The sequence below is a fragment of the Rhizobium sp. WYCCWR10014 genome (assembly GCF_001657485.1).
Lineage (GTDB): Bacteria > Pseudomonadota > Alphaproteobacteria > Rhizobiales > Rhizobiaceae > Rhizobium.
The window spans coordinates 1-55,952 of record NZ_LXFU01000048.1 but is presented as its reverse complement, the minus strand read 5'-3'; the positions used below and the strand labels follow the sequence as shown (position 1 = coordinate 55,952).

Sequence of the window (55,952 nt, the reverse complement as noted above, 5' to 3'; positions counted from 1 at the left end):
AGAAGCAGAGAACGATCAGCGGTACGGCGAGGATGCGGCCGTAGGTCAGGAGATTGGGAATGCTGTACGCACGCGATGCCATGGGATCGTTTCTCTGAATTGAGGCGCTGCTACAGCGCCGCACGTCTTTTAGATGCGCAAAGGACGCTGTAACACTCTAGAACCTCCGCATCATGCTCGGGCCGATGCGGTAGATGACGGCTTTGGCTGCGGACCGTCAATATTCTTTCTGTCTTTTCACCGCCTTTGCGTGGAATTTGCGACGGACGCCGGTTATTTCGCGGCGTCGTCGTGAAAATGATTATAGACCTGCCTGGCGACCGCTTCCGATATGCCTTCCACCGTCATCAGGTCGGACAGGGCGGCGCGCGAAACCGCCTTCGCTGTGCCAAAATGCTGGAGCAGCGCGCGTTTGCGCGACGGGCCGATGCCGCCGATCTCGTCGAGCGGGTTTTTGATCATTTCCTTCTTGCGCCGTGCCCGGTGCGAGCCGATCGCGAAACGGTGCGCCTCGTCGCGCATGCGCTGGATGAAGTAGAGCACCGGATCGCGCGGCGGCAGCGTAAAACTCTCGCGTCCCGGCGGGAAGAAGCGTTCGCGCCCGGCATCGCGGTCGACACCCTTGGCGATGCCGATCGCCGTCACGCTGTCGGTGATGCCGAGTTCGGCAAGGATGGCGCGCACCGCCGTCATCTGCCCCTGGCCGCCGTCGATGAGGATCACGTCGGGCCAGGTTGGGAAGGGCATGTCGGCTGCATCGGGCGTGGCCACCTGCGCCGTCCGGTCAGGAATGCCTTCCTCCTTGATCAGCCGCGAGAACCGCCGCGTCATCACCTCCTTCATCATGCCGAAGTCGTCGCCGGGCGTGATGTCGGTCGATTTGATGTTGAACTTGCGGTACTGGTTCTTGACGAAACCTTCCGGCCCCGCGACCACCATGCCGCCGACGGCATTGGTGCCCATGATATGCGAGTTGTCGTAGATCTCGATGCGCTGCGGTGCATAGGTAAGTCCGAATGTCTCCTTGAAACCTTCGAGCAGCCGCGACTGCGACGCCGTCTCGGCAAGCTTTCGCCCATGCGCCTCGCGTGCATTGCCGACGACATGGTCGACCAGATCCCGCTTCTCGCCGCGCTGCGGCACCAGGATGGAAACCTTGTGGCCGGCCTTTTCGCTGAGTGCTGCGGCAAGCAGTTCCAGCTCCTCGACCGTTTGCGACAGCATGATCTGCTTCGGCACCGGCTTGTCGTCGTAGAACTGCGCGAGAAAGGAATTCAGCACTTCGGCGCTCGAAAGCTGCGGATCGGCCTTCGGGAAATAGGCGCGGTTGCCCCAGTTCTGGCCGGTGCGGAAGAAGAACACCTGGATGCAGGAGATGCCACCCTCATGATGGATGGCGAAAACGTCAGCCTCCTCGACTCCAACAGGATTGATGCCCTGGTGGCTCTGCACATGCGACAGTGCTGCCAGGCGATCACGATAGATCGCAGCCCGCTCGAAGTCGAGGTCCTCGGCCGCCTGGTTCATGGCCTCGGCCATATGCGACTTCACCTTCTGGCTCTTGCCGGACAGAAAGTCCTTCGCCTCCTGCACCAGTTCGCCGTACCCCCCATCGCTCACCTCGTGGGTGCACGGCCCGGAACAGCGCTTGATCTGGTAGAGCAGGCAGGGCCGCGTGCGCGTTTCGAAGACGCTGTCGGTGCAGGTGCGGATCAGGAAGGCGCGCTGCAGCGAATTGATCGTGCGCCCGACCGCGCCGGCCGAAGCGAAGGGGCCGAAATAGTCGCCCTTTCGCGCTCTCGCACCGCGATGCTTGAAGATCGCCGGCGCCCGGTGGTCGCCGGTAATGAGGATATAGGGAAAGGACTTGTCGTCGCGCAAAAGCACGTTAAAGCGCGGCCGCAAGCGCTTGATCAGATTCGCTTCCAGCAGCAGCGCTTCAGTTTCCGTGCGAGTCGTCACGAACTCCATATTCGCCGTCTGACGCACCATCTGGGCGATGCGGTTGGAATGCACTCGACCGACGGCGTAATTGTTGACACGTTTCTTCAGGCTGCGCGCCTTGCCGACATAGAGCACGTCGCCCTCGGCATTGAACATGCGGTAGACGCCGGGGCTGTTCGGCAGCCGCTTGACGAATTCGCCGATCAGGTCCGCGCCGAGAAGCCCGGTTTCATTGAGGCTGCCCGCATTCCAGTCGACCGTCGCCGCAAGCGGCGCGGCGACGGAAGCGTCGCCTTCCACCTCGATATCGTCTTCGCTTTCATCCGTCTCGTCGTAGAGAACGCCGCCATCCGGCAGCTTTCGTCCGTTCATTCCGTAATCTCCGCCACATCGGGCGTTTGCCAGGCGAGGTGCTGGCCGCCGTCGAGGGCAATCATCTGGCCGGTGATCGAGGGCGTGTCGTAAAGGAAGCGAATCGTTTGTCCGAATTCCTTCAGCGCCGGCCCTTGCTGCAAGATAAGGGCTGAGACCTGCGCTTGGAAGTCCTCCATCGCCTGCCGCTCGCTCGGCATCGACGGGCCGGGGCCGATGGCATTGACGCGGATGCGTGGCGCCAATGCCTGTGCAAGCGTCTGCGTCGCCGTCCACAGCGCGGATTTGGAGAGGGTATAGGAGTAGAAGCTGGGCCTCAGCGCCCAAACCCGCTGGTCGATGATATTGACGATCAGCCCAGCCGCCTCAGCGGGCATCTGCTGCGCGAAGGCCGCCGCAAGGATAGAGGGCGCACGGACATGCAGGTCGAAGTGCAATGCCCAGGTGGCGGCATTGAAACTACGCGCTGAATCATGCTGGAAGACCGACGCATTATTGACGAGCAGATCGAGCGGCCCGAGCGCTTCCGACGCCCTTGTAATGAGCTCGCCCGTTTCGCCGATATCGGTGAGGTCTGCCTGCAGGGCGATCGCCCGATACCCCTTCCGCCGCAATTCCGCCACCAGCTCTTCGGCCTCGCCGATGGAGCCATTCGCGTGGATCGCAACGGAAAAGCCATTTGCAGCAAGGTCTTCGGCAATTGCCCGGCCTATTCTTTTAGCAGCCCCTGTTATAAGGGCCGAGCGAAGTCTTTTGTGCTTCAAAATCTTGCCTTCTGATCCCGCGAGTCTGTCTGCAGACTATATAGGCGCCGACGGAGATTATATAAATAGGCCGTTGCGGTTGCGGCCGGGAACTGGATATTCTATGTATTATTTAAGAATGCGATTTCCTAAAATAAGTATTGTCGGTTTAACACTTCAGTAGGGTTAATGAAATGTATGTTGCGTTAAAGCAACATCGAATTTCAGCCATGCGGCAGCCACAATGATATCACAATTTGGCTCTTTCAAATCCGCATTTGAGTTCCAATTTCAGTCTCGATCCGGAAGGGACATCTGGCAATATCCCGCCAATGCTTCACTGATAGACAGATGACAAGCGGCGCGGGACTGAAAGGAGACTAAGTATGCGTGTACTCATTGCTGGCCTCATGGCCTCCGTTTTTGCAATTGCGGGCGTCTCGGCAGCTCAGGCGGCTGATGCCGTCGACCAGGTTCCGGAAGCACCGGTCGCCCAGGACGCTCCAGTCAAGCCGGCAGGCAACTGGGAAGGCTTTTACCTCGGCGGCGCCGGCACCTACAACATGGGTGACTTCGGTTCCGACCGTCACACCTATGGCTTCGGTGGCCAGGTCTTCACCGGCTACAACTGGCAGGCGGGCCAGATCGTCTACGGCGTTGAATCCGATCTCGGCTACAGCGGCGACGACGTTTCCTCAGGCGGCGTCAAGAACAAGTATGGTTGGAACGGCTCCGTCCGTGGCCGCGTCGGCTACGACATGAACCCCTTCCTGCTCTACGGCACGGCCGGTCTTGCCATCGGCGACGTCAAGGTTTCCGACGACACCTCGGACGAAAGCAAGACGAACTTCGGTTATACGGTCGGCGCCGGTGTCGAAGCCTTCGTGACCAACAACATCACGACGCGCCTCGAATATCGCTACACCGACTACCAGAGCAAGGACTACGACCTCGACTCCGGCAGCTTCTCGCGCGGTTACGACGAGAACAGCGTCAAGCTCGGTATCGGCGTCAAGTTCTAAGCCGACTGAACATACTGACATAAAGAAGCCGGGCACGTCGCCCGGCTTTTTGCTGCCCGCTTTTTGTTTCCCGTCGTTCAGCCCTCAGACTTGAGCTCGCTATGGGCCGGGAATTTCTTGTCGAACTGCCGCAGCCAGTCGAAGAGCGGCGCATGATCGGCTTCCCACTGGTCCTTGAAGCGCAGCTCGAGATAATCGAGCGTCGCGGCCAACGCGAAATGTCCGCCATTGAGCTTTTTGCTGAGCTTCGGCGGATTGGCGCCGAGATGAGCGAGCCCGCTCGTCGCCTTCTTCCACTGCCTATCTATCCACGGCTGGTGAACCTTTTCCTCGTCGCGGAAGCGCCGCTCGTAGACGATCGCCAGCAGGCAGTCGCAGATGCCGTCACAGAGCGCCTCGAGGATTTCCGCATCCGTGCGCTTGCCCTTCTTGGAAGGGTAGAGCCCGCCCTTCGTCAGCCGGTCGAAATAATGCATGATCGCCACGCTGTCGTATATCGAGACCTCGTCATCGGTCAGAAGCGTCGGGATCTTGCCGAGCGGATTGTTGTCCACCAGGATCGCCGGTCCGGTATTGGTGTCGACCCGGATGGCGTTCAACTCCAGGCCCAGAAAATGCGCGGCCATCCGCACCTTGTTGGAATAGGGCGAGGCGGGCGAACAAAGGAGCTTCATGGGACACCTGATGAGAATTGGACTGCGCGCGGACTATTCCTGAAGGCGAATAGCTGGTCAATCGTCCTTCACCGCCTTGTTCTCGCCGCGCAGCCAGAAGGCACGGTGCGAGGCGAAACGGTCTTGCGCCAGATGGTCCTTCAACGCGGGCAGCAATTGGTGCAACTCGTCCTTCAGCGTGAAAGGCGGGTTGACGATGACGAGGCCTGAGCCGGTCAGTCCGGTAATGCCGCGGTCGCTGCGAACGGCAAGTTCGGCGCAAAGCATCTTCGGGATGTCGAGCGCCTGCAGTGTCTCGTGGAATTCCTTGATCGGCGCGCCCTTCTTCAGCGGATACCACAGGCAATAGGTACCGCCGGGAAAGCGCCGATAGGCCTTTTCCAGGCCCTCGGCCAGGCGCTGATATTCGTCCTCTTCCTCGAAGGGCGGATCGACCAGCACGATGCCGCGCTTCTCCTTCGGCGGCAGATGCGCGCCGAGCGCCAGCCAGCCATCAAGCTCGGTGATGCGGGCGTGGTGATCGCCCTCGAAAAGCCGGTGCAGCCTGACGTAGTCCTCGGGATGCAGTTCCATCGCCGACAGCCGGTCCTGCGGCCGGAACAGCATGCGCGCAAGTTTCGGCGATCCGGGATAGAAGCGGATGCCGCCCTCAGGGTTGAGTTCGCGGATTGCCGAGAGGTAGGGCTCCAGCAGTTCGGAAACCTGAGGGCCGAGGTCTGCCTCCATCAGCTTGCCGATGCCATCGACCCATTCGCCGGTTTTCTGCGCTTCTTCGGAGGAGAGGTCGTAGAGCCCGATGCCGGCATGCGTGTCGAGCACGCGGAATCCGCCATCCTTCTTCTGCATGTAGCGGATCAGCCGCGTCAGCACGGCATGTTTCAGCACATCGGCAAAGTTGCCCGCGTGATAGATGTGGCGGTAGTTCATTTTTGCTGATGTCCGTATGAATTCGCGTCATGGGGAATTTTTGTGGCTTTTGGCCGTGCAAGCCTTGGAATATACAAATGCCATGAACATTGCGACCCCCATCCACGCCAAATCAGAAAAGCCGGACAATAGGGTGGGCCACACCGCCTGTCCGCATGACTGTCCCTCCACCTGCGCGCTGGAGGTCGAGATATCGGAAGATGGCCGCATCGGCCGTGTGCGCGGCGCCAATGACCATTCCTACACGTCGGGCGTCATTTGCGCCAAGGTCGCCCGTTACGCCGAGCGGCTCTACCATCCCGACCGCCTCATGCATCCGTTGCGCCGCACCGGCGCCAAGGGGGCAGGGCAGTGGCAGCAGATTTCCTGGGACGATGCGCTCGATGAGATCGCCGAAGCCTTTGTGAAGGCAGAGGCAAGGGACGGCAGCGAGGCGATCTGGCCCTATTTCTACGCCGGCACCATGGGCTGGGTGCAGCGCGATTCGATCGATCGCCTGCGTCATGCCAAGCGTTACTCCGGCTTCTTCTCCTCGATCTGCACCAACCCCGCCTGGACCGGCTTCACCATGGCGACCGGCACGCTGCGCGGCCCCGATCCGCGCGAGATGGGCCGCACCGATTGCGTCGTCATCTGGGGCACCAACGCGGTGTCGACCCAGGTCAATGTGATGACCCACGCCATCAAGTCGCGCAAGGAGCGCGGCGCGAAGATCGTCGTCATCGACATCTACGACAATCCGACGATGAAGCAGGCCGATATGGCGTTGATCGTCAGGCCGGGTACCGACGCAGCGCTCGCTTGCGCCGTCATGCACATCGCCTTCCGCGACGGCCATGCCGACCGCGCCTACATGGCGAGATATGCCGATGATCCCGAGGGTCTCGAAGCGCATCTCAAAACCAAGACGCCGCAATGGGCCGCTGCCATCACCGGCCTTTCGGTCGAAGAGATCGAGGACTTCGCTAGCCTCGTCGGCACGACGAATAAAACCTTCTTCCGCCTGGGCTACGGCTTTACTCGCCAGCGCAACGGCGCTGTCGCCATGCATGCGGCCGCCTCGATCGCCACTGTTCTCGGCTCCTGGCAATATGAGGGCGGCGGTGCCTTCCATTCGAACAGCGACATCTTCCGCATGAACAGCGCCGAACTGACTGGCCGGTCGATGAAGGATGCCGATATCCGCATGCTCGATCAGTCGCAGATCGGCCGCGTCCTGACCGGCGATCCCGTGGCGCTGCGCCATCGCGGCCCGGTGACGGCAATGCTGATCCAGAACACCAATCCCGCAAACATCGCCCCCGAGCAGCGCCTCGTCAGACGTGGCTTTGCCCGTGAGGACCTCTTCGTTGCCGTGCACGAGCAGTTCATGACCGAAACGGCCGAGATCGCCGATATCGTCATCCCGGCGACGATGTTCGTCGAGCATGACGACATCTACCGCGCCGGCGGCCAGAACCATATCCTGCTGGGGCCGAAGCTGGTCGAGCCACCGCCCACCGTGCGCACCAATCTCTTCGTCATCGAGGAACTGGCCAAACGCCTCGGCGTCGCCGATCGTCCCGGCTTCGGCTTCACCGCCCGCGAGATGGTCGACCGCATCCTCGAATCGAGCGGCCTGCCGGATTACGACCATTTCCTCGAACACAAATGGTTCGATCGCCAGCCTGCTTTCGAGGAAGCGCATTACCTGAACGGCTTTGCCCATCCGGATGGCAAGTTCCATTTCCGCCCGGACTGGATCAATCAGCCGGCGCCGAACAAGCCACCGGCGGCGATCGGTGCGCTCGGGCCGCACGCCGCGCTTCCGGCCTTCCCCGATCAGGTCGATGTCATCGAAGTCGCCGATCCCGAGCATCCCTTCCGGCTCGCCACGTCACCGGCGCGCAACTTCCTGAATTCGAGCTTCTCCGAGACCAAGACCTCTCGCCAGAAGGAGGGCTGCCCCGAGGTGATGGTCAATCCGGCCGATGCCGAGGCCAACGGCATCGCTCATGGCGATCTTGTCCGAATCGGCAATAGCCGCGGCGATCTGCGCATCCACGCCCGCGTCACCACCGAAGTGAAATCCGGCGTGCTGATCGCCGAAGGCCTCTGGCCGAACAAGGCGCATGTCGACGGCGAGGGCATCAACGTCTTGACCGGCGCCGACCCCGTCGCGCCCTATGGCGGGGCGGCCGTGCACGACAACAAGGTCTGGCTTCGCAGGGACGCAGCATGATGCAGCCGAAATCACGGGTGAAGATCGTCGGCGAAGAAACATTGTCGAATGGGTGGACGCGGCTGAGCAGCTACCTCCTCGACTATATCGACCGCAAGGGCGCAACCCAACGATTGAAGCGGGAGGTCTACCACCGCACGCCGGCCGCCTGCATCCTGCTTTATGATCCCAAGCGCGACCTCGTCGTTCTCGTCCGCCAGTTCCGCCTCGCCGTCCATCTCAACGGCGATCCCGCCTGGATGATCGAGGTGCCGGCCGGCCTTGTCGATGGCGATCATCCCGAAGCGGCGATCCGTCGCGAGGCGATGGAGGAGACCGGCTATCGCCTGCGCGATGCGCGCTTCCTCTTCAAATCCTATACTTCGCCGGGTGCCGTCACCGAGGTCGTGCATTTCTTCGCAGCCCTCATCGACACCGCCGATCGCGTGGCCGAAGGCGGTGGCCTCGACGAGGAACACGAGGATATCGAAGTCCTCGAAATCCCGCTCGACGAGGCTGCGGCGATGATCGAAACCGGCGAAATCTTCGACGTCAAGACGATCGTGCTTCTGCAATGGGCGCAGTTGAACAGGGGAACGCTTTCCTAACCTCGGGCGAAGGCAAGATTTTCCGCTGACGCGGCACGTTCCAGTCTGGCGTCCAGCGTTGCAAGCGATACGTTTTCTGCGACCGCAAGCGCCAGATAAGCGGCGTCATAGGCCGATAGCTGATATTTTCCGGCAAGTCGCAAGATCGGAAGATGGTCTTCGCTTGAGACAGTGCGCAGCGGCAAGCTGCTGAGTCGCATGAGACAAGCGAGCACATCCTCGTTGGAGATGCGTTTCCGCCGTTCCGCGGTCAACAGGATGTTACGCATCTCATGCCAGAAGAGATCGGGCACCAAGGCATCTTCCGTTTCGAGAAACGACAAGGCTTCTTCGGCAGTCCGGCTTTCCTCATCGGCAAGCAACCAAGCCGCCGCAACCGAAGCATCGACCACGAACGGCATCAGCGCTGGCCTTCGCGCCGCCAGGCTTGAATTTCAGCCGCGGTCGCTCCGGCGCGTTCTGTCCGTTCGCTGCGGAGTGCACGGATGGCGTCGAGCCTCTGGCGACGGTCATCGATCTTGATCATGCGGGCGACCGCGTTGTTGCCGCGTGATATCACCACATCTTCGCCTGCTTCCACCTTTGTCAGAAGCTCCGAGAGATGCGTTTTTGCCTCTGCCACTTTCACTTTGATCGTCATAGCCACCGTCCAATTTATCTCCAATGTAATGTCGCGCCAAAACTTGGTCAACTGATTGGTCAAGTATGGCAAAGCAAGAACGGGAAGAGTAGGAAGTTTGGAAGTTCTTCATGCAGTTGTCACGAAGCAGCTCTATGCGCTGCGGTTATCAATCATCGGATGCGGTCAGGAGAAAGCCCATGTGGCTCAGCAATTTCACCCTCGTTCTCCCAAACGAGGTGGTGAGTGAAGGTTCCGTGCGTGTTGAGGATGGCGCCATCGCCGAGATCAGGCCGGAGCCGGTCGCCGGTGCTGCCATCGATGGCGGCGGGCGGCTGCTGATGCCGGGCTTCGTCGATCTGCACGGCGACATGATCGAGCGCGAGATCGCCCCGCGGCCGAACGCGACGATGCCGATCGATTTCGGCATCCACGAGCTCGACAAGAAGCTTGCCGCCGCCGGTGTCACCACGGCGTATGCCGCCGTCTCCTTTGCAACCGAAAGCGTCTACGGCCACGTCCGTTCGCTGGAGACGACATCAGCGGTGATCGAAGGCATCAATCGCCTGCGCGACGATCTGCTGATCGACCACCGCGTCCACGCCCGCTACGAAATCACCAATGTCGGCGCAGCCCCCGCCCTCGAGCGCCTGCTGAATGCCGATCAGATCGACATGGTTTCGCTCACCGACCACACGCCGGGCCAGGGCCAGTACAACAACCTGCAGAGCTACGTCCTCAGCATTTCCGAGCGCCGCGCCATCTCCGAGGACATGGCGGCGGAGATCGTTGCCAAGCGCATCGCCATGCGCAGCAATCCTGATATCGAAGCCAAGCTGAGGGAGATCGTCGCGCTGTCGCTGAAGCACAAGCTGTCGCTTGCCTCGCATGACGATGACAGCGTCGAAAAAGTCGCCGAGATGCACGATCTCGGCGTCACAATCAGCGAGTTTCCGGTCACCGCACCTGCCGCCGAAGAGGCCCGCCGCCGTGGCCTCTGGACGTTGATGGGCGCGCCGAACGCGCTGCGCGGCCAGTCGATGTCGGGTAATCTCAGCGCGCTCGATGCCGCCAAGGCGGGACTGCTCAGCGTCATCGCCGCCGATTATCATCCGGCTGCCTTCGTGCCCGGCATCTTCAAGCTTGCCGAGATGGTGGAAGGCGGCCTGCCGGCAGCCGTTGCCATGGCGACCGGCAATGCGGCCCGCTCGGCCGGCCTGTCGGATCGTGGCGAGATCGCCATCGGTCAGCGCGCCGATCTGGTCGTGGTCGAGCCGGGTGATATCAACCGCATCCGCGCCACCTTCCGCGCCGGCCGCTTCGTCTACAGCGACGGCACGCTGCATCCGTTGCGGGCGCTGGCGGCTTAAGCGCGGTCGCCGATCAGCGAAATCAGCTGTGCCTTGGGGACGGCGACCGAAGCCTCGGCGCCGACGGCCTTGCCGTCTTTCATCGTCACACGGCCTTCGGCAAACAGCCGCAGCGCTTGCGGATAGATCTGGTGTTCGATGGTGAGCACACGTGCGGCAAGGCTTTCGGCCGTGTCGCCGGAAAGAACCGGCACGGCAGCCTGGCCGATCACCGGCCCCTCGTCCATACCTTCGGTGACGAAATGCACCGTGCAGCCGGCGATCCGCATGCCGGCGTCGATCGCGCGCTGATGCGTATGCAGGCCGGGAAACAGCGGCAGCAGGGAAGGGTGGATGTTGAGCATCCGGCCTTCATAGCGCTGGATGAATGTCGCCGTCAGCAGCCGCATGTAGCCTGCCAGGCAGAGAATATCGGGTTTAAGCTCGTCGAGCGCCGAAAAGATCGCTGCCTCATGCGCATCCTTGCTGGCGTAGTCCTTGCGGGGAAAGGCGAAGGTGGCGATGCCCTCGGCTGCCGCCTTCGCAAGCCCGCCGGCATCCACCTTGTCGGAGATCACCCCGACAATCTCGGCCGGGTAGTCGGCTGCCTTTGCCGCCGCAACCAGCGCCATCATGTTGGAGCCGCTGCCTGATATGAAGACGACGGCGCGTTTGCGCGGCGAGCTCATATGGCAAGCGTGCCCTTGTAGACCGTGCCGGCAGCGCCCTCGTCGCGGGCGATCATGCGGCCGAGCGTGATAACAGTCTCGCCTTCGGCTTCGAGTGCGGCGGAAACCGCCGCGACATTCTCACCGGCGACGACGGCGATCATGCCGACGCCGCAGTTGAAGGTGCGCAGCATTTCCTTGGATTCGACGCCGCCCGTCTTGGCGAGCCATGAAAACACCGGCGGCACCTTGACGGCGGCAAGATCGATCTCGGCCGCCAGATGCTTCGGCAGCACGCGCGGAATATTTTCCGGGAAGCCGCCGCCGGTGATGTGCGCCAGCGCCTTGATGGCGCCGGTCTCGCGGATCGCCTTCAAAAGCGGCTTCACATAAATACGCGTCGGCTCGAGCAAGGCTTCGCCAAGCTTCTTGTCTTCGGTGAACGGTGCCGGCGCATCCCAATCGAGGCCGGACAATTCGACGATCTTGCGCACCAGCGAGAAGCCGTTGGAGTGAACGCCGGAGGAGGCAAGGCCGAGGATTACGTCACCCTCGGCGATATCGCCGGATGGCAGAAGCTTGCCGCGTTCGGCAGCACCGACGGCAAAGCCCGCGAGATCGTAGTCGCCGGAGGAATACATGCCCGGCATTTCGGCCGTCTCGCCGCCGATCAGCGCGCAGCCGGCCTCGCGGCAGCCGGCGGCAATGCCGCCGACGATGGCCGCGCCCTGGTCGGGGTCGAGCTTGCCGGTCGCGAAGTAATCGAGAAAGAACAGCGGCTCGGCGCCTTGCACCACGAGATCGTTGACGCACATGGCGACGAGGTCGATGCCGACGGTGTCGTGATAGTCGGCATCGATCGCGATCTTCAGCTTGGTGCCGACGCCGTCATTGGCGGCGACGAGAACCGGATCGGTAAAGCCAGCCGCCTTGAGATCGAAAAGCCCGCCGAAGCCGCCGATCTCGCCGTCGGCGCCAGGACGGCGCGTCGAGCGCACCGCCGGCTTGATCTTCTCGACGAGGAGGTTGCCGGCATCGATGTCGACGCCCGCATCGCTATATGTCAGGCCGTTTTTCCCAGACTGGCTCATGCTGGTCTCCGATGGCTATTTCAGGCGGCAAACGTGCCGCGTCATCTGCCGGTCGCAATTGCATGACAGGGGCTTTTATGCAAGCGCTGCATGGCAAAAGCCCCCAATTTCCCGCGTCTTTCCCGAGCCTTTCCGGGAATTGGCGCGACAGGGTTGACCATCTTTGCGCCTGCATCCTATGTGCTGAATAGCCGCTTCGGATCGCAGGCGGCGTTCGGCGACGGCGACGATCAGCGGGGAAGGCAATGCCACAGCAAGTCAGTGGGAACACTCTCAAGCGTCAGATCTTCTTCTGGCTGGCGGTGCTCGTCTTTTTCATCGTCTTTCTTTATGTCTTCAGCTCGATCCTGCTGCCCTTCATCGCCGGCATGGCGATCGCCTATTTCCTCGATCCGGTGGCCGACCGGCTGGAACGCCTGGGTCTGAGCCGCATGATGGCGACCATCGGCATTCTCGTTGCCTTCGTCATCGTCTTCGCGCTGGCGCTGATGATCCTCATTCCGGTGCTGATTAGCCAGTTCAACGATTTCGCTCAACGTCTGCCGGGTTATATCAGCCAATTACAGCAGTTCATCGCGCAGGCGCAGAATTCGCTGCTGCCGGACTGGGTCGAAAACCAGATGGGCACGATCAAGGACAATCTCTCGGGCATCCTGTCGGAGGGCATGGGGTTCCTAACCGGGCTCTTTGCGCAGATCTGGAATTCCGGCAAGGCGATCGTCGACGTCATATCGCTGCTCGTCGTCACCCCCGTCGTCGCCTTCTATATCCTGCTCGATTGGGATCGCATGGTCGCCAAAGTCGATCAGTGGATCCCGCGCGATTATGTCAGCGATGTTCGCCAGATCGCCAAGGAGATCGACCAGGCGATTGCCGGCTTCATCCGTGGCCAGGGCTCGCTCTGCCTCATCCTCGGCATCTATTATGCCGCCGGCCTCTCTCTCGTCGGGCTGAATTTCGGCCTGCTGATCGGCCTCTTCGCCGGCATGATCAGTTTCATTCCCTATGTCGGTTCGATGGTCGGCCTCGTGCTCGCCGTCGGCGTGGCGCTTGTGCAGTTCTGGCCCGATTATCCCTGGATCGGGCTGGTGCTCGTCGTCTTCTTCAGCGGCCAGTTCCTGGAAGGCAACATTCTGCAGCCGAAGCTCGTCGGCTCCAGCGTCGGCCTGCATCCGGTCTGGCTGATGTTTGCGCTCTTTGCCTTCGGCGCGCTCTTCGGTTTCGTCGGGCTGCTGGTCGCCGTGCCGGCGGCAGCCGCCGTCGGCGTCCTTGTCCGTTTCGCGCTTTCACGCTACCTTCAGAGCGATCTTTATTTTGGCGGGTCGCCCAGTGGCCGCGCCCGGAAGACGAAATCAGTTCCCAATGAATGACGTGAAGAACGCTGATCCGAAGCGCAAGGCCGGAGAGCAGCTGCCGCTGGTCTTTTCGCACGATGCCGCAAGCGGGCGCGACGACCTCCTGATCTCGGAGCGTCTGGCCGCCGCCGTTTCGATAGTCGATGCCTGGCCGGCATGGCCATCGCCGGTCGTCGTGCTCGCCGGCCCCGTCGGCTCGGGAAAATCGCATCTCGCCCGCATCTGGCGGGAATTGAGTAGTGCCGTCGACATCCATCCCGAGCTTGGCTCGGACGCGGCGGTTGCCGCTGCCGCCGGCCCGGTGCTGTTCGAGGACGCCGACCGCCTCGGCTTCGATGACAACGCGCTCTTCCACGTCATCAACAGCGTGCGCGAAAACGGCACCAGCCTGTTGATCACCAGCCGTCTCTGGCCAATGTCGTGGCCGGTTTTGCTGCCCGATCTGCGCTCGCGCCTGAAAGCGGCAACCGTCGTCGAGATCGGCGAACCCGATGAGGCGCTGTTGTCGCAGGTGATCGTTAAGCTCTTCGCCGACCGGCAGCTTTATATAGATGACAAACTCGTGCTCTATATCGTGAACCGGATGGAGCGGTCGCTGAACGCGGCCCAGACAATCGTCGAAAGGCTTGACCGGCTGGCCCTGTCGCGGGGCACGAAAATTACCCGGTCTCTTGCTGCCGAAGTATTGAATGAATTGGGAAATTCGGAACCGGCCGATTGACTGTCACAGTTCCGTCGTCAAACTGATATAATTGCCTTTGGCGATTGAAAACGGGGTAAGCGGACCATGGATAGCGCAGTCGCAGAACATCAGGAACTCACTCCGGAAATCAACGACAACACCCCCCCGCTGGAAGAGCTGCTCAAGAGCCCCGAGCGCTTCATCAACCGAGAATTCTCCTGGCTGCAGTTCAACCGCCGTGTCCTGGAAGAAACTTTGAATACCGAGCATCCGCTGCTCGAGCGTGTCCGCTTCCTGTCGATCTCGGCCGCCAACCTCGATGAATTCTTCATGGTGCGTGTCGCCGGCCTCGAGGGCCAGGTACGCCAGAATATCGCCATCCGAAGCCCCGACGGCAAGACGCCGGCCGAGCAGCTCGACTCGATCCTGCAGGAGATCGACCATCTGCAGATGGAGCAGCAGGCCTCGCTCGCGGTGCTGCAACAATATCTCGCCAAGGAAGACATCCTGATCGTGCGCCCCGGCGCCCTGAGCGAGGGTGACCGCCAGTGGCTGGCCGCCGAATTCGAACAGGCGATCTTCCCGGTGCTGACGCCGCTGTCGATTGATCCGGCCCATCCGTTCCCCTTCATTCCGAATCTCGGCTTTTCGATCGGTCTGCAGCTCGTCAGCAAGAACGGCCGCGAGCCGATGACGGCGCTGCTGCGTTTGCCGGTGGCGCTCGATCGCTTCGTCCGCCTGCCGGATGATGGAAACACAATCCGCTACATCACGCTGGAAGATGTCGCCAACATCTTCATCCATCGGCTCTACCCGGGTTACGAGGTGCAGGGCTCCGGTACCTTCCGCGTCATCCGCGACAGCGATATCGAAGTCGAGGAAGAGGCCGAGGATCTCGTCCGCTTCTTCGAAACGGCGCTGAAGCGCCGCCGCCGCGGCAAGGTCATCCGTATCGAGACCGATTCGGAAATGCCGGCCTCGCTCCGTCAGTTCGTCGTTCACGCGCTCAATATCCCCGACAATCGCGTCGCCGTTCTGCCGGGCCTTTTGGCGCTGAACACCCTGTCAGAGATCACCAAGGCGCCGCGCGACGATCTCAGGTTTCTTCCCTACAATGCGCGATTTCCCGAGCGCGTCCGCGAACATGCCGGCGATTGCTTCGCCGCCATCCGCGAAAAGGACATGGTCGTCCATCACCCCTACGAATCTTTCGACGTGGTGGTCCAGTTTCTTCTCCAGGCTGCGCGCGATCCCGACGTCCTGGCGATAAAGCAGACGCTTTACCGCACCTCCAACGACAGCCCGATCGTTCGCGCGCTGATCGATGCCGCCGAAGCCGGCAAGTCGGTGACGGCGCTGGTCGAGCTCAAGGCTCGCTTCGACGAAGAGGCGAACATCCGCTGGGCACGCGACCTCGAGCGCGCGGGCGTCCAGGTCGTCTTCGGCTTCATCGAGCTCAAGACGCACGCCAAGATGTCGCTGGTCGTCCGTCGCGAGGATGGCAAACTTCGCACCTATTGCCATCTCGGCACCGGCAACTATCACCCGATCACCGCGAAGATCTACACCGATCTCTCCTACTTCACCTGTAATCCCGTCATCGCCCACGACATGGCGAACATCTTCAACTTCATCACCGGTTACGGCGAGCCGGAACAGGGCATGCAGCTCGCGATCTCGCCCTATACGATGCGCTCGCGCATCCTGCGTCACATCGAGGAAGAGGTCCAGCATGCCAGGAACGGCGCGCCGGCGGCGATCTGGATGAAGATGAATTCGCTTGTCGATCCCGACATCATCGACGCGCTCTATCGCGCCAGCCATGCCGGCGTCGAGATCGATCTCGTCGTGCGCGGCATCTGCTGCCTGCGTCCGCAGGTGGCCGGCCTTTCGGAAAAGATCCGCGTCAAGTCGATCGTCGGCCGCTTCCTCGAACACAGCCGCATCTTCTGCTTCGGCAACGGCCACGGTCTGCCGTCCGACAAGGCGCTGGTTTACATCGGCTCGGCCGATATGATGCCGAGAAACCTCGATCGCCGTGTCGAAACCATGGTTCCGCTGACGAATCCCACCGTTCACGAGCAGGTCTTGTCACAGATTATGCTTGGCAACGTGATTGACAATCAACAAAGCTACGAGATATTGCCCGACGGTACGTCGCGTCGCATGGAAGTGCGCAGGGGCGAAGAACCGTTCAATGCGCAGCAGTATTTCATGACCAATCCGAGCCTGTCAGGCCGTGGTGAAGCTCTGAAGTCCAGTGCGCCGAAGCTGATCGCCGGCCTGCTCGAAGGCCGCAACAACAAGTAATACTGGACCTAAATGGTTGAATCTGAAGCCCAGGGGCGCCTTCCGGGGATCGCCCCGGTCTCCGTCGTCGATATTGGATCGAATTCCATTCGTCTTGTCGTCTACGAAGGTATGTCCCGTTCGCCGACAGTCCTCTTCAATGAAAAGGTCCTCTGCGGCCTCGGCAAGGGCGTCGCCCTCACCGGCAAGATGGATGAAGACAGCGTCGCGCGGGCTCTGGCGGCGCTGCACCGTTTCAAGGCTCTGTCCGACCAGGCGCGCGCCGCCACCATGTATGTGCTGGCGACGGCGGCCGCGCGCGAGGCGAGCAACGGTCCTGATTTTATCCACCAGGCCGAAACTATCCTCAACCGCAAAGTCCGCGTGCTCTCGGGCGAGGAGGAGGCGAAATTCGCCTCGCTCGGTATCATCAGCGGTTTCTATAATCCTGACGGCATTGCCGGCGATCTCGGCGGCGGCTCGCTGGAGCTGATCGATATCAAGGGTAAGGAGTTCGGCAAGGGCATCACGTTGCCGCTTGGTGGTCTGCGCCTGTCGGAATATGCCGGCGGCTCGCTTTCCAAGGCCCAGACTTTTGCCCGCAAGCAGCTGAAAACGGCAAAGCTGTTGTCGAAAGGCGAGGGGCGCACCTTCTACGCCGTCGGTGGCACCTGGCGAAACATTGCCAAGTTGCACATGGAAATCACCCAATATCCGCTGCACATGATGCAGGGCTATGAGGTGTCGCTCGAAGCGATGATGCTGTTCCTCGACCAGGTGGTGAGCGCGCGCGATTCCAAGGAGCCGGCGCTGCAGGCCGTTTCCAAGCACCGCCGTTCGCTGCTGCCTTTCGGCGCCATCGCCATGAAGGAAGTGCTGAGCGCGATGAAGCCGTCGCTGATTTCGTTCTCGGCGCAGGGTGTGCGCGAGGGATATCTCTATTCGCTGCTGTCGGAGGCCGAGCGCCGCGCCGATCCGCTGCTGGCCGCCGCCGGCGAACTGGCGATCCTGCGTGCCCGTTCGCCGGAGCATGCCCGCGAGCTGGCGGAATGGACTGGTCGCATGATGCCCCTTTTCGGCATCCAGGAAACCGACGAGGAAAGCCGCTACCGTCAGGCCGCCTGTCTGCTGGCCGATATCAGCTGGCGCGCTCATCCTGACTATCGCGGCCTGCAGGCGCTGAACGTCATCGCCCACTCTTCCTTCGTCGGAATCAGTCATCCCGGCCGCGCTTTCATCGCGCTTTCCAACTATTACCGTTTCGAAGGCCTGCATGACGACGGCGCCACCGGCCCGCTGGCGCAGATCGCCACGCCACAGCTCATCGAGCGCGCCAAGCTGCTCGGCGGCATGCTGCGCGTCGTCTACCTCTTCTCGGCCTCGATGCCCGGCATCGTCAAGAACCTGACCTTCCGCAAATCCTCGAGCCCGGACCTAGACCTCGAATTCGTCGTGCCCCCCGAATACCGCGATTTCGCCGGCGAACGCCTGGACGGCCGCCTGCAGCAGCTTTCGAAGTTGACGAACAAGCGGTTGGCGTTTCGGTTCGAATAGGTCTGGTTTGCGGGCCGTTGTGCCCTACCAGCCCCCCTCTGCCCTGCCGGGCATCTCCCCCACAGGTGGGGAGATCGGCTGGGCGCGCTGGCTCTCCCAACCAAATATCCATTGCAGCTCGGCGAGACGTTGACATGGCGGGAAGATTTCGCCGCTTGTGATCTCCCCACCTGTGGGGGAGATGCCCGGCAGGGCAGAGGGGGGCTGGTCTGGCACACCGCCAAATATCTAACCACCCCCAAAACCAAAAAAGGCGACACCTTCGCGCCGCCCTTCCGCATTTCACACCAGAACCCCGAACCTACTTCGCGTTCAAAAACTCGCCAACCTCGAGCAGGCTGAACTCGTTATTGTCGGCCTTGTCGACGGCGCGGCCGGCCGAGAAGGGCAGGTTGTTGTCGTTGCCGATGATGATGTGCGTGGCGTCGACGCGGTCGACGTTTTCGATCGTCACGAACGGCATATCGTAGACGCCGTCCTTGCTGCCGGCCTTCTTCTTGTTGTCGGTGTCCTGAATGTTCAGGAGGTCGATATAGCCGATCTTGCGGACCGCCTTGCCGGCATTGGCATCGTTAAACTCGATCTTGTAGACGCGCTTCAGCACGGCCGGAGCTTCGAAGCAATCCGGCTTCGGTTGCTTCGGGTCGGCGCAGGCCTTGTCCGTCGTGCCGGCGCCGTTATCGCGCTCGATGACGAGAGCGGTGGTGTCGTCGAGCATGTTGAAGTCGCCGATCGACACCCCCTTGTCCTCGAACGGATAGAGCCAGCTGCGGCCGGTCCACTTCTTCGAAGCGACATCGAACTCGATGACGCGGATGGCGGTGTGGCCGTCGACCGTTTCCACCGTGCCGTCTTCCTTGTAGATGGCGCCTTCGAGCAGGCCGTAGAGCTTGGCGCCGTCCTTCGACATGGCAAGGCCCTCGAAGCCGCCGGAGCGCTTCAGGTTGAAGACCGGCATCTTCGCGGCCGGGTTGGCCGGAACCGAGAGAAGCGGATTGTCGGGCGAAAGCACCGGCTTGCCGTCGAGCGTCGTCGGAATGACGTCGGTGAGGCGGCCTGAAGTGTCGAACTTCAGGATGTAGGGACCGAATTCGTCGCCGAGCCAGAAGCCGTCGGCAACCGGCTGGATCGATTCGATGTCGAAGTCGGCGCCGGTGAGATAACGCGTGTCGGTGCCTTCGAGAACGATCGGGAACGGAGCGATCTTGTTCGGATCGGAGAGAAAGAGGTTCTTGACGACTTCAGCCTTGTTGCCGGCCCAGTCGAACTTCATCTGGTGTAGGAAGAGCATGGAGTCCGACGAGGTGGACTTCGAGCCGAAGCCGTTGTCGGAGAGCGTCCAGAAGGTGCCGTCGGCCATCGTCTTGACGCCGGAGAAGCCCTGGATCGGCTGGCCGTCGAAAGGAAGCTTCAGATCGGTAACGCGGGCGCCATCCTTACCGGGAACGGTGCCGAGCGCCTCGGTGCGCTTGCGGTCCGGCGTCGTAAACTTGCCAGAATGCTTGAGGAATTCGGGGGCATCGGCCGGCGCCGGAACCATGGTGTTGGCAGGCAGGATCGCCTGGCCGGCGAGCTTGGCCGGAAACTGCTGCTGGTCGGCCGAAGCGGAGCCCGCGAGCAAGATGAAAAGCGATACGGAAGCAAAAAGGATGTTCTTCATAATATCCCCGTGAAGCGGATTGCAAAGGCCTTCCGCTTAGCAGGGCTTTAATGTCAGCGAATTGACGGTTGGGTGAAGCTTTGGTGACGTCCGGTAGAGTCGTTGCTCAGCCGTGCAGAATGACCGCCGGCGTGTTCAGCACGGTGACCGCGCGCGAGGAAAGCGCCATGACGCCGAGCGCCTGGCCGCGGCCCTTCACGGCATGGGTGCCGAGATCCTCGCAGGATATGTCGTCGGGAAAATTTATGCGCCGGGCAAGCTCGGTGGAGATCAGTACCGATCGGTTTAGACTGCGGCAGAGCGCCTCCAGCCGGGCGGTTGTGTTCACTGTATCGCCGAAATAGCTGATCTTATGATGATCGACACCGATTTCGGCGGTGATGATCTCGCCGCCGTGAAGAGCGACGCGGAGCTTCGGCACCTGTCCATAATTTTTCCGCCAGCCGGCGGCATTGGCTTCGATATCGGCAAGGATATCGAAGATGCAGCGCACGCAGCGCGCATTCTTGACGCCGCGGGCAAGTGGCCAGGTGATGATCGCTGCATCGCCGACATAGTCGTTGATCATGCCCTTGTGGCGCCTGACCGGCTCGGCAAAGGTCGCAAACAGCGAGCTCAGCAGCTGTTGCGCCCTGAGGTCGCCGTGCTTTTCGGCAAAAGCCGTCGAATCGACGAGGTCGATGAACAGGAAAACGCGCTCTTCCCGGACTGGATTGCGGTAGCGGCTGATGAGCATGCTGAGGAAAACTTCACGACCAAGCAGTTCTCGCACACGCAAGACGAAGATCAGCATCGTGCAGACCGCCAGCGCATAGAGGAAGACTTCGAACGGCATGATGACGAGGTCGAGGAGCGACACCGGCTTCACCATGCCGAGCGACCAGAGCAGCAGGCCGGCGCAGGCAAAGCCGATGCTCATCAGGATTTCGTAGATCAGGAGCTCGGTGATGATGAAGGCGAAGGTCGGCAGCTTCTGGATGCGCCTGTAAAGTGCTCGAAACAGCACCTTGCGCTCGAAGGCGAGGATCGGCATGCCGATGAAGAGCGCGAAGATCGCCCCGATGATCGGCGTTTGATTGGAGTAGAACATCAGATCATAGACGACGCCGCTGGCTGCTAGGACGATCGTGATCAGGATCCAATTCTGTGTCGGAGATATTTCCCGCATGCCGCCTCTGCGCCGTGATGTTTCTTCCCGCCATTGTTTCAGGCCGGAAAAAACCGTCAAGCGAATTCGAAATTACAGCGCCGCGCATCTTTTTCAGACGTGCGGCGCTGTAGCATGTGAATGACTGCATAATTTTATCCTTAAATCGATGCCGATTTAAGGCGTAATGCAGTCGCCTCAGAGGCTGACGGTTTCGACCTTGCGGTCGACGAAGCGCAGAGCGATCGCACCCTGGATCAGTTGCAGTGCCGGCTCGCCGAAAAGATCGCGCCGCCAGCCGTGTAGGGCAGCGACTTCGGCCTTCTCGCCCTCGGCGGCGATCTTGTCGAGATCTTCGCTATTGGCGATCACCTTCGGCGCCACGCCGTGTTTTTCCGAAATCAGCTTCAGCAGCACCTTTAACAATTCGACGGCAGCAGCGGCACCTTCGGGCGCCTGCGCCTGGCGTGGCACATGCGGCATATCGGCCTTCGGAAGAGCAAGAGCGGTGTTGACGGCCTCGATGACCGCGGCGCCGGAAGTCGAGCGCTCCCAACCCTTCGGAATGGTGCGCAGGCGGCCGAGAGCCTCGGTGTCCTTGGGCTGCTGCTGGGCGACCTCGTAGATCGCATCATCCTTCAGCACCCGCGAACGCGGCACGTTGCGGGCTCGCGCCTCGCGTTCGCGCCAGGCGGCGACATATTTCAGGATCGCCAGCTCCTGCGGCTTGCGCAGGCGCATCTTCAGCCGCTGCCAGGCATCGTCGGGATGCATGTCGTAGGTTTCGCGCGACTCGAGAATGTCCATTTCCTCGGAGAGCCAAGAAGTGCGGCCTTCGCGATCGAGTTCCGCCTTCAGCGACAGGTAGACGTCGCGCAGGTGGGTGACGTCGGCCAGCGCATAATCCAGCTGTTTGTCCGAGAGCGGCCGGCGGCTCCAGTCGGTGAAGCGCGACGACTTGTCGATATGGACGTTTTTGATGCGGCTGACCAACTGGTCATAGGAGACGCTGTCGCCGAAGCCGCAGACCATGGCCGCGACCTGCGTGTCGAAGATCGGATGCGGTATGAGATTGCCGCGATTGAAGATGATTTCGATGTCCTGGCGCGCCGCATGAAAGACCTTCAGCACCTTCGTATCGGCCATCAGCTCGAAGAAGGGGGCGAGATCGATGCCCTTGGCCAGCGGATCGACGAGAACTTCCGTCGTCGGGCTTGCCATCTGAATCAGGCAGAGCTCCGGCCAGAAGGTCGTTTCACGCAGGAATTCGGTGTCGATGGTGATGAAGTCGGACTTGGCCAGCTCTTTGCAGGCGGCCGCCAAATCGGCGGTGGTTTCGATCATATCATTTCATTCGCAAGGAAAAGGTCGGTTAAACCTTCCTTCTCCTTTCGGTTCGATATGTCAATACAACAGCATACGCTTCGAGCATTGCTGGCGAAGAATCACGTCCAAACTGAGGCAAGGCGCGAACGCCGGCGCGAAGCACAGCCGCAACCACGGCGAAAGCGCACTGCCTCAGCTTACCCTGAGATAACTCGTCATCCCCGTCTTCTGATGCTCGATGATATGGCAATGCAGCAGCCAGTCGCCGGGATTGTCGGCGACGAAGGCAAGCTGCACCTTCTCGTCCGGCTGGATGAGATAGGTATCGGAGGTGAGCGGCATCACCTCCCGCGTCGAGGAGGAGATCACCGTGAAGCTCATCCCGTGCAGATGGATCGGATGGGCATGCGGCGTGGTATTTTCCAGATTGAAGACATAGCTCTTGCCGAGCTTCAATTCCGCAAGCGGAGCCGTCGGATCGGGCGTATCGCCCGGCCACGGCACCTTGTTGATGGCCCAGAAACTGTAGCCCAGCGTGCCACAGATGCTTTCGACGGCGGAATTCTCGGCGGTGGCGCTCAGTATCAGCGGGATCTGCTCGGCAGCGGTTAGATCGGCCTTCGGGACGGGATTGTCGACAAGCGGCCCGAGATCGCCGATGGCGCGCTTCAAGGATGATCCGACCGCGCGCAGGCTGGCGATCGTCTTCGGCGCCGTGCCGCGGATATCTTCGAGCGTCGCGACCGCACCTTCACCATCCGGCATGCGCACGGCAAGATCGAGCCGTTGACCCGGTCCGATCTGCAGGAGGTCGAGGGAAAAACGCTTCGGCACCGGATTGCCGTCGATCGCGATGACGGCGGCGTCGGCGCCTTCCATCTTCAGTGAGAAGATCCGCGTCACGTCGGTCACGGCAATGCGCAGCCGCACCAGCCCGCCGGCCGGCGCGTCATATCGCGGTTCCTGGTGCCAGTTGGCGGTGCGCACCGTGCCGTAGGTGCCGGTCTTGGCAGCGTCGCGCGGCCGGAAGGGGGCGATGAATTGTCCGTTGCCGCCGAGCCGCCAGTCACGCAGGTTCAGCACCACCTCGGCATCGAATTCCGGATCGGCCGGATCTTCGACGACGATGACGCCGGTCATGCCGTGGCCCATCTGCGTCAGCGTGTTGCAATGCGGATGGTACCAGAAGGTGCCGGCATCGGGCGGCGTGAAGGCATAGTCGAAGCTGTCGCCGGTATAGACATAGGGCTGCGTCATGAACGGCACGCCGTCCATGCGGTTGTCGATGCGAAGCCCGTGCCAGTGGATCGTCGTCGGCTCGTCGAGCCCGTTTTTCAGCCGCGCCGCATAGGGTCGCCCCTTTGTCATTCTCAGAACCGGCGGCATGCCGTCATGGCCCCAGCTCATGATATCCCTGGTCGGTCCCACCTCGGTCAGCATGGCCTCGGTCTTCACCGCCGTCAGCAGCTGCGGCTCGGGAGCCGCCTCGGCAAATCCGAATTTACCGGCAATGCCGATGCCGACGCCATAGGCGCCCGCCACAGCGGATGCCTTGAGAAGGTTGCGGCGGCTAAGGAGAGGCATGCGGATGCTCCACGGTGAGAATGCCGATCCTTTTAAAGTTGACCGGCATCTTCATCAATACAGGAAGCGCGGCCAAACTGCCGCAGCATACCGGTCGCAGCCTCGCCATAAACGCGTGTCAAACGCTCGGGCGCGTGCGCCAAGCCTTGACAAATCGGAGCGTCCATGCGCTTTTCCGCCCGATTTTCTTGTCGGCGCTTGAGGGTCTTGGAACCCTTGCTGCCGTCTTAAGCCACATGCCAGGATTTAAGATCATGCATCGCTATCGCAGCCACACATGCGCCGCCCTCCGCAAGTCGGATGTCGGCTCGACCGTCCGTATCTCCGGCTGGGTTCACCGCGTTCGCGACCATGGCGGCGTTCTCTTCATCGACCTTCGCGACCATTACGGCATCACCCAGGTCGTCGCCGACCCTGATAGCCCGGCCTTCAAGATGGCTGAGACCGTGCGTGGAGAATGGGTCATCCGCATCGACGGCCTCGTCAAGGCGCGTACCGACGACACCGTCAACAAGACGATGGCGACCGGCGAGATCGAGCTTTACGCGCAGGAGATCGAAGTCCTCTCCGCCGCCAAGGAACTGCCGCTGCCGATCTTCGGCGAGCCGGACTATCCCGAAGACGTCCGCCTGAAGTATCGTTTCCTCGATCTTCGCCGCGAAACGCTGCACAAGAACATCGTCAAGCGCACCCAGGTCATTTCGGCCATGCGCCGCGAAATGGGCAATGTCGGCTTTACCGAATATACGACGCCGATCCTGACGGCCTCCTCGCCGGAAGGCGCGCGCGACTTCCTCGTGCCCTCCCGCATCCATCCCGGCACCTTTTATGCCTTGCCGCAGGCGCCGCAGCAGTACAAGCAGCTGCTGATGGTGGCGGGCTTCGACCGCTACTTCCAGATCGCGCCGTGCTTCCGCGACGAAGACCCGCGCGCCGATCGCCTGCCCGGCGAATTCTACCAGCTCGACCTCGAAATGAGCTTCGTCGAGCAGGAAGACGTCTGGAACACCATGGGCCCGCTGATGACCTCGATCTTCGAGGAATTCGCCGAAGGCAAGCCGGTTACCAAGGAATGGCCGCGCATTCCCTATGACGAAGCGATCCGCAAATATGGCTCCGACAAGCCCGATCTGCGCAATCCGATCGTCATGCAGGCCGTGACCGAGCATTTTGCCGGCTCCGGCTTCAAGGTTTTCGCAGGCATGATCGCCTCCAACCCGAAGGTCGAGATCTGGGCTATTCCGGCCAAGACCGGCGGTTCCAGAGCGTTCTGCGACCGCATGAATGCCTGGGCGCAGTCGACCGGCCAGCCTGGCCTCGGCTACATCTTCTGGCGCAAGGAAGGTGACAAGCTCGAGGGCGCCGGCCCGCTTGCAAAGAACATCGGCGAGGAGCGCACCGACGCGATCCGCACCCAGCTCGGCCTCGATGACGGTGACGCCTGCTTCTTCGTTGCCGGTGATCCGGCGAAGTTCTACAAGTTTGCCGGTGAAGCCCGCACCAAGGCCGGCGAAGAGCTGAACCTTGTCGATCGCGACCGTTTCGAACTCTGCTGGATCGTCGACTTCCCGTTCTTCGAATGGAGCGAGGAAGAAAAGAAGGTCGATTTCGCGCACAACCCGTTCTCCATGCCGCAGGGCGGCCTCGAAGCGCTTCAGAACCAGGATCCGCTGACCATCAAGGCGTTCCAGTATGACGCCGTCTGCAACGGCTTCGAAATTGCCTCGGGCTCGATCCGTAACCAGTCGCCGGAAACCATGGTCGCCGCCTTCGAGAAGGTCGGTCTCAGCCAGCAGGACGTTGAGGATCGTTTCGGCGGCCTGTACCGCGCCTTCCAGTACGGCGCGCCCCCGCATGGCGGCGCTGCCTTCGGTATCGACCGTATCGTCATGCTGCTTGTCGGCGCGAAGAACCTGCGCGAAATCTCGCTCTTCCCGATGAACCAGCAGGCCCAAGACCTTCTGATGGGCGCGCCGAGCCCGGCAAGCCCGACACAGCTGCGCGAACTCTCGATCCGGCCGATCCCGCCGGTCAAGAAAGACTGAGATCGTCTGATCCCGAATGCAAAAGCCCGGCAAATCGCCGGGCTTTTCGTTTGGTTCGGTCGCTCACAATGCCGCGTAGATCGCCTCGCGAAGATCGACCGTGAACTTGCCCCACATGCCCTCCAGCGTCGTGTTGGTCAGCGCAACGACCGTCAGGCCATTGACCGGGTCGATGAACCAGCTATGGCCGTAGACGCCGCCCCATTTCAGCGTGCCCTTGGGGAAGGGAACGCCTGCCTCGGCCGGATTGGTGATGACTGACCAGCCGAAACCAAAGCCGGAGCCGGGCTCGTGCTGCTGGCGGAGGCCAGCTGCCTGATCCGTTATCATCATCCCTACGGTTTCGGTCGAGAGCAGCGGTGCGCCTCCTCTGCGGATGGTATCGAGTATGGCGAGCACGTCACCCGCCGTTCCCGCCATGCCGGCGCCGCCGGAATGATAGGAGGCGGGGTCGAAGATGCGGTTCGGCGCGAAGCGGATCGGACCCATCAGCGACATCACCACCGCATTTTCGCCCATCAGCGCCGGCTCCGGTGAAGCGTTCATATAGGCCGCTGCCAGCCGGCTGCGGTCGCGCACCGAAAACGCGGTATCGGCAAGGCCGAGTGGTTTCGTCACCAGATCAGCGACGGCCTCGCCCAGCGGCACTCCCGTTTCCGCCTCGATGACGCCGCCCAGAACATCCATGGCGACGGAATATTGCCAGTCGCTGCCCGGTGCGAAGCGCAGCGGTGCGCTGGCGATCCGCCGCAGGTTCTCGGCGAGCGGCAGTCCGGGCTCGGCGAGGCCGTCGGAAACGCCGGCGCGGCCATAGGGACCGCCGTCCTCTTCGGAGAAACTATAGCCGAGGCCGGACGTATGGGTCAGCAGGTGGCGGATGCGGATCGTTGGTTCGCCGCCGTCAGGCAGCCTCGGCCGGAATTCCGGCAGCCATCTCGTCACCGGGTCGTCGAGCCCGATTCTTCCCTGCTCGACGAGCCGCATCGCGGTGATGGTGACGATCGGCTTGGTGATGGAGGCAAGCCTGAAGATGGTGTTCTCGTGCATTGTCAGACCGTTCTCGCGGTCGGCGAAGCCGGCGGCGCGGCGATGGACAATCTCTCCGTCGCGGGCGACGAATACCACCGTTCCCACAAGCCGTTTGTCGTCGAGCGCGCTTGTGATGGCCGCATCGACCGCTGCTCCCAGCGATGAATTCCTGTCGGCGTCTGCCATTTCGAGGGGAAGACTCATCAGATTAAACCTTCTATAATCACAATGACCGTTCCTGAATATAGAAAGCCGCCTTGAATTTCTAGAGTGATCGTTGTGAAAAATAGTACTGACGTGAAAAATTCTACCGCTCGCCGCCGCGGCCGCCCGCCGGCTTTCGACCGCGAGACCGTGCTGTCGGCGGCGCGCGAGACCTTCTGGGCGCATGGATACGAGGGCGCCTCGATCGCCGATCTCACCGCCGCCATGGGCATCACGCCGCAAAGCCTCTATGCCGCCTTCAACTCGAAGGCAGATCTCTATCGCGCCGCACTGGAGCAATACCGAGGGCTGGGCGCCGATACGTTTTCCGCGCTCGGCGAGCCGATCGACACCGTCTCCGCCTTCGAGCGCATATTGCGGGGCTCGGCCGCGATTTTCTCGGCTCCGGAGCATCCGAAAGGCTGCATGATCTCGACGGCTGTGCTGAACTGCGCCAGCGAGAACGCCGTGATCGCCGACCATGTTGCGGCGATGCGTCGTCGGTCGCTGGACGCTTTCACGGCAAGGATCGAGCGTGGCATCCGCGAAGGCGACATGAAGGCAGAAACGAATCCCCGCGCGCTGGCGCGGTTTCTTGGCGCCATCATCCAGGGCATGTCGGTGCAGGCGAGGGACGGTGCATCGCTAGAGGAACTGCTTGATCTCGCAGCCCTCGCCATCGCCGAGGTCGGCCGCCACCGCGCCTGAAAACGAAAAGGCCCAGCAGTTCACGACTGCCGGGCCTTGATCGCAAGATCGAAGCAATCAGTCGTTGGCGGTAACCTTGACGCCAAGCACCTGCGGCAGCGTGTTCGGAGCGCCCATGGCGGCGCCCACGATCGTCGGGAACGGCACCGGCTTTTCGGGAGCGGCCTTGACAGTGAGGCTCTTGGGGTCGTCGAGGAAGGTGTTGACCGCTGCCGAAACGGCGTTCTGCAGTTCCGGGATATTGAGCTGCGCCAGCATGATCGGCGTCATCGCCTTCAGCGAATCCGCCATCTGCTTGCCGGAAATGTTCTGCTGTGCACCGGCATAATCGAGCGCGCGCTTGGTGATCGAGGCATCTTCGAAACGCACCTGCGCGGCTTCGAAGGACAACTGCTGCATAAGGCCGAGCATGGCAAGACCGAGAGCCTGCTGCGATTCTTCCTTGTTCGGGTTGGCTTCGGATTGCTTCATCGCATCCTGCAGCGACTTCACGAAGGGCATCGTGTAGCCCGAGATCTTGAAGCCAAGGTTCAGCTTGCCGATGTTGGTGAAGTCGAAGGCGAATTCTGAAATGTCGATCGTGCCGGGGGCCAGTTCCCAGGCGCCCTTCATGGTGATGTCGCCCTGGATGTGCTGCAGGGCGAGCTTCTCGATCGCGTCCTTGCTCTGCGGATCCTCAGCCTTGCTGAGATCGGCCTTCATGCTTTTGAAGGCGCCGTCGAAATCGAAGCCGGATTCGTCTTCGCGCAGCGTCAGGTTGACGTCGCTTTCGAGCACCGAGAACAATTCCGCCCCATCCTTGACCACCTTCAGTGGGCCGGTATGGGCAGTTTCGTAGAGCATCATGGTATCGAGCGTGTCGCCGCCCGGCGTTGCCGGGATCGAGATGCCGCCGAGCGTCAGCTCCTGCGCCGTTACCGTGACGCCGTCTTTCGTGGTGTTGATATCGGGGAAGGCGGCCTCTTCGATGTAATAGCCGCCATCCTCGTCTTCTTCGACGCCGGAAAGGGTGACTTCGCCGACGGCCAGGCTTTCGCCGCCGGCCGATTTGACGCTGACATTCTTCAGCGTCGCGGTCGTGCCGTCGATATCGACGCTGTCAGCCGAAATCGTTCCGCCTTGTGCGGCATAGGCGGCATTGAGCTTCTTCAGCAGATCGGCGCCGTCGAGAGCGAAAGCCGAGCCGGCGAGCGAGAAAAAGGCTGCGCTCGACAGCATCAGCCGCGTTGTCCGGTAAAAGTTCATGGGGTGATTCCTCTGGTGGCGTGGTGGCGGTTGGAAATCTGCAGTGACGCTACTACGGATTGGGCCTGCTTTATATTTGCGGACCTCTAAATTTTTGTTGAGAGGAACGGCAAACGAAGTCCAAATTGCGGCGGCGCGTTTGTCTCATCCTTTGATGTCACTCCCAAGACTTCATCCACAGCTGCAATGGCCCCGATTCCTTGCCCGCCGGCCTCTTCTGAGCTAGTCAGAACCTATGGGACAAGAGATTTTGCCGCCTTCAGGCGGAGACGACGATCATATCCAACCGGTCGACCTCAAGGCGGCGCTCGAGCAGCGTTACCTTGCCTATGCGCTGTCGACGATCATGCACCGCGCCCTGCCAGACGTGCGCGACGGGCTGAAGCCCGTTCACCGCCGCATCGTCTATGCGATGAACGAGATGGGGCTGAGGCCGAACTCGGCCTTCAGGAAATGCGCCAAGATCGTCGGCGAGGTGATGGGTAACTATCATCCGCACGGCGACCAGTCGATCTACGATGCGCTTGCCCGTCTCGCCCAGGATTTCTCGCAGCGATACACGCTGGTCAACGGCCAGGGCAATTTCGGCAATATTGACGGCGATAGCCCTGCCGCCATGCGTTACACCGAATCGAAGATGACGGCGGTCTCCGAACTGCTGCTCGAAGGCATCGACCAGGATGCCGTCGATTTCCGCGACACTTACGACGAATCCAATTCCGAGCCGGTCGTCCTTCCCGGCGCCTTCCCGAACCTGCTCGCCAACGGCTCATCCGGCATTGCCGTCGGTATGGCGACCTCCATCCCGTCGCACAATGCGCACGAGCTTTGCGACGCCGCCCTGCATCTGATCAAACATCCCGATGCGACCGTCGAAAAGCTGGTCGAATTCATTCCCGGCCCGGATTTCCCCACGGGCGGCATCATCATCGACAACCGCGACAGCATCATCGAGAGCTACCGCACCGGCCGCGGCGGTTTCCGCGTGCGGGCGAAATGGCAGACGGAAGATCTCGGCCGCGGCGGCTACCAGATCGTCATCACCGAAATTCCCTTCCAGGTGCAGAAATCGCGCTTGATCGAAAAGATCGCCGAGCTGCTGATCGCCCGCAGGCTGCCGCTGCTGGAAGATATCCGCGACGAATCGGCCGAAGACATTCGTGTCGTGCTGGTGCCGAAGACCCGCAGCGTCGATCCGACGATCCTGATGGAATCGATGTTCAAGCTGACGGAGCTCGAAAGTCGCTTCCCGCTCAACATGAACGTGCTCTCCATGGGCCGCATCCCGCGGGTCATGGCGCTGAACGAGGTGTTGAAGGAGTGGCTGGACCACCGCCGCGAGGTTCTGCAGCGCCGCTCGCGCTTCCGCTTGGCAGCAATCGACAGACGCCTTGAAATCCTCAGCGGCCTGCTGATCGCCTACCTCAACATCGATGAGGTTATCCGCATCATCCGCGAGGAGGACGAGCCGAAGCCGGTCATGATGGCGCGCTGGGATCTCACCGACAATCAGGTCGAGGCGATCCTCAATATGCGGTTGCGCGCATTGCGCAAGCTGGAAGAGTTCGAGATCCGCAAGGAATTCGACGAGCTCACCAAGGAAAAGGGCGAGATCGAAACGCTGCTTTCCTCCGACGACAAGCAGTGGCAGACGGTCGCCTGGGAAATCGGCGAAGTGAAGAAGAAATTCGCCAAAGCGACCGAGGTCGGCCGCCGCCGCACCCAGTTTGCCGATGCGCCCGAGACCGACGAGGAAGCAATCCAGCAGGCGATGATCGAGAAGGAACCAATCACCGTCGTCATTTCCGAAAAGGGCTGGATCCGCGCGTTGAAGGGCCATATCGCCGACACGGCGACGCTGACCTTCAAGGAAGGCGACGGCTTGAAGATCGCCTTCCCGGCGCAGACCACGGACAAGATCCTGATCGTTACGACAGGCGGCAAGGCCTTCACGCTCGGCGGCGACAAACTGCCGGGCGGCCGCGGTCACGGCGAGCCGCTGCGCATCATCGTCGATATGGATAACGACCAGGCGGTGCTGACCGCTTTCGTCCATGATCCCTCGCGCAAGCAGCTGATTGTCTCTACCGCCGGCAACGGCTTCGTCGTTCCGGAGGCCGAGCTGGTCGCCAATACGCGCAAGGGCAAGCAGATCATGAACGTCGGGCTGCCCGAGGAAACGCAGCTGCTCGTGCCCGTCAGCGGCGACCACGTCGCCGTCGTCGGCGAAAACCGAAAGCTGCTGGTCTTCCCGCTGGCGCAGGTGCCGGAAATGTCGCGCGGCAAGGGCGTGCGACTGCAGCGTTACAAGGATGGCGGCATTTCCGATGTCCGCTGCTTCGCGATATCAGATGGTCTCGTCTGGGAAGACAGCGCCGGCCGCACCTTCACGAAGAACAAGGACGAACTGGCCGAATGGCTGGCCGACCGCGCCACCGCTGGCCGCACCGTGCCGAAGGGCTTCCCGCGCAGCGGCAAATTCGCCGGCTAGAACAGGATGATTTTAGGCCGGGTCGGCCTAAAATCTGAATCCTGTTCTACATTAAATAGTTAGAGCATGATGTCGTCCGAAAACCGCTCACACTTTTCGGCATCATGCTCTAGGGTACGACAGCGCCGCGCGTCTTTTCACACGCGCAAGGGGCATTGTAAAACTTAGATGCAGTAAATTCCGCGCCCGACTCTTGGCGGGCGCGACAATTCCCCTATCTCAATCCTGTTAGCAAAAATATGAGCAGGCCGGCTCCGGAGGCGGACGGAATGGCCGCAGGCCGTGCACGGGAGGAGTGTGCGCGGCGTTACCGGAGGAAAATCGATGCCCGCCAGCACCATCAAACTGCATGTAAGCCACACCTATAGGGTGCCGCCCGCCGTCGTCTACGACGCCTGGCTCAACCCTGAAATCGCCCGCCGCTTCCTGTTTGCGACCGATGACGGTCATGTCATCCGCGCCGATATCGATCCGCGAGTCGGCGGCCGTTTCTTCGTCGTCGACCGCCGCCCGACCGGCGACGCCTTTCATCAGGGCGTCTTCCTGGAATTGAAGCGCCCGCAGCGCATGGTCTTCAGCTTCTCCGTCGAGGAGCACGATCACAATTGCGACCGCGTCGAGATCAACATCGAGCCTCTCGGCGGCGGCAGCCGTTTGACGCTGACCCATGAAATGTGCGCCGAATGGGCCGAACACGAGGAAAAGACCCGGCAAGGTTGGGCGCATGTGGTCGAAGGTCTTGGCAGGGAATTGGAGCAGCAGCAGTTCAAGGCTACGGGCTGAGCGGTATGGTGAAATCCCGCAGGAAGCGGGTAGCGCCTTCCTCGTCGATCTCGCCGGCGGCGACGTCGAGCACAAATGCAATGACCTGCGCGTTATCGGCATTGATGACGTAGCGGTTGATGTAGAGAAACGCAAACGCCGCGAGATAACCGGTCCGTTTGTTTCCATCCACGAATGGGTGGTTTCTAACAATGGCGTAAAGATAGGCTGCAGCGAATACGAAGATATCGGTTTCGCCGTATGCAGCTTTGTTGAGCGGGCGTGCCAAACTGGTTTCCAATGCATTGGCATCCCGCAGGCCAGACAGACCGCCATGCTCGGCGATCTGCTCGTCATGCATATTTTCAATCGCCTGGCGGCTTAGCCATTTAAGCCGTATCATTTTGCGAGTTCGCGGAGCGCCACCCGATATTTTTCCATGCCGATGCGGGCTGCCCGCATTTGCTCGGCAAGGTCGGCGGATTCCGGTACAAGCTGAATATTACCCTCGACCTCTCGCAGTTCGAGGCTGTCGCCGTTGCTCAGGCCCAACCGCTGCAGCACCTCTTTAGGGATGATAATACCCTCGGAATTGCCGATCTTGCGGATCGTGACGTTCATCGCTTCATCCTCTGTGTGGTAACGGAGTTATAACATGAGGCGGAGCAGGCGACAACGTCCTAACTTGCCATTTGAGCGATGCTTTTCCTCCGCACCATCCAGGCGGAATGCGCCGCGATCGCCGCCACCAGGATACCGCCGCCGACCAGTGTCATGGTCGTCGGCGTTTCGGCAAAGATCAGCCAGACCCAGATCGGTGCGAGCACGGTTTCGAGCAGGTAGAACATGCCGACCTCCGGTGCGGAGAGGTAACGCGGCCCGGTCGCCAGGCACCAGAGGGCAAGCGGCATCATCACCGCACCGTTGAAGAGGATCCAGGCGGGATGCTCGATCGAAAAACCGCCTGCCGGCATGACCGAGATCAGGCCGACCGCCGCCGGCAGCACCGTCGAAAGCAGGGAGACGAAGCCCATCTCCCGGCGCGAGGCGCGGCTGATGGTGATGGCGGCGGCAATGATGAAGGCGGTAAGCAGCGCCATGCTGTCGCCGAAGAGATGGTCGCCCGAAAGCCCGTCCCGCACGATCAGGCCGACGCCGAAGATCATCGCTGCCATGGCGATCAGCGTTGCGAGCGCCGGCCGCTCCTTGAGGAAAATCCACGAAAGAAGGGCGGCGAACATCGGATTGAAGGCGACGATGAAAACGACATTGGCCGTCGACGTGTTGAAAACGGCAAGAAGGAAGACCACCGTCGTCAGCCCGTAGAGCAGGCCGGTGACGAGGCCCGGCCACCCCGGCACGAGCACTGGCCATCGCCCGTTGGCGATCCTGAGCACTGTGGCTACCAGAAGCGTCACGCCAAGGGTCGCGATGCTTCTCGCGGCCAAAATCGACCACATCTCGCCGTTAGCGAGCCTCATGAGCGGGATATCCACGGAAAGCGCCAGCCCGCCGATCGCCGTCAGCAGCAGGCCCTTCCGATGGTCGGAAAGAGCGGTGGGGAACATTCAGTCGTGGGTGCTCTCGGGCATGGACGAGGGATCGAAGCGTTCCCAGCCGCGCGGGGTCAGATGCTCCTGCGGCTGGAAGCGCGTCTTGTAGTCCATTTTCCGCGACCCTTGAACCCAGTAGCCGAGGTAGACATGCGGCAATCCCAGCGCCTTCGTGCGCCTGACATGATCGAGAATCATGAAAGTGCCGAGCGAACGCCGCTCGAGCGCCGGATTGAAATAGGAATAGACCATCGACAACCCGTCGCTCATCGTGTCGGTGAGGGCAGCGGCAAGCAGCTCGCCCTTCGGACGCTGCTCCAGTCCCGAGCCTTCCTCGCGCCGGCGGTATTCGATGATTCTCGTATTCACATGCGTGTCTTCCACCATGATTGCATAGTCGAGCACGGTCATGTCGGACATGCCGCCTTGCTGGTGGCGAAAATCGAGATAGCGTCGGAAGAGCGAATATTGCTCGCTGGAAGGCTGGGCTGCGAATTCGGTGGCGATGACATCGGAGTTGGCGCCAAGCACCCGCTTCATCGATTTGGTCGGCTCGAATTCCTGGGCGAGAATTCGCACGGAAACGCAGGCGCGACAGGATTCGCAGGCCGGGCGATAAGCGATGTTCTGCGAGCGGCGGAAACCGCCCTGCGTCAGGATGTCGTTCATCTCGGCGGCGCGCGGGCCGACCAGATGGGTGAACACCTTTCGCTCCATCTCATGCGGCAGGTACGGACACGCAGCCGGAGCCGTCAGATAAAACTGCGGTGATGGCGTCGTCTGCGTATTCATTTGTCGCGGAAATTTCCTTGTCGAGACCGTGCCGTTTCCTGACAGCATGACCTAAGAATAAAAAACGTCAACAGCGGGGCGCTCTTCGCCCTTCATATCAGTCTTCTAATTTTAGATATGGAGCGCCGGCGCCCGCCGGCAAAGATAAGGCGGAGACTTTATTTCGTCTCCGCCCCGGGATCGCAGTTAGACTTTGAGCCAAAAGTCTCAGCCAAAGTCTCAGGCCGTGCGCACCGTCGCCGTGCCCACCAGCAGGTCATGAACGAGACGGCTGCGTTCGATAAACAGGCCGGCAAGCAGAATGAGCGGCGTCAGCACCGAGTTGAGGATCCAGAACAGCGCCAGATGCACGATCGCCGTCATGAAATCCATCGGCCGTCCATCGACGCGCACGATCGCGATCCCCATGGCGCGCATGCCGAGCGAGGCCTGGCTCGGCCCACCCACCGTCAGGCCGAAGTAAATGCCGGCGACGATGACGAAGAGGGCAGGGTAGAGAAAGAAGCCGAGCCCCAGCGTGACGATCGACAGGAAGAACAGCACGATCGCCGCGGGAATGCAGAGCAGCGCCACGATGACGTAGTCGAGGATGAAGGCGAAGACCCGGCGGCTCAACACGCCGCTATAGGCGCGCCAGTCCTCCGGTGCGGCATAAAGCGGATTGGGGTTGTAGCTCATCTCAATCTCCTCAGGAAAAGCGATGCCGCTGATATGGTATCGGCAGGGCGAAATGCAATAATCTGCCCCAGATGCGGATGGCTTTGGGCCGGATCGGCCCAAAGCCATCCGCACCTAAACCAAGGAAATGGAGCATGATGTCGTCCGAAAACCCCGGACACTTGCTCCGATCACCGCTTTGCGAGAATTTTCGCCACTTCGACCGCGAAATAGGTGAGGACACCGTCGCATCCCGCCCGCTTGAACGACAGCAGCGTTTCGAGCATCGCCCGCTCGCCATCGATCCAGCCATTCATCGCCGCCGCCTTGATCTGCGTATATTCGCCGGAAACCTGGTAGGCGAAGGTCGGCAGGCCAAAAGCCTCCTTCATCCGCCAGCATATATCGAGATAGGGCAGCCCGGGCTTGACCATCAGCATGTCGGCGCCTTCCTCGACGTCGAGGGCCGCGTCGCGGATCGCCTCGGTGCCGTTGGCGGGGTCGATGTAATAGGTGTTCTTGTCACCTTTCAGCAGCCCGCCCGTCGAGATAGCCTCGCGATAGGGACCGTAGAAGGCGGAGGCGAATTTCGTCGCATAGCTCATGATACCGACGCTCTGGTGACCGGCCGCATCGAGCGCCATGCGGATCGCGCCAATGCGTCCGTCCATCATCTCCGACGGCGCGATGATATCGGCGCCCGCATCCGCCTGCATCACGGCGGCGCGAGCCACCTGGTCGACCGTCTCGTCGTTGACGATCTCGCCGCCTCTGAGGATGCCGTCATGGCCGTGGCTGGTGAAAGGATCGAGCGCAACATCGGTGATGATGCCGATATTAGGCACCGCCTTCTTGATCGCCGCCGTCGCCTGATTGATCAGGTTGTTGGCCTCGAGGCTGTTCGAGCCGGTCTCGTCGCGCAGTTCCATCTCGATATTCGGAAAGGTGGCGAGTGCGGGAATACCGAGGCCGGCCGCTTCGCGTGCGGCTTCAACGGCCTTGTCGATGCTCATGCGGTTGACGCCGGGCATGGCCGGGATCGGATCGACGATGCCGGAACCCGGCACGATGAAGATCGGCCAGATCAGGTCGTCGACCGTCAGCCGGTTCTCCTGCACCAGCCGGCGTGTCCAATCCGCCTTGCGGTTGCGCCGCATGCGGCGATGGCCGGTGATGTCGTCGACGAGATGCGTCCTGTCCTGCATGATATCTGTCCCTGGCCCATTCCATTTATCGGAGCGCTCATTATCATGGCGCCTGGAAAATCCAAACCGGACGATTGGCCGCGGCGGAAGAACCTCTGGCGCATGATGCCGATAATCGGAATCGATTTTTCGGGGGTATGCGCAAACTCAAAGTGATAAAGCGTTCTCCAGCGCGTCTTGTCAGACACGCGGCGTTCTTTATGAAGATGCAACCCCAAACCGATGTCTGCGCTATGGAAACCGAATCCCCGACGATACCGAAACGCACACTGGCGGATATCCTCTTCATTCTCTTCCTGAGACTGGTTGCGCTATCCTGCTTCTGGTTCGGCCTGCAATACTGGGCGATGCTCGTCGGCTATTCGCTGGTCGGCGCCGGCCGCTTCGATCTTTTGAGCCTGCCGTGGAAGGTGGCGAGCACCAGCCTCGCCGTGCTCTTCCCCGTCGCCTCCCTCGGCCTCTGGCTCACCGTCTCCTGGGGGCCGGTCATCTGGGTGCTGGCCGCTGGCGGACAAATCCTCATGTATGGCCTGCTGCCGAATATTTTCGGCCCCAACCAGCTGATCATCCTGCTGCATGTCATCGTCGCCGTGGTCTACTTGATTTTCCGCCTGCTGCTCTGGCTGGAAAAGCGCCGGCATCGCCGCCAGGTAAGTGTTGATTTACCCTGAGACAACGTGGAGTTACCGGTAAGGCTCCGTTAAGCCTGCGGTTTAAGTCGAATTTTATATGTATTCGATAGGGTCTCACTCAAGGCGGGAAGAAAACACACCGCCAAACAAACAGTGAGGCAGTTAACATGAACACGAAAATCAAGCCGCAGGCGGTATCGACCTTCCGTGACCAGCAGGACCACGACATCCGTGATCTTTACATGGAATCCCTTCATCTCGTTGAACGTCTGCACCGTCGTCTTCTCGACGTCATCAAGGACGAATTCGACCGTCAGGGTCGCAGCGACGTCAACGCCATCCAGGCGCTGCTCCTTTTCAACATCGGCAATTCCGAGCTGACCGCCGGCGAGCTGCGCTCGCGCGGCTACTATCTCGGCTCCAACGTCTCCTACAACGTCAAGAAGCTGGTCGATCTCGGCTTCATCAACCACCAGCGCTCGCGCATCGACCGCCGCTCGGTCCGCATCAGCCTGACCGAAACCGGCCAGGACATCGCCGAAACGGTGGCCAAGCTCTACGAACGCCACATCGCCTCGATCGACAAGGTCGGCGGCATCGGCACCGATGAGTTCACGCAGATGAACAAGCTGCTCCAGCGTCTGGACCGTTTCTGGAACGACCAGATCCTGTATCGCCTCTAAGACCCCTGACCTCCTTCCAGGGTTGACCAAAACCGGATGCGTCCCTGCGCGTCCGGTTTTGCCGTTTGATCCGCGTGGCATCTTTGCAACGCATGGCAGGCAAGCGCAAAGCCCGGTATTCAAGCCGCTTTTTAGCCGTTATTAACCGGCACGCTTTACCCGTCATATGGTTCGTTGCGTCGTGTTTCCGGCAGTCGGCAAGTCCGTCTTTCGGCCCGGCAACACGAATTGGCCATATTGGTGTGGCAGCGGAAGGCTTAACAACCGGCGCTTTCAATTGACCGATCAGGAATGTTCAGGCTGCCGCATCGCAATCTTGTGATGGGGCAAGCGGAATTTTTTGATGCGCCGGGACAACGAATGGACTGGGATCTGCGTTAAAGCGCAGTGATATCGCAAAGAGCCCGCGGCATCTCTTTATCGCCGCAGTCAGTGGTTGGGACTATGTCGAAGAAAAACGGAATTGAAGCACTCTCGCGCCGCGCTTTCCTTGCGTCCGCGGCAACGGTTGGCGCCGGCGCGCTTGCCGCGCCGGCTTTCGCGCAATCGGCGCTCGATACGCTGATCAATGCGCCGCGCCGCGGCAACTGGGACGACCAATTTGACGCCAAGGCGGCTTCGCGCACTGCGACCGCCATGGTTTCCAACACGCCGATTCTCGGGCCCCAATCGGTCGCGAGCGCCCAGCAGGCGATCATGCAGTATCAGCAGATCGCCGCAGCCGGCGGCTGGCCTGAGGTCAATCCCGGAGACCAGCGTCTGCAACTCGGCGTCAGCTCTCCCGCCGTCCAGGCGCTGCGCCAGCGTCTCGCGATCACCGGCGATCTGCCGCGCGAGGCCGGCCTGTCCAACGCCTTCGATTCCTACGTCGATGGCGCCGTCAAGCGCTTCCAGGCGCGTCACGGCCTGCCGGCCGATGGCGTTCTCGGCGAATTCACGCTGAAGGCGATGAACATCCCCGCCGATGTCCGCCTGCAGCAGCTGAACACCAATGTCGTCCGTCTGCAGACCTTCCCTGAAGACTTGGGCCGCCGTCACCTGATGGTCAACATCCCGGCCGCCTATGTGGAGGCTGTTGAAGACGGCAGTGTCGCGACGCGTCACACCGCGGTTGTCGGCCGCTTAAGCCGCCCGACGCATCTCGTCAATTCCAAGATCTACGAGGTCATCCTCAATCCCTACTGGACGGCGCCGCGCTCGATCGTCGAGAAAGACATCATGCCGCTGATGCGCAAGGATCCGACTTATCTCGAAAAGAATGCCATTCGTCTGCTCGACGGCAAGGGCAATGAAGTCGCCCCCGAGACCATCGACTGGAATGGCGAGGCGCCGAACCTGATGTTCCGTCAGGATCCCGGCAAGACCAACGCCATGGCGTCGACGAAGATCAACTTCTACAACAAAAACGGCGAGTATATGCACGACACGCCGCAGCAGGGCCTATTCAACAAGCTGATGCGCTTTGAATCGTCGGGCTGCGTCCGCGTCCAGAACGTGCGCGACTTGTCGAACTGGCTGCTGCGCGAGACCCCCGGCTGGAACCGCCAGCAGATGGAGCAGGTGATCGCAACCGGCGTCAACACGCCGGTCAAGCTCGCCACGGAAGTTCCGGTTTATTTTGTCTACATCTCCGCCTGGGGCATGCCCGACGGCATTGTCCAGTTCCGCGACGACATCTATCAGATGGACGGCAATGCCGAGCTGGCGCTCGACACCACGGCCGGCATGGAACAGCCGGTCCAGTAATAAGCGGCGACCTTTGCATCGTGATTGAAAACCGCGCTTTCCGGCGCGGTTTTTTTATGTCCGGTGAGGCGCTGCCTGGTACGGCGTCAGGCTTCGGTGTCGTGCGACCGCAAAAGAGCGCAAGCGCGCGCTTTGCTCAGCAAATGTCGTTCTTCGTATTGCCCTCGCCACGGCGGAAGGCTAATACCTCAGCGCATTCCAGTTGAGGAGCCCGCCCATGACCAATGCTTCCACCGAATCCTTCTTCAATCGCTCGCTTGCGGACGTCGATCCGGACATTTTCGCCGCGATCGGAAAGGAACTCGGTCGCCAACGGCACGAGATCGAACTGATCGCTTCTGAGAACATCGTCTCCCGCGCCGTGCTGGAAGCCCAGGGCTCCATCATGACCAACAAATATGCCGAGGGTTATCCCGGCAAGCGCTATTACGGCGGCTGCCAGTTCGTCGATATCGCCGAGGAACTGGCGATCGAGCGCGCCAAGAAGCTGTTCGGCGTCAATTTCGCCAACGTCCAGCCGAATTCCGGTTCGCAGATGAACCAGGCCGTATTCCTGGCGCTGTTGCAGCCCGGCGATACCTTCATGGGTCTCGACCTGAATTCGGGCGGCCACCTCACGCATGGTTCGCCGGTCAACATGTCCGGCAAGTGGTTCAACGTCGTCTCCTACGGCGTTCGCGAAGGCGACAACCTGCTCGACATGGATGAAGTCGCCCGCAAGGCCGAGGAAACCAAGCCGAAGCTCATCATCGCCGGCGGCACTGCCTATTCCCGCATCTGGGACTGGAAGCGCTTCCGCGAGATCGCCGACAGCGTCGGCGCCTATCTGATGGTCGACATGGCCCACATCGCCGGCCTTGTCGCCGGCGGCGTTCATCCGTCACCGTTCCCGCATTGCCATGTCGCGACGACGACGACCCACAAGTCGTTGCGCGGCCCGCGCGGCGGCGTCATCCTCACCAATGACGAGGATCTGGCGAAGAAGTTCAATTCGGCCGTTTTCCCCGGTCTGCAGGGCGGTCCGCTGATGCACATCATCGCCGCCAAGGCAGTGGCCTTCGGCGAGGCGCTGCAGCCGGAATTCAAGGATTATGCCGCCCAGGTCGTCAAGAACGCCAAGGCGCTTGCCGAAACGCTGATATCGGGCGGCCTCGACGTCGTCTCCGGCGGCACCGACAACCACCTGATGCTGGTCGACCTGCGCAAGAAGAATGCCACCGGCAAGCGCGCCGAGGCAGCGCTTGGCCGTGCCTACGTCACCTGCAACAAGAATGGCATTCCCTTCGATCCGGAAAAGCCCTTCGTCACCTCGGGCGTGCGCCTCGGCGCACCTGCTGGTACGACCCGCGGCTTCAAGGAAGCGGAATTTCGCGAGATCGGCAATCTGATCGTCGAAGTTCTCGACGGTCTGAAGGTCGCCAATTCCGATGAAGGCAACGCCGCTGTCGAAGCCGCTGTGCGCGGCAAGGTGGTCAGCCTCACCGACCGCTTCCCCATGTACGGCTACATGGGATAAGGAGTAGGGATGCGCTGCCCCTATTGCGGTTCGGAAGATACCCAGGTCAAGGATTCGCGCCCGGCGGAGGATAACACGTCCATCCGCCGGCGGCGCATCTGCCCGGATTGCGGCGGCCGCTTCACCACGTTCGAGCGTGTGCAGCTGCGCGAGCTGATGGTCATCAAGAAGACCGGCCGCAAGGTGCCCTTCGATCGCGACAAGCTGGTGCGCTCCTTCGAAGTGGCGCTGCGCAAACGCCCGGTCGAGCGGGACCGCATCGAGCGCGCCGTCTCCGGCATCGTTCGGCGTCTTGAAAGCTCCGGCGAGACCGAAATCTCCTCCGAGCAGATCGGCCTGCAGGTGCTGGAAGCCATGAAGAGCCTCGATGATGTCGGCTTCGTGCGCTACGCCTCGGTCTATCGGGATTTCTCGCTTGCCGAGGATTTCGAGAAGGTCATTTCCGAAATCAACGCCAAGATCGCCCGCGACCCGCTGGACAGGTGAGCCATGAGCATCACGCCGCATGACGAACGTTTCATGGCGGCGGCGATCCGCCTGTCGCGCTGGCATCTCGGCCGCACCGCCACCAACCCCTCCGTCGGCTGCCTGATCGTCAAGGATGGCGTCATCGTCGGCCGTGCGGTGACGGCGCTCAGTGGCCGCCCGCATGCCGAGACGCAGGCGCTCGCTGAGGCCGGCGCGCTCGCCCGCGGCGCCACCGCCTATGTGACGCTCGAACCCTGCTCGCATCACGGCAAGACGCCGCCCTGTTCCGAGGCGCTGATCGCTTATGGCGTTGCCCGCGTCGTCATCAGCGTCACCGATCCCGATCCGCGGGTCTCCGGCCGCGGCATCGCCATGCTGCGCGAAGCCGGCATAGAGGTGGATGCCGGCGTGCTGGAGGTGGAGGGCCGGCACTCGCTTGCCGCTTATCTCACCCGCCAGACGAAGAACCGACCCTATGTGACTCTCAAACTTGCCGTTTCCGCCGATGGCATGATCGGTCGCGAGGGGGCAGGGCAGGTGGCGATAACGGGCCCGGAGGCCCGCGCCCAGGTGCAGGCGCTGCGCGCCGAAACCGATGCGATCCTCGTCGGTATCGGCACCGCGATTGCGGATGATCCGCTGCTGACGATGCGGACGCCAGGTCTCGAATCGCAATCGCCGATCCGCATCGTGCTCGATCCCTTGCTGGCATTGCCGCTGACCAGCAAGCTCGTCGCGACGGCGCGGGAAGTGCCGGTCATCGTGGTGGCGAGCGAGGAAGTTTGGCCCTTGTCGGCGGATGCGGAGGGGCTACCCCCCTCTGTCCTGCCGGACATCGCCCCCACAAGGGGGGAGATCGGCAAGGAGCCTGCTCCGCGTTCCCTAGCTTCCGATGATGATGGTTTCGCCTCCAGGCAAGATGTGGGGCAAGGGGCTAACCCCGATCCGATCTCCCCCCTTGTGGGGGAGATGCCCGGCAGGGCAGAGGGGGGTGCCTCAACCACCGACATGGACTCCCGCCGCGCAGCCCTGGAAGCCGCCGGCGTCGAGGTCGTCTATTGCAGTCCCTATCATCCGGAAGTCCTGTTGCCGGCACTCGCGACGCGCGGTATTTCCTCGCTCCTGGTCGAGGGTGGCGCAAAGACGGCGCGGCTTTTCCTCGAGGCTGGCCTCGTCGACCGCATCCAGCTTTATCAGGCGCCTGTTGTGATCGGCGAGGGCGGTATTGAATCCCCGCTTGATGCAACCGACATACCATCGGGTTTTGCCCATACGGGCACGCTGATGTTCGGCGAAGATCGCCTGGACGAATACGAAAGAGGGCTTTGATGTTCACCGGAATAGTCACCGATATCGGTACGATCGAATCCGTTTCGCCGCTGAAGGAGGGCATCAAGCTCCGCGTTGCGACGAGTTACGACCCGGCAACCATCGATATGGGCGCATCCATCTCTCACTCCGGCATCTGCCTCACCGTGACCGGCCTGCCGCAGGAAGGCAGCAACGGTCGCTGGTTCGAGGTCGAGGCCTGGGAAGAGGCGCTGCGGCTGACGACGATCGGCGCCTGGCAGGAGGGCAGCCGCATCAATCTCGAACGGTCGTTGAAGATCGGTGATGAACTCGGCGGCCACATCGTTTCCGGCCATGTCGACGGCAAGGCGGAAATCCTCTCGGTGACAGCAGAGGGTGACGCCATGCGCTACCGGCTGCGCGCGCCCGAACATCTGGCGAAATTCGTCGCCCCCAAGGGTTCGATCGCGCTCGACGGGACCTCGCTGACGGTCAATGCGGTCGACGGCACGGATTTCGACGTGCTGCTCATCCGCCACACCCTCGAGGTCACCACCTGGGGCGATCGCAGGGCCGGCGATTTCGTCAATTTCGAAGTCGACACCATGGCGCGTTACGCCGCCCGGCTGGCGGAATTCCCGAGCACCTGAATCAAAAACCTGTAACGGTTTCCACGGTCACACCACGACTGGCATGCCGGGCACGGAACAACATCAGGCGCTCGTCGACGCATGCAACTGCACGTCTGCGACGCGGCGCCGGTCCGATAGCTCACCAATCCGGGGACAGCTTCGTCAGATACTGGCCGTAGGCGCTCTTGCCGAGCTTCTCCGCGAGCTTGGCGAGGTCGTTCTGCGAGATGTAACCCATGCGCCAGGCGACTTCTTCGGGGCAGGCGATCTTGAAGCCCTGGCGTTTCTCCAGCGTGCTGACGAAACCTGCGGCATCGAGCAGGCTGTCCGGCGTGCCGGTGTCGAGCCAGGCATAGCCGCGGCCCATCAACTCCACGAAAAGCTGGCCGCGCTCGAGATAGGTGCGGTTGACATCGGTGATTTCCAATTCACCGCGCGGTGATGGCTTCAGGTTGGCGGCGATATCGACCACCTGCTGGTCGTAGAAATAGAGGCCGGTCACCGCCCAGTTCGATTTCGGCTTCTTCGGCTTCTCCTCGATCGACAGCGCATTCATCTTTTTGTCAAAGCCGACAACGCCATAGCGTTCCGGATCGGTGACGTGATAGGCGAACACCGTCGCGCCTTTCTGCCTGCTCGTGCCGGATTTCATGATTTCCGGCAGTCCGTGCCCGTAGAAAATGTTGTCGCCGAGGACGAGTGCCGAGCTGTCGCCGTGCAGGAAGTCGGCGCCGATGATGAAGGCCTGGGCGAGGCCGTCGGGGCTTGGCTGTACGGCATAGGTCAGCGAAATTCCCCATTGCGAGCCGTCGCCGAGAAGGCGCTTGAAGGCTTCGACGTCGTGAGGCGTGGTGATGATCAGCAACTCCCTGATGCCGGCGAGCATGAGCGTCGTTAGCGGATAGTAGATCATCGGCTTGTCGTAGACCGGCATCAACTGTTTCGAGACGGCCTGCGTAATCGGATGCAGACGCGTGCCCGTGCCGCCGGCGAGAATAATCCCCTTCATGCCTATCTCCCTAAAGACCTTTATTCAAAAGGTCTCGCATGACAATCTTCATAGACTGCTTCCACTCCGGCAGCCGGATTCCATATGTTCTGGCGAGCTTGTCGCCGTTGAGACGTGAATTGGCGGGACGCTTCGCCGGTGTCGGATAGTCCGCCGTCGGGATGCGCTCGACGCCGACGTTTCTGCCGCCGGACTTAGCAAGCTCCGCGAATATCTCTTCGGCGAAGTCCGCCCAGCTTGCTTCGCCGCTGCCGGTCAGGTGAAAAGTGCCGCGGAGCGATGGCTCAGGGTCCGCTACGATACGGGATGCGATCGCGAGAATCGCGTCGGCGATGTCGAGTGCCGAGGTCGGGCATCCTGTCTGATCGGCGACAACGCGAAGATGATCGCGCGTCTCGGAAAGACGCAGCATCGTTTTCAGGAAATTGGCGCCAAACGGCGAATAGACCCAGGCTGTGCGCAAGATGACGTGGTTCGGGTTCGCCGCCGCGACGGCCTTCTCGCCCGCGAGCTTCGAACGCCCGTAGACGGAGATCGGCGCCGTCGCATCCTCTTCGCAATACGCGGAGGCCTTGTCGCCGCTGAAGACATAGTCGGTCGAAATGTGGATAACCGGAGCCCCGATCCGCGCGGCAGCCTCGGCAACCGCCCCGGCGCCTGCTGCGTTGACGGAAAAAGCAAGCTCGGGTTCGCTCTCGGCTTTGTCGACCGCCGTATAGCCGGCGGCGGAGACGATCACATCCGGCCGCAGAGCCGAGAAGGCGGCTGCGATGCTTGCAGGATCCGCGAGGTCCATTTCCGGGCGCCCGACCGCGCTGATTTCGACGCCCATTTCGGCGCCACGTCTGAGCAGCGACTGAATGACCTGGCCCTGTTTGCCGGTGACGGCAATGCGCATCGTTTATCGTCCCTTGAAAACGCCGAGGCGTTCGCCGGAGTAGACGTTTTCGCGCAGCGGCCTCCACCACCATTCGTTTTCCAAGTACCAATGCACGGTCTTCTCGATGCCGGTTTCGAAGGTCTCTTGCGCCTTCCAACCGAGTTCGCTTTCCAGTTTGGAGGCATCGATCGCATAGCGTGCGTCGTGTCCGGGGCGGTCCGTGACGTTGGTGATCAGACGTGCATGCGGTCCCTTGTCACTGTAGACGCCGTCGAGAATAGCGCAGATGCGATGAACGACATCGATGTTCTTGCGCTCATTGCGGCCGCCCACATTGTATTTTTCGCCGGGGCGCCCTCTGGATGCGATCGTGAAGAGCGCGCGGGCGTGGTCTTCGACATAGAGCCAGTCGCGGACATTCGCGCCATTGCCGTAAACCGGAAGAGGCTTGCCCTCCAGTGCATTCAGGATCATTAGCGGAATGAGCTTTTCGGGGAAATGGAACGGGCCGTAGTTGTTGGAGCAATTGGAGACGACGACGGGCAGGCCGTAGGTTCGGTGCCAGGCGATCGCCAGATGGTCGCTGGCGGCCTTCGAGGCAGAGTAGGGCGAGGACGGATCGTAAGGCGTCGTCTCCTCGAAGAGGCCCTCGTCGCCGAGCGAGCCGTAGACCTCGTCCGTCGAGACATGCAGAAAGCGGAAGGTGCTCTTGCGGCGAGCGTCAAGTCCATCCCAATAGTGCCGTGCGGTATCCAGCAGGCTGAATGTGCCGACGATGTTGGTCTGAATGAAATCGGCCGCGCCCAAGATCGAGCGGTCGACATGGCTCTCGGCCGCGAGATGCATGACGATATCAGGGCGGAAGGACGCGAATGCTTCCTGCATCCCGGCGCGGTCGCAGATGTCGGCGCGCAGAAATTGATAGTTCGGCGCCGATTCGACGGATTTTAGTGACGCCAGATTGCCGGCATAGGTCAGCGTGTCGACATTCAGCACCTCGGCGCCGATCTCGCTGATGAGATGACGCACCAATGCCGATCCGATGAAGCCCGCTCCGCCCGTGACCAGGATGCGCATCGTCGATCCATCCTTGGTTACTGTGTTGAACAGGAAAAATGGCCTGGCAGATCGGCGAGCCGCGGCAGCATCTTGTCCTTGTCGGACGATACCATGTCTCTCTCATTGAAGGGCCAGCGAATGCCGATCATCGGATCGTTCCACGCGATGCCCCGATCATGCTGCGGGCTGTAGGGTGCGGTTACCTTGTAGCTGATGACGCTGTTCGGCTCGATCGTTGCGAATCCGTGTGCGAAACCGGCCGGTATCCAGAGCTGCTTCCCGGTTTCCGGCGAGAGCTCCTGAGAGAGCCATTTGCCGAAGCTCGGTGATCCCTCGCGGATATCGACGACGACATCCATGATCCGGCCGGCAAGGCAGCGCACCAGCTTGCCCTGTGCGAATGGCGGTATCTGGAAATGCAGCCCCCGGACGGTTCCGGCCTGCGCCGAAAGCGATTCATTGTCCTGGATGAACGTGACGTCGGCCACATTTTCCCGGAACCAGGCATCCTTGAATACCTCGGAGAAGTAGCCGCGGTGATCGCCGAAGCGTGGCGGCGTGATTGCAACGATGCCCTCGATAGCCGCGGTCTCAATGCGCATGACGTACCTTTTCTGCGATCTTCATCAAGCGCCGGCCCTCATGACGCTCATCAGCATGTCCGCCTGCGACCGGCTCCGCATGGCCGCAAGACCCGTCGCGGCAATGGTATCGCGCTCGTCGGCATCTGCGATCAGCTTGTAGCAGCGCTCGATCATGTCGTCATAGGGCTCAATTGCCAAGCCGCCGATGAAGGGCTGAAGGTCTGGATCGCGGATGTTGCCTTCCGTCAGCACGCAAACGCGATTGGCGAGCAGATAGGAAATGCGCACGATCTCGAAGACGCCGCTCGCATAATGATGGATGTTGATCACGATCTTGGCGCGGGCAATCGCCGCGTCGCGTTCCGCACCGTAGATGTTGAAAAGATGCACGACCTTGAGCCCGCCGTCCTTCAGCGTCTTCAGGATATGGTGACGGCGTTCGTTCATCGAGCCGTAGAAGAGCACGTCGATATCTTTGACGGCGGCGTGCTGTATCTGGCTGAGGCAGCGGCTATAGCCGATTTCGAGCACGCCGGCGTGATCAATGCCCTTGGCGGCGAGATTTTCCCGGTTGCGCGGGCTGTAGTCGAGAACCGGAAACGACTTCAGGATCGAGGTGTAGCGCGAATTGATCCAGATGCTTTCTTCGGACACCTGCTCGAGATTGACGACGACGCTGTCCTTCGGCAGATGGCTGACGATTTCGGCGGAGAGAAGATTGCCGCCGTAGATGATCGGCGCACGGCCGGCGAATGCGTTCACGTCCCGGGTGATCGGTGCCGAGCCGCCGAGTTCCTCGAAGGCGCCCTGTAGGCCAAGCGCGACTTCGTCGAAGGCGTGGCTGTGATTGTAGTTGTCGGGCGTCACGATCCAGATGCAATGACGGTCCCTGTGTTCCTGCCATCCGCCAGCAAAGGGCTGCAACAGGTCGCGCAGCGGCTGCTCGATCTTCGGTGCGGCTGGTATAGCGGGCCTTTCCGTCCGCACCGGCTGCTGCGGTACCGGGGAGGCGCCTGACGCCTGCTGGGCATAGGCGCGCATCAATTCGCGGCCGCCGATAAATTGGCCGCGCGGCATCCAGCCGGGCGGATCGTCAGCCCCCCAGATCAGGTGCGGCTGCTTGATGAGCGGCTGGCGGCCTTGCTGCCACGCGGTCAGGAGAGCCTCGTCACGGCTCCGCAGAAAAGCTTCCTTGGCGGCGAAGAGGCTATGCAGCATCCGGCCGAGGCGGACACCGAACTTCCATTCGAAATCGGCAACGGTTGGTACGAAGGCGGCGATCTTCAGTCCGGAGGCGATAGCCTGCTGGATATAAAGTCCGAGCAGACGCTCGATAACGAAGGGGCGCATCTTCGCGCTGGCATCGCGTGAATAGTGAGCCGAACCGGCATAGGCGGCGCCCGCCGCGGTGCCGGCGCGCGCTTGGTTTTCCAGCGATTCGAGAATGCGTTCGCAAAAGGCGAAATACCCGGACCAGAATTTCCGGTTGCCGCAGAAATAATTGCAGAACATGAAGGCAGTCTTGTCCTGCGGCGGCGCGATCGGATAGCCCAGCTCCTGGATATGTAGAAAGATCGGCTCCATGCCGGGGTGACCGCCAAGCAGCGAATGTTCCCAGACGTTGCTGTAGATCGCCGCGTGGCCGATCAGCGGGTTGTAAAGATAGGCGTCCGCACCTTCTACCCTGGCCTTTTCCGCCTCCGTGACAAAAGACGGAAAGCTCGTCACCGACTTCATCTCGAATTTACTGGATAGCAGCCCCCAAAACACGTCGTCACCGAGGCCGATCGCCTCGTGATGCTGATGCAGGGTGAGGAAGAGTTCATATTCGCGGGTCGTAGCCTGCGTATTGAACGAGATGTCGAGCGGCATGGCAGCCGCATCGAGCTGGCTGCGCTGCGAAGGATCGAGATAAGGCTGATAGATAATGACGGATCCCGTGCCGGCAGCCTTCTCCGTGAGAAGCGCCAGATCAGGAAGACCGGCCGGCAACGAAGAAGTGGGCTGATTGATCGTCAAGGTATTGTCCTTCGCAAAGGGCTGCCGTCTGCATTGGAAATCCGCAGAATGGCAATTCGAGCCTGTTTGGTGCCTACTATTTGAGGTGAAGCTTGCGCCACACTGTTCGCAGAACTTTCGCTGGTCAGCCGGAGGGGGTGTGGGAGCTCGACTATCCGTGCTCAGTTTTCTCTAGCCAGCCTTATTGGCTCAGCCACTTCTGCTGCCAGTATCCGCAAAGAGTTGCGATGCGTTTGGAATTGGCCGCCTCGGTTTATTCACCGCTTTTATAGACCCCATCATTCGATACGGTAGCTATTTCTCCGAACAGGGACCCAGGTAGGTTATTGCCATAGAGTTCGGCTATCCGTTTGATGAGAAGATAGCTTCCCAGACGCTCTTGGCAAAATGAGATCGCACGTTTCTGCACGGGGTCTTCGGCTTGAAACGGTTGATATCGTTTCGCAAATTCAAAAGACGGCGCCACAAGGCGCACAAAAGTATCGAGCCACCAGTCCGTCGGATACGTGCCGAGTTCAATGCCTCCAGGAACGAAAGTGCTGGAATTGAAAAAATGCAAAGCTTCGGCTTGCGTTAAAGTGTTTGCTTCGATTGAAAACGCTGTATATCTCAGGAAGTCAACAATATTGTGAAAACGTGCATAGTGTTGAGATATGTTATGAAGATTTAATGGCCGAGGCAGGAAGAAATTTTCTGTAAAAAGCGCCGGATTCTCCGGTTTTGTGATTCCGACTTCTTCTGAAGTCGTTGTATTCATCCCGGGATATTCGGGATTTGGTGTTCCTATTTTTAGTCGTGTTAAAAATTTACGATACTGCCAGATAGTAATGTTGCGAGGCTTTGCTGCTTCTTCGGAAACGACTTTCGCGATTACGATCGTTCCCAGCGATCCTGACAATTTCGCGTGAATCTCCTCCGGCTCGCTGAAAAAATCATAGCCGGTAATGACCTCCATTCCCTTGTTGTCCAAAGGAGGTTTAGAATTGAGCCATATGATTTTCGCGCCCTCGGGAGGAGGGTAGCTCGGCAAATCCTTGTGGCAAACAATGAAAATGGTCATATTTGTGATCAGCCTCTTATGGATGGGGAGTTTCTGCCGGCTGCAATTACCACGCGGCTCGCCCGTCAATGCTTAGTTGTGTCAAGGTGGCGGACGTCAGTATTCCAAGCGTTTCTGCCTCTTGTCAGCGACTCTAAAGCGCGTTCCTTGCGCGTAGCAGGTGCGAAGTCCGGACCCATCCGGGGATTAAGTCGGGTGCCGCAAGCTGAGGTCGTCGATATCCTTTTGCTTAAACTTGCTGTTGCCGTTGGCGATATCGGCAAGTGTCAGCAAGCCCGCAACGGCGCGCGCTACGTTGCCCGCTTGGTGGAATTCCCTAACGCGAAAACTGAATGATCTCGCCGTTATACTGCGTGCGCGCTGTCTCGCGGAAACCGAGCTTGGCTGCGACCCGCAGTGAGGCCTGGTTCTCGGGGCTGATGATGCAGCTCATCGGTTTTCCAGGGAAATGCATTTCCGCCCAACCGATCAGGACGGTCAGCGCCTCGGTGGCATAACCGCGGCCGTGCGCCGAAGGCATCAGCGCCCAGCCGACCTCCATCGTCCCCTCGATCGAGGGTTCCATGTCGCGGCGGGCTTCCAGGAATCCCGCTTCCCCGATGAACCGGCCGCTCTCCTTTTCCACGATCGCCAGAAAGCCGAAGCCCATATGGTGCCACATGCCGGCAACGCGCAGCATGCGGCTCCAGCTCTGCTCACGCGTTGACGGCACGCCGGTGATGAATCGCACGACGTCCTCGTCCGCCCACAGCGCTGCATGCGCATCGAAATCGTCGAGGCGATGAGGGCGAAGCGTCAGCCGCGCCGTTTCGAGGGATGGAATATCGGTCACATCGGGTCCTTATGGAAATCGCGCGCTCTAAAGCACGTCGCGATCTTTCAGATTCGCTCCTCGCGCTTAAGATCCTTGTTTTGCGCATGTCGTTATCGCAAAACCGCTGCACATTTTTACGCGACATGCTCAGGCGCCGGGCTCGCCGTCCCAATAGTCGAGATCGCCTTCCGGCCGTCCGATATGACGGAAGCGCCCGGTTTTTGTACCGTCTCTATTCGTCTTGGCAAGGAACTTTCCGGAATCGGGATATTCGACGATCTCGGTCTTCGCCATCGTCGAAATGCCGAGATAGACGAGTGTGGCCGTGCCGGTATTGATGATCTGGTGCGCCGTTTCCGGTCCGCCGGCCGGCGCGCCGAGCACGTCGCCCGCCTTGATCGCATGGCGCGCATCGCCGAAGCGGTATTCGCCGGCGCCCGCGATTACATAGAAAAGCTCGTCTTCGACGTGGTGGTTGTGGAAGGGGCAGCCGGATTTGCCGGGCGGTACCTCGTTGTAGCTGACGCCCAGACCGGTCAGGCCGAGAAGCGTGCCGAACGATTTGTCGGTGCTCTCATAGAGCTCGCCCTGTGTCCAGTGCTCGAGCTTGAGATCGGCGGTATTGATCACCGCCTTCGGTTCCGTTGCCATGACGTCCTCCTGTTTCGGCAAGAGAAGCCGTCATCCCGGGAAAATTCAATGCTTATCTCGGATATCCCCAGCATGGGCGGAGAGGAGACCGCCGCCCATGCTTTGAGCGCCGCGCGTCGAATAGGACGCGTGAAGGACGCCCTATCACTTCAACCCACGCATACCCCCGAAGATCGTTGCGATTTTCGGGGGTATGCGCTGGAGCGTCAGCGGACGTAGAAGGTTATGCTTCCATCGGCCGCCTGCTCGGCGTTGACCACATTGCGAATGTTGACACCTTCATTGTTGAGACGGTGGGCAAGCGACCTGTTGGCGTCGATCGACGCCTGGATGCCACGGATAGCCTCGCCGGAGCGCTGTGGTGCCGAGTGTGGCCCGCTCGTCTCGTCGTCGAAGTTGCGCCAGTTGTAAACCTCCTGGACATTGAAATCATTGCCCTGGAAGCCCCTGAGCGTCTGTTCGATGCCTTGAGGGGTGTTCATTCCGAGGCTTTCGGCCCGGCTGACGCCGGCAAAGGCGAGGGAGGAGAGGGCGGCAGCGAGGGTGATGGTGAGAACGCGGTGCATGATTTGTATCCTTTCATCTGCTTAGACGGTCGGCTGTCGTTGCAGGGGATCGTCTGCGTCACGACATGGAATTGGCGTTCTCCCATCCGCGATTCAATGGGTTAAGCCACTGAAAAGCCATTAAGAATTGTTCATGAAAACTGCCTTCGAATTGCCGCGTTCCAGGCGTCCGGAAAAGTTGATTTCAGAGGGGTGCCCAGCTGTGCATGCAGGGCGCAGCTATCCCCTTGCAGATATTTCCTCTTTCCCATTGCGGCATCGGGCGAAATTGCTTGCCATTCGGACGAAGGCATGTTTTGACCGCGGGCTGCCGAGTGGGTAAATGTCCCGCCAACCGAAGGTGAACCATGTCGAGAGAGACCGCTCCCCATATTTTGATCGTTGAGGCCCGCTTCTACGACGACATGGCCGACGCCCTGCTCGAAGGCGCGACCTTCGCATTGACGGAGGCCGGCGCCACTTTCGAGGTCGTCACCGTTCCCGGCGCACTGGAAATTCCGGCGGCGATTGCCATGTCGCTCGATGGAGACGACAATGGCGGAACGCATTATGACGGCTATGTCGCCCTTGGCATGGTCATTCGCGGCGAGACCTATCACTTCGATATCGTGTCGAACGAATCCTCGCGTGCCTTGATGGATCTTGCGGTCAGCGAGTCCCTTGCCATCGGCAATGGTATCCTGACCGTCGAAAACGACGAACAGGCCTGGGCGCGCGTGCGCCGCTCGGAAAAGGACAAGGGCGGATTTGCCGCTCGTGCAGCTCTGACCATGATCGAGCTGAAGCAGAAACTGGGTGCATAACGAATGAACGACGACAAGACGGAACGGCCGGTCAAGACTGCGAACCAGCGGGGCGCTGCTCGTCTTGCTGCCGTTCAGGCACTGTATCAGATGGACGTCGGCGGCACGGGCGTTCTGGAGATCGTGGCTGAATACGAGGCGCACCGTCTTGGTCAGGAAATCGATGGCGCGACTTATCTGAAAGCCGATGCCGCCTGGTTCCGTTCCATCGTCTCCGGTGTCGTTCGCGATCAGGTCCGCCTCGATCCGCTGATTGCCGCAGCCCTGCAGGATGATTGGGCCTTGTCGCGCCTCGACAGCACCGTGCGCGCCATCCTGCGCGCCGGCGTTTTCGAGATCACCGACCGGAAGGACGTTCCGGTGGCGGTCATCGTCACTGAATATGTCGAGATCGCCCAGGCGTTCTTCGATGACGACGAGCCGAAGCTCGTCAACGCCGTGCTCGACCGCATCGCAAAGCAGGTCCGCGGCGAGGCGAAGAAATAAGTCTTTAGCCGCCAAACAATCCCCCTACGTCTTTCTTCGTACCGCAATGGTTTTCGCCCGTTGCGGTCTTGACGCCACGTGATCGACCACGCAATCTCCGCACCGCTTAGCTGTGGCATTTCTGTGGAGAGGAAGGCGATTCGGCGGCGTATCTGCCGGAGAAGGAGTGATCTCCGGCCTATGGGAGGAAAGAGCGAAATGACGATTCTTTTATGCGTAATCGCATGCGGTCTGCTCTCGGTGGTTTATGCCGCCTGGGCAACCCGGTCGGTGCTTGCCGCCGATCAGGGCAATAGCCGTATGCAGGAGATCGCGGGCTATATCCGCGAAGGTGCGCAAGCCTATCTGACGCGCCAGTACAGAACCATTGCCATTGTCGGCGTTGTTGTTTTCATTTTAGCCTGGCTTCTTCTTTCCGCCGAGGCCGCGATCGGCTTCCTGATTGGCGCCGTGCTTTCCGGTGCTGCCGGTTTCATCGGCATGCACGTCTCCGTCCGCGCCAACGTGCGCACCGCTCAGGCGGCTTCCGTCAGCCTTTCCGCCGGCCTCGACATCGCCTTCAAGTCGGGTGCGATCACCGGCATGCTGGTGGCTGGCCTGGCGCTGCTCGGCGTCTCCATCTACTATACGGTCTTGACCGTCGGGCTCGGCCATGAGAGCGGCTCGCGCGAAGTCATCGATGCGCTGGTGGCGCTCGGCTTCGGGGCGTCGCTGATCTCGATCTTCGCCCGTCTCGGCGGCGGCATCTTCACCAAGGGCGCCGATGTCGGCGGCGATCTGGTCGGCAAGGTGGAAGCCGGCATTCCCGAAGACGATCCGCGCAACCCGGCAACGATCGCCGATAACGTCGGCGACAATGTCGGCGACTGCGCCGGCATGGCTGCCGACCTTTTCGAGACCTATGCGGTGTCGGTCGTCGCCACTATGGTTCTCGCCGCGATCTTCTTTGCCGGCGCGCCGATCCTCCAGTCTGCGATGGTCTATCCGCTGGCGATCTGCGGCGCCTGCATCATCACCTCGATCATCGGCACCTTTTTCGTCAAGCTCGGCTCGAACGGCTCGATCATGGGCGCGCTTTACAAGGGCCTCATCGTCACCGGCCTGCTGTCGATCGTCGGTCTTGGCGCTGCCACGTCGCTCACCATCGGCTGGGGATCGATCGGCGCCGTCGGAGGTGCCGACATATCAGGCGCGAACCTCTTCTTCTGCGGCATTATCGGCCTGGTCGTCACCGCGTTGATCGTGGTGATCACTGAATATTATACCGGCACGGGCAAGCGCCCGGTCGTCTCGATCGCCCAGGCCTCGGTCACCGGTCACGGCACCAACGTCATCCAGGGCCTAGCCGTCTCACTGGAATCGACGGCATTGCCGGCGATCGTCATCGTTGGCGGCATTCTAGCCACCTACCAGCTCGGCGGCCTGTTCGGCACCGGCATTGCGGTCACGGCGATGCTCGGCATCGCCGGAATGATCGTCGCGCTCGACGCGTTCGGACCGGTGACGGACAATGCCGGCGGTATCGCCGAAATGGCGCATTTGCCGCCGGAGGTGCGCAAATCCACTGATGCGCTCGATGCCGTCGGCAATACGACCAAGGCAGTCACCAAGGGTTATGCCATCGGCTCCGCCGGTCTCGGCGCCCTGGTTCTCTTCGCGGCCTACTCCTACGACCTCAAATATTTTGCGGCGAATGGCGACAAGTTCCCTTATTTCGCCGGCATCGGTGAAATTTCCTTCGATCTTTCCAACCCTTACGTGGTGGCGGGATTGATCTTTGGCGGTCTCATTCCCTACCTCTTCGGCGGCATCGCGATGACCGCCGTCGGCCGTGCGGCCGGCGCGATCGTCGAGGAAGTCCGCCGTCAGTTCAAGGAAAAGCCCGGCATCATGCAGGGCACGGAAAAGCCGGATTACGGCAGGGCGGTCGACATTCTGACCAAGGCTGCCATCCGCGAGATGATCGTGCCGTCGCTGCTGCCGGTGCTGGCGCCGATCGTCGTCTATTTCGGCGTGCTTCTCATCTCCGGCTCCAAGGCCTCCGCCTTTGCCGCCCTCGGCGCATCGCTGCTCGGCGTCATCATCAACGGCCTCTTCGTCGCTATCTCGATGACATCGGGCGGCGGCGCCTGGGACAATGCCAAGAAGAGCTTCGAAGACGGTTTCGTCGACAAGGACGGCGTGCGTCACATGAAGGGTTCGGACGCGCACAAGGCCTCCGTCACCGGTGATACTGTCGGCGATCCCTACAAGGATACGGCTGGCCCCGCAGTCAACCCGGCGATCAAGATCACCAATATCGTGGCCCTTCTGCTACTCGCCGTTCTCGCCGGATAATCAACGCCGCCGGCTTGGCTGGTACACTTCACGGCCAAGCAGAGACCATTACAGCGCCGCGCGTCTTTCGAGACGCGCAAAGGACGCTGTAACACTTTGAATGGCTGCAGTAAAAAACCCGCCGGAGCGATTGAACTGACCCCCGAAAGTTGGACATCCACCTTCGGGGGTTTTGCATGTCCAATCACAGCCTGGCTTTTAAGCTTTCTGTT

52 protein-coding genes (1 of these 52 running past the window's edge) are annotated in these 55,952 nt (G+C 61.0%); 22 read left to right on the top strand and 30 right to left on the bottom strand.

Translation table 11 applies throughout. The features are described from left to right. The 3 genes from pgsA to A6U98_RS26260 all read right to left on the bottom strand — a co-directional run. On the bottom strand, window positions 1-82 hold the 5' portion of the coding sequence (gene pgsA, locus A6U98_RS26270) for a CDP-diacylglycerol--glycerol-3-phosphate 3-phosphatidyltransferase (protein WP_003547103.1). The gene continues 509 nt to the left of window position 1, outside the view; the window shows 82 of its 591 coding nt (coding positions 1-82); it begins with the start codon at window positions 80-82; the stop codon falls past the left edge of the window. Between the two features lie 191 nt (window positions 83-273). After that, window positions 274-2,316, bottom strand: a complete 2,043-nt coding sequence (gene uvrC, locus A6U98_RS26265) for an excinuclease ABC subunit UvrC (RefSeq protein WP_064653928.1) — start codon at window positions 2,314-2,316, stop codon at window positions 274-276. After that, on the bottom strand, window positions 2,313-3,080 hold the full coding sequence (locus A6U98_RS26260; RefSeq protein WP_064653927.1) for an SDR family oxidoreductase: 768 nt from the start codon (window positions 3,078-3,080) through the stop codon (window positions 2,313-2,315). Before A6U98_RS26260 ends, uvrC begins: the two co-directional genes overlap by 4 nt. Before the next feature lie 365 nt (window positions 3,081-3,445). On the opposite strand from A6U98_RS26260, the gene A6U98_RS26255 reads away from it, so the two are divergent. Beyond that, complete coding sequence (locus A6U98_RS26255) at window positions 3,446-4,081, top strand: outer membrane protein (protein ID WP_025570209.1); 636 nt, start codon at window positions 3,446-3,448, stop codon at window positions 4,079-4,081. 77 nt (window positions 4,082-4,158) lie between these two features. Here A6U98_RS26255 and A6U98_RS26250 read toward each other — a convergent pair whose 3' ends face one another. Further along, entirely contained in the window at window positions 4,159-4,755 is a 597-nt protein-coding gene (locus A6U98_RS26250) for a glutathione S-transferase family protein (RefSeq protein WP_064653926.1), read from the bottom strand. Window positions 4,756-4,812: 57 nt separating this feature from the next. After that, complete coding sequence (locus A6U98_RS26245) at window positions 4,813-5,682, bottom strand: 23S rRNA (adenine(2030)-N(6))-methyltransferase RlmJ (RefSeq protein ID WP_003558248.1); 870 nt, start codon at window positions 5,680-5,682, stop codon at window positions 4,813-4,815. 16 nt (window positions 5,683-5,698) lie between these two features. Here A6U98_RS26245 and A6U98_RS26240 point away from each other — a divergent pair, with 16 nt between their 5' ends. After that, complete coding sequence (locus A6U98_RS26240; protein WP_064653925.1) at window positions 5,699-7,903, top strand: molybdopterin oxidoreductase family protein; 2,205 nt, start codon at window positions 5,699-5,701, stop codon at window positions 7,901-7,903. Continuing rightward, window positions 7,900-8,490 (top strand): NUDIX domain-containing protein, encoded by a 591-nt coding sequence (locus A6U98_RS26235; protein WP_064653924.1) that lies wholly within the window; start codon window positions 7,900-7,902, stop codon window positions 8,488-8,490. Before A6U98_RS26240 ends, A6U98_RS26235 begins: the two co-directional genes overlap by 4 nt. Here the strand turns inward: A6U98_RS26235 and A6U98_RS26230 are convergent. Then, a complete protein-coding gene (locus tag A6U98_RS26230; RefSeq protein WP_064653923.1) occupies window positions 8,487-8,891 on the bottom strand; it encodes a type II toxin-antitoxin system VapC family toxin in 405 nt (134 codons plus the stop codon). The genes A6U98_RS26235 and A6U98_RS26230 overlap by 4 nt on opposite strands. Further along, window positions 8,891-9,130 carry a type II toxin-antitoxin system prevent-host-death family antitoxin gene (locus tag A6U98_RS26225; RefSeq protein ID WP_064653922.1) on the bottom strand — a complete coding sequence of 80 codons (240 nt, stop codon included), beginning with the start codon at window positions 9,128-9,130 and terminating at the stop codon, window positions 8,891-8,893. The genes A6U98_RS26230 and A6U98_RS26225 overlap by 1 nt, the downstream gene beginning before the upstream one ends. Window positions 9,131-9,309: 179 nt before the next feature. On the opposite strand from A6U98_RS26225, the gene A6U98_RS26220 reads away from it, so the two are divergent. After that, window positions 9,310-10,479: an alpha-D-ribose 1-methylphosphonate 5-triphosphate diphosphatase gene (locus tag A6U98_RS26220; RefSeq protein ID WP_064653921.1), complete on the top strand. Its 1,170-nt coding sequence runs from the start codon at window positions 9,310-9,312 to the stop codon at window positions 10,477-10,479. Here A6U98_RS26220 and purN read toward each other — a convergent pair. Beyond that, a complete protein-coding gene (gene purN, locus A6U98_RS26215; RefSeq protein ID WP_064653920.1) occupies window positions 10,476-11,147 on the bottom strand; it encodes a phosphoribosylglycinamide formyltransferase in 672 nt (223 codons plus the stop codon). The two genes, A6U98_RS26220 and purN, sit on opposite strands and share 4 nt — an antisense overlap. Continuing rightward, a complete protein-coding gene (gene purM / locus A6U98_RS26210; RefSeq protein ID WP_062940732.1) occupies window positions 11,144-12,217 on the bottom strand; it encodes a phosphoribosylformylglycinamidine cyclo-ligase in 1,074 nt (357 codons plus the stop codon). Before purM ends, purN begins: the two co-directional genes overlap by 4 nt. A 245-nt stretch (window positions 12,218-12,462) precedes the next feature. On the opposite strand from purM, the gene A6U98_RS26205 reads away from it, so the two are divergent. The 4 genes from A6U98_RS26205 (at window position 12,463) to ppx (ending at window position 18,097) form a co-directional block, all read left to right on the top strand. After that, window positions 12,463-13,587, top strand: a complete 1,125-nt coding sequence (locus A6U98_RS26205; RefSeq protein WP_064653919.1) for an AI-2E family transporter — start codon at window positions 12,463-12,465, stop codon at window positions 13,585-13,587. Further along, the gene (hdaA, locus tag A6U98_RS26200; RefSeq protein ID WP_064653918.1) at window positions 13,580-14,293 is read left to right on the top strand and encodes a DnaA regulatory inactivator HdaA; all 714 of its coding nucleotides are present in this window, start codon (window positions 13,580-13,582) and stop codon (window positions 14,291-14,293) included. Before A6U98_RS26205 ends, hdaA begins: the two co-directional genes overlap by 8 nt. A 66-nt stretch (window positions 14,294-14,359) precedes the next feature. Then, window positions 14,360-16,564: an RNA degradosome polyphosphate kinase gene (locus tag A6U98_RS26195; protein WP_064653917.1), complete on the top strand. Its 2,205-nt coding sequence runs from the start codon at window positions 14,360-14,362 to the stop codon at window positions 16,562-16,564. Between the two features lie 12 nt (window positions 16,565-16,576). Further along, window positions 16,577-18,097 (top strand): exopolyphosphatase, encoded by a 1,521-nt coding sequence (ppx, locus tag A6U98_RS26190; protein WP_064653916.1) that lies wholly within the window; start codon window positions 16,577-16,579, stop codon window positions 18,095-18,097. A 301-nt stretch (window positions 18,098-18,398) separates the two neighbouring features. Here the strand turns inward: ppx and A6U98_RS26185 are convergent, their stop codons facing one another. From A6U98_RS26185 to A6U98_RS26170, 4 genes are all read right to left on the bottom strand, one after another. Continuing rightward, complete coding sequence (locus A6U98_RS26185) at window positions 18,399-19,757, bottom strand: esterase-like activity of phytase family protein (RefSeq protein ID WP_064653915.1); 1,359 nt, start codon at window positions 19,755-19,757, stop codon at window positions 18,399-18,401. A 106-nt stretch (window positions 19,758-19,863) separates the two neighbouring features. Next, on the bottom strand, window positions 19,864-20,925 hold the full coding sequence (locus tag A6U98_RS26180; protein ID WP_064653914.1) for an adenylate/guanylate cyclase domain-containing protein: 1,062 nt from the start codon (window positions 20,923-20,925) through the stop codon (window positions 19,864-19,866). Between the two features lie 177 nt (window positions 20,926-21,102). Continuing rightward, window positions 21,103-22,248 carry a ribonuclease D gene (gene rnd, locus A6U98_RS26175; protein ID WP_064653913.1) on the bottom strand — a complete coding sequence of 382 codons (1,146 nt, stop codon included), beginning with the start codon at window positions 22,246-22,248 and terminating at the stop codon, window positions 21,103-21,105. Between the two features lie 174 nt (window positions 22,249-22,422). Further along, window positions 22,423-23,814, bottom strand: a complete 1,392-nt coding sequence (locus tag A6U98_RS26170) for a multicopper oxidase family protein (protein WP_064653912.1) — start codon at window positions 23,812-23,814, stop codon at window positions 22,423-22,425. A 254-nt stretch (window positions 23,815-24,068) separates the two neighbouring features. On the opposite strand from A6U98_RS26170, the gene aspS reads away from it, so the two are divergent. Continuing rightward, window positions 24,069-25,859, top strand: coding sequence for an aspartate--tRNA ligase (gene aspS / locus A6U98_RS26165; RefSeq protein ID WP_064654157.1), 1,791 nt, complete (start codon window positions 24,069-24,071; stop codon window positions 25,857-25,859). Between the two features lie 63 nt (window positions 25,860-25,922). On the opposite strand, the gene A6U98_RS26160 is transcribed toward aspS, so the two are convergent. Further along, the gene (locus A6U98_RS26160; RefSeq protein ID WP_064653911.1) at window positions 25,923-27,092 is read right to left on the bottom strand and encodes a serine hydrolase domain-containing protein; all 1,170 of its coding nucleotides are present in this window, start codon (window positions 27,090-27,092) and stop codon (window positions 25,923-25,925) included. A gap of 66 nt (window positions 27,093-27,158) precedes the next feature. On the opposite strand from A6U98_RS26160, the gene A6U98_RS26155 reads away from it, so the two are divergent. After that, a complete protein-coding gene (locus A6U98_RS26155; RefSeq protein ID WP_082933992.1) occupies window positions 27,159-27,800 on the top strand; it encodes a TetR/AcrR family transcriptional regulator in 642 nt (213 codons plus the stop codon). A 57-nt stretch (window positions 27,801-27,857) separates the two neighbouring features. Here the strand turns inward: A6U98_RS26155 and A6U98_RS26150 are convergent, their stop codons facing one another. Continuing rightward, window positions 27,858-29,045 carry a hypothetical protein gene (locus tag A6U98_RS26150; protein ID WP_064653910.1) on the bottom strand — a complete coding sequence of 396 codons (1,188 nt, stop codon included), beginning with the start codon at window positions 29,043-29,045 and terminating at the stop codon, window positions 27,858-27,860. A gap of 235 nt (window positions 29,046-29,280) precedes the next feature. Between A6U98_RS26150 and parC the strand changes: the two genes are divergently transcribed. Together parC and A6U98_RS26140 are read left to right on the top strand one after the other, a co-directional pair. Then, window positions 29,281-31,536 (top strand): DNA topoisomerase IV subunit A, encoded by a 2,256-nt coding sequence (gene parC, locus A6U98_RS26145; RefSeq protein ID WP_064653909.1) that lies wholly within the window; start codon window positions 29,281-29,283, stop codon window positions 31,534-31,536. Window positions 31,537-31,860: 324 nt separating this feature from the next. After that, a complete protein-coding gene (locus A6U98_RS26140) occupies window positions 31,861-32,319 on the top strand; it encodes an SRPBCC domain-containing protein (RefSeq protein ID WP_062940722.1) in 459 nt (152 codons plus the stop codon). Here the strand turns inward: A6U98_RS26140 and A6U98_RS26135 are convergent. The 6 genes from A6U98_RS26135 to hemB form a co-directional block, all read right to left on the bottom strand. Then, window positions 32,309-32,701 (bottom strand): type II toxin-antitoxin system death-on-curing family toxin, encoded by a 393-nt coding sequence (locus A6U98_RS26135; protein WP_064653908.1) that lies wholly within the window; start codon window positions 32,699-32,701, stop codon window positions 32,309-32,311. The two genes, A6U98_RS26140 and A6U98_RS26135, sit on opposite strands and share 11 nt — an antisense overlap. Continuing rightward, window positions 32,698-32,919, bottom strand: coding sequence for an AbrB/MazE/SpoVT family DNA-binding domain-containing protein (locus A6U98_RS26130; protein WP_064653907.1), 222 nt, complete (start codon window positions 32,917-32,919; stop codon window positions 32,698-32,700). Before A6U98_RS26130 ends, A6U98_RS26135 begins: the two co-directional genes overlap by 4 nt. Before the next feature lie 59 nt (window positions 32,920-32,978). Further along, entirely contained in the window at window positions 32,979-33,866 is an 888-nt protein-coding gene (locus tag A6U98_RS26125; protein ID WP_064653906.1) for a DMT family transporter, read from the bottom strand. Further along, the gene (locus A6U98_RS26120) at window positions 33,867-34,643 is read right to left on the bottom strand and encodes an arginyltransferase (RefSeq protein ID WP_018241509.1); all 777 of its coding nucleotides are present in this window, start codon (window positions 34,641-34,643) and stop codon (window positions 33,867-33,869) included. 219 nt (window positions 34,644-34,862) lie between these two features. Continuing rightward, window positions 34,863-35,321 (bottom strand): RDD family protein, encoded by a 459-nt coding sequence (locus A6U98_RS26115; RefSeq protein ID WP_003547150.1) that lies wholly within the window; start codon window positions 35,319-35,321, stop codon window positions 34,863-34,865. Between the two features lie 170 nt (window positions 35,322-35,491). Next, a complete protein-coding gene (gene hemB, locus A6U98_RS26110) occupies window positions 35,492-36,505 on the bottom strand; it encodes a porphobilinogen synthase (RefSeq protein WP_064653905.1) in 1,014 nt (337 codons plus the stop codon). A 233-nt stretch (window positions 36,506-36,738) separates the two neighbouring features. Here hemB and A6U98_RS26105 point away from each other — a divergent pair, with 233 nt between their 5' ends. The 7 genes from A6U98_RS26105 (at window position 36,739) to A6U98_RS26075 (ending at window position 43,490) form a co-directional block, all read left to right on the top strand. Then, window positions 36,739-37,176: a DUF6163 family protein gene (locus tag A6U98_RS26105; RefSeq protein WP_064653904.1), complete on the top strand. Its 438-nt coding sequence runs from the start codon at window positions 36,739-36,741 to the stop codon at window positions 37,174-37,176. 128 nt (window positions 37,177-37,304) lie between these two features. Then, window positions 37,305-37,820, top strand: coding sequence for a MarR family winged helix-turn-helix transcriptional regulator (locus tag A6U98_RS26100; protein WP_003547156.1), 516 nt, complete (start codon window positions 37,305-37,307; stop codon window positions 37,818-37,820). A 444-nt stretch (window positions 37,821-38,264) separates the two neighbouring features. Continuing rightward, complete coding sequence (locus A6U98_RS26095) at window positions 38,265-39,566, top strand: L,D-transpeptidase family protein (protein ID WP_003558304.1); 1,302 nt, start codon at window positions 38,265-38,267, stop codon at window positions 39,564-39,566. A 217-nt stretch (window positions 39,567-39,783) separates the two neighbouring features. Next, a complete protein-coding gene (gene glyA, locus A6U98_RS26090) occupies window positions 39,784-41,082 on the top strand; it encodes a serine hydroxymethyltransferase (protein ID WP_064653903.1) in 1,299 nt (432 codons plus the stop codon). Between the two features lie 9 nt (window positions 41,083-41,091). Beyond that, window positions 41,092-41,568, top strand: a complete 477-nt coding sequence (gene nrdR / locus A6U98_RS26085) for a transcriptional regulator NrdR (protein WP_003547190.1) — start codon at window positions 41,092-41,094, stop codon at window positions 41,566-41,568. 3 nt (window positions 41,569-41,571) lie between these two features. Continuing rightward, window positions 41,572-42,879 (top strand): bifunctional diaminohydroxyphosphoribosylaminopyrimidine deaminase/5-amino-6-(5-phosphoribosylamino)uracil reductase RibD, encoded by a 1,308-nt coding sequence (gene ribD, locus A6U98_RS26080; RefSeq protein ID WP_064653902.1) that lies wholly within the window; start codon window positions 41,572-41,574, stop codon window positions 42,877-42,879. Further along, on the top strand, window positions 42,879-43,490 hold the full coding sequence (locus A6U98_RS26075) for a riboflavin synthase (RefSeq protein ID WP_064653901.1): 612 nt from the start codon (window positions 42,879-42,881) through the stop codon (window positions 43,488-43,490). The genes ribD and A6U98_RS26075 overlap by 1 nt, the downstream gene beginning before the upstream one ends. 121 nt (window positions 43,491-43,611) lie before the next feature. Here A6U98_RS26075 and rfbA read toward each other — a convergent pair whose 3' ends face one another. The 9 genes from rfbA to A6U98_RS26030 form a co-directional block, all read right to left on the bottom strand. After that, on the bottom strand, window positions 43,612-44,481 hold the full coding sequence (gene rfbA, locus A6U98_RS26070) for a glucose-1-phosphate thymidylyltransferase RfbA (RefSeq protein ID WP_064653900.1): 870 nt from the start codon (window positions 44,479-44,481) through the stop codon (window positions 43,612-43,614). Window positions 44,482-44,491: 10 nt separating this feature from the next. Further along, on the bottom strand, window positions 44,492-45,379 hold the full coding sequence (gene rfbD / locus A6U98_RS26065) for a dTDP-4-dehydrorhamnose reductase (RefSeq protein ID WP_064653899.1): 888 nt from the start codon (window positions 45,377-45,379) through the stop codon (window positions 44,492-44,494). Between the two features lie 3 nt (window positions 45,380-45,382). Next, on the bottom strand, window positions 45,383-46,438 hold the full coding sequence (gene rfbB, locus A6U98_RS26060) for a dTDP-glucose 4,6-dehydratase (RefSeq protein ID WP_064653898.1): 1,056 nt from the start codon (window positions 46,436-46,438) through the stop codon (window positions 45,383-45,385). A gap of 17 nt (window positions 46,439-46,455) precedes the next feature. Next, complete coding sequence (rfbC, locus tag A6U98_RS26055) at window positions 46,456-47,022, bottom strand: dTDP-4-dehydrorhamnose 3,5-epimerase (protein ID WP_064653897.1); 567 nt, start codon at window positions 47,020-47,022, stop codon at window positions 46,456-46,458. Window positions 47,023-47,046: 24 nt separating this feature from the next. After that, complete coding sequence (locus A6U98_RS26050) at window positions 47,047-49,023, bottom strand: hypothetical protein (RefSeq protein ID WP_064653896.1); 1,977 nt, start codon at window positions 49,021-49,023, stop codon at window positions 47,047-47,049. A gap of 253 nt (window positions 49,024-49,276) precedes the next feature. Beyond that, window positions 49,277-50,083 (bottom strand): hypothetical protein, encoded by an 807-nt coding sequence (locus A6U98_RS26045; protein WP_064654155.1) that lies wholly within the window; start codon window positions 50,081-50,083, stop codon window positions 49,277-49,279. A 316-nt stretch (window positions 50,084-50,399) separates the two neighbouring features. Continuing rightward, complete coding sequence (locus A6U98_RS26040; RefSeq protein WP_064653895.1) at window positions 50,400-50,915, bottom strand: GNAT family N-acetyltransferase; 516 nt, start codon at window positions 50,913-50,915, stop codon at window positions 50,400-50,402. Between the two features lie 129 nt (window positions 50,916-51,044). Then, window positions 51,045-51,548, bottom strand: a complete 504-nt coding sequence (locus tag A6U98_RS26035) for a cupin domain-containing protein (protein ID WP_064653894.1) — start codon at window positions 51,546-51,548, stop codon at window positions 51,045-51,047. A gap of 206 nt (window positions 51,549-51,754) precedes the next feature. Further along, complete coding sequence (locus A6U98_RS26030; RefSeq protein ID WP_018447475.1) at window positions 51,755-52,114, bottom strand: hypothetical protein; 360 nt, start codon at window positions 52,112-52,114, stop codon at window positions 51,755-51,757. A gap of 347 nt (window positions 52,115-52,461) precedes the next feature. On the opposite strand from A6U98_RS26030, the gene ribH reads away from it, so the two are divergent. The 3 genes from ribH (at window position 52,462) to A6U98_RS26015 (ending at window position 55,740) form a co-directional block, all read left to right on the top strand. Further along, on the top strand, window positions 52,462-52,917 hold the full coding sequence (ribH, locus tag A6U98_RS26025) for a 6,7-dimethyl-8-ribityllumazine synthase (RefSeq protein WP_064653893.1): 456 nt from the start codon (window positions 52,462-52,464) through the stop codon (window positions 52,915-52,917). Window positions 52,918-52,920: 3 nt separating this feature from the next. Then, entirely contained in the window at window positions 52,921-53,403 is a 483-nt protein-coding gene (gene nusB, locus A6U98_RS26020) for a transcription antitermination factor NusB (RefSeq protein ID WP_017959878.1), read from the top strand. Between the two features lie 198 nt (window positions 53,404-53,601). After that, complete coding sequence (locus tag A6U98_RS26015) at window positions 53,602-55,740, top strand: sodium-translocating pyrophosphatase (protein WP_064653892.1); 2,139 nt, start codon at window positions 53,602-53,604, stop codon at window positions 55,738-55,740. Window positions 55,741-55,952: the final 212 nt, after the last annotated feature.

Bases quoted from the DNA above. Each gene is read 5' to 3' on its own strand.
- uvrC (WP_064653928.1), bottom strand. From the start codon at position 2,316: ATGAACGGACGAAAGCTGCCGGATGGCGGCGTTCTCTACGACGAGACG.
- A6U98_RS26255 (WP_025570209.1), top strand. From the start codon at position 3,446: ATGCGTGTACTCATTGCTGGCCTCATGGCCTCCGTTTTTGCAATTGCG.
- A6U98_RS26250 (WP_064653926.1), bottom strand. From the start codon at position 4,755: ATGAAGCTCCTTTGTTCGCCCGCCTCGCCCTATTCCAACAAGGTGCGG.
- A6U98_RS26245 (WP_003558248.1), bottom strand. From the start codon at position 5,682: ATGAACTACCGCCACATCTATCACGCGGGCAACTTTGCCGATGTGCTG.
- A6U98_RS26240 (WP_064653925.1), top strand. From the start codon at position 5,699: ATGAATTCGCGTCATGGGGAATTTTTGTGGCTTTTGGCCGTGCAAGCC.
- A6U98_RS26235 (WP_064653924.1), top strand. From the start codon at position 7,900: ATGATGCAGCCGAAATCACGGGTGAAGATCGTCGGCGAAGAAACATTG.
- A6U98_RS26230 (WP_064653923.1), bottom strand. From the start codon at position 8,891: ATGCCGTTCGTGGTCGATGCTTCGGTTGCGGCGGCTTGGTTGCTTGCC.
- A6U98_RS26225 (WP_064653922.1), bottom strand. From the start codon at position 9,130: ATGACGATCAAAGTGAAAGTGGCAGAGGCAAAAACGCATCTCTCGGAG.
- A6U98_RS26220 (WP_064653921.1), top strand. From the start codon at position 9,310: ATGTGGCTCAGCAATTTCACCCTCGTTCTCCCAAACGAGGTGGTGAGT.
- purN (WP_064653920.1), bottom strand. From the start codon at position 11,147: ATGAGCTCGCCGCGCAAACGCGCCGTCGTCTTCATATCAGGCAGCGGC.
- purM (WP_062940732.1), bottom strand. From the start codon at position 12,217: ATGAGCCAGTCTGGGAAAAACGGCCTGACATATAGCGATGCGGGCGTC.
- A6U98_RS26205 (WP_064653919.1), top strand. From the start codon at position 12,463: ATGCCACAGCAAGTCAGTGGGAACACTCTCAAGCGTCAGATCTTCTTC.
- hdaA (WP_064653918.1), top strand. From the start codon at position 13,580: ATGAATGACGTGAAGAACGCTGATCCGAAGCGCAAGGCCGGAGAGCAG.
- A6U98_RS26195 (WP_064653917.1), top strand. From the start codon at position 14,360: ATGGATAGCGCAGTCGCAGAACATCAGGAACTCACTCCGGAAATCAAC.
- ppx (WP_064653916.1), top strand. From the start codon at position 16,577: ATGGTTGAATCTGAAGCCCAGGGGCGCCTTCCGGGGATCGCCCCGGTC.
- A6U98_RS26185 (WP_064653915.1), bottom strand. From the start codon at position 19,757: ATGAAGAACATCCTTTTTGCTTCCGTATCGCTTTTCATCTTGCTCGCG.
- A6U98_RS26180 (WP_064653914.1), bottom strand. From the start codon at position 20,925: ATGCGGGAAATATCTCCGACACAGAATTGGATCCTGATCACGATCGTC.
- rnd (WP_064653913.1), bottom strand. From the start codon at position 22,248: ATGATCGAAACCACCGCCGATTTGGCGGCCGCCTGCAAAGAGCTGGCC.
- A6U98_RS26170 (WP_064653912.1), bottom strand. From the start codon at position 23,814: ATGCCTCTCCTTAGCCGCCGCAACCTTCTCAAGGCATCCGCTGTGGCG.
- aspS (WP_064654157.1), top strand. From the start codon at position 24,069: ATGCATCGCTATCGCAGCCACACATGCGCCGCCCTCCGCAAGTCGGAT.
- A6U98_RS26160 (WP_064653911.1), bottom strand. From the start codon at position 27,092: ATGAGTCTTCCCCTCGAAATGGCAGACGCCGACAGGAATTCATCGCTG.
- A6U98_RS26150 (WP_064653910.1), bottom strand. From the start codon at position 29,045: ATGAACTTTTACCGGACAACGCGGCTGATGCTGTCGAGCGCAGCCTTT.
- parC (WP_064653909.1), top strand. From the start codon at position 29,281: ATGGGACAAGAGATTTTGCCGCCTTCAGGCGGAGACGACGATCATATC.
- A6U98_RS26140 (WP_062940722.1), top strand. From the start codon at position 31,861: ATGCCCGCCAGCACCATCAAACTGCATGTAAGCCACACCTATAGGGTG.
- A6U98_RS26135 (WP_064653908.1), bottom strand. From the start codon at position 32,701: ATGATACGGCTTAAATGGCTAAGCCGCCAGGCGATTGAAAATATGCAT.
- A6U98_RS26130 (WP_064653907.1), bottom strand. From the start codon at position 32,919: ATGAACGTCACGATCCGCAAGATCGGCAATTCCGAGGGTATTATCATC.
- A6U98_RS26125 (WP_064653906.1), bottom strand. From the start codon at position 33,866: ATGTTCCCCACCGCTCTTTCCGACCATCGGAAGGGCCTGCTGCTGACG.
- A6U98_RS26120 (WP_018241509.1), bottom strand. From the start codon at position 34,643: ATGAATACGCAGACGACGCCATCACCGCAGTTTTATCTGACGGCTCCG.
- A6U98_RS26115 (WP_003547150.1), bottom strand. From the start codon at position 35,321: ATGAGCTACAACCCCAATCCGCTTTATGCCGCACCGGAGGACTGGCGC.
- hemB (WP_064653905.1), bottom strand. From the start codon at position 36,505: ATGCAGGACAGGACGCATCTCGTCGACGACATCACCGGCCATCGCCGC.
- A6U98_RS26105 (WP_064653904.1), top strand. From the start codon at position 36,739: ATGGAAACCGAATCCCCGACGATACCGAAACGCACACTGGCGGATATC.
- A6U98_RS26100 (WP_003547156.1), top strand. From the start codon at position 37,305: ATGAACACGAAAATCAAGCCGCAGGCGGTATCGACCTTCCGTGACCAG.
- A6U98_RS26095 (WP_003558304.1), top strand. From the start codon at position 38,265: ATGTCGAAGAAAAACGGAATTGAAGCACTCTCGCGCCGCGCTTTCCTT.
- glyA (WP_064653903.1), top strand. From the start codon at position 39,784: ATGACCAATGCTTCCACCGAATCCTTCTTCAATCGCTCGCTTGCGGAC.
- nrdR (WP_003547190.1), top strand. From the start codon at position 41,092: ATGCGCTGCCCCTATTGCGGTTCGGAAGATACCCAGGTCAAGGATTCG.
- ribD (WP_064653902.1), top strand. From the start codon at position 41,572: ATGAGCATCACGCCGCATGACGAACGTTTCATGGCGGCGGCGATCCGC.
- A6U98_RS26075 (WP_064653901.1), top strand. From the start codon at position 42,879: ATGTTCACCGGAATAGTCACCGATATCGGTACGATCGAATCCGTTTCG.
- rfbA (WP_064653900.1), bottom strand. From the start codon at position 44,481: ATGAAGGGGATTATTCTCGCCGGCGGCACGGGCACGCGTCTGCATCCG.
- rfbD (WP_064653899.1), bottom strand. From the start codon at position 45,379: ATGCGCATTGCCGTCACCGGCAAACAGGGCCAGGTCATTCAGTCGCTG.
- rfbB (WP_064653898.1), bottom strand. From the start codon at position 46,438: ATGCGCATCCTGGTCACGGGCGGAGCGGGCTTCATCGGATCGGCATTG.
- rfbC (WP_064653897.1), bottom strand. From the start codon at position 47,022: ATGCGCATTGAGACCGCGGCTATCGAGGGCATCGTTGCAATCACGCCG.
- A6U98_RS26045 (WP_064654155.1), bottom strand. From the start codon at position 50,083: ATGACCATTTTCATTGTTTGCCACAAGGATTTGCCGAGCTACCCTCCT.
- A6U98_RS26035 (WP_064653894.1), bottom strand. From the start codon at position 51,548: ATGGCAACGGAACCGAAGGCGGTGATCAATACCGCCGATCTCAAGCTC.
- A6U98_RS26030 (WP_018447475.1), bottom strand. From the start codon at position 52,114: ATGCACCGCGTTCTCACCATCACCCTCGCTGCCGCCCTCTCCTCCCTC.
- ribH (WP_064653893.1), top strand. From the start codon at position 52,462: ATGTCGAGAGAGACCGCTCCCCATATTTTGATCGTTGAGGCCCGCTTC.
- nusB (WP_017959878.1), top strand. From the start codon at position 52,921: ATGAACGACGACAAGACGGAACGGCCGGTCAAGACTGCGAACCAGCGG.
- A6U98_RS26015 (WP_064653892.1), top strand. From the start codon at position 53,602: ATGACGATTCTTTTATGCGTAATCGCATGCGGTCTGCTCTCGGTGGTT.